This window comes from Streptomyces sp. NPDC006435 (assembly GCF_040612315.1).
Classification (GTDB): Bacteria; Actinomycetota; Actinomycetes; order Streptomycetales; family Streptomycetaceae; genus Streptomyces.
Map to the genome: position 1 here is coordinate 1 of NZ_JBEXPY010000021.1, position 56,811 is coordinate 56,811.

45 protein-coding genes and 9 pseudogenes (1 of these 54 only partly in view) are annotated in these 56,811 nt (G+C 71.6%); 24 read left to right on the forward strand and 30 right to left on the reverse strand.

Annotation, left to right across the window (positions count from 1 at the left end):
- Together ABZZ04_RS20830 and ABZZ04_RS20835 are read right to left on the reverse strand one after the other, a co-directional pair.
- A partial coding sequence (locus ABZZ04_RS20830) for a hypothetical protein (protein ID WP_356933695.1) occupies positions 1–806 on the reverse strand: 806 nt, incomplete at its 3' end.
- Between the two features lie 60 nt (positions 807–866).
- Positions 867–1,325, reverse strand: a pseudogene (locus ABZZ04_RS20835) (transcriptional regulator); the annotation flags it as partial.
- 258 nt (positions 1,326–1,583) lie between these two features.
- Here ABZZ04_RS20835 and ABZZ04_RS20840 point away from each other — a divergent pair.
- A pseudogene (locus tag ABZZ04_RS20840) lies at positions 1,584–1,889 on the forward strand (RidA family protein); the annotation flags it as partial.
- Positions 1,890–1,993: 104 nt separating this feature from the next.
- Here the strand turns inward: ABZZ04_RS20840 and ABZZ04_RS20845 are convergent.
- On the reverse strand, positions 1,994–2,977 hold the full coding sequence (locus ABZZ04_RS20845; RefSeq protein ID WP_356933696.1) for a LuxR family transcriptional regulator: 984 nt from the start codon (positions 2,975–2,977) through the stop codon (positions 1,994–1,996).
- A 213-nt stretch (positions 2,978–3,190) separates the two neighbouring features.
- Here ABZZ04_RS20845 and ABZZ04_RS20850 point away from each other — a divergent pair, with 213 nt between their 5' ends.
- From ABZZ04_RS20850 to ABZZ04_RS20870, 5 genes are all read left to right on the forward strand, one after another.
- Positions 3,191–4,603: an aminopeptidase P family protein gene (locus tag ABZZ04_RS20850; protein WP_356933697.1), complete on the forward strand. Its 1,413-nt coding sequence runs from the start codon at positions 3,191–3,193 to the stop codon at positions 4,601–4,603.
- 352 nt (positions 4,604–4,955) lie between these two features.
- Entirely contained in the window at positions 4,956–5,933 is a 978-nt protein-coding gene (locus ABZZ04_RS20855; RefSeq protein ID WP_356933698.1) for a hypothetical protein, read from the forward strand.
- A gap of 5 nt (positions 5,934–5,938) precedes the next feature.
- Complete coding sequence (locus tag ABZZ04_RS20860; protein ID WP_356933811.1) at positions 5,939–9,319, forward strand: CHAT domain-containing tetratricopeptide repeat protein; 3,381 nt, start codon at positions 5,939–5,941, stop codon at positions 9,317–9,319.
- 1 nt (position 9,320) lies between these two features.
- Positions 9,321–9,821 carry a hypothetical protein gene (locus tag ABZZ04_RS20865; protein WP_356933699.1) on the forward strand — a complete coding sequence of 167 codons (501 nt, stop codon included), beginning with the start codon at positions 9,321–9,323 and terminating at the stop codon, positions 9,819–9,821.
- A 137-nt stretch (positions 9,822–9,958) separates the two neighbouring features.
- Positions 9,959–10,831 (forward strand): alpha/beta hydrolase, encoded by an 873-nt coding sequence (locus tag ABZZ04_RS20870; RefSeq protein ID WP_356933812.1) that lies wholly within the window; start codon positions 9,959–9,961, stop codon positions 10,829–10,831.
- Between the two features lie 60 nt (positions 10,832–10,891).
- Here ABZZ04_RS20870 and ABZZ04_RS20875 read toward each other — a convergent pair whose 3' ends face one another.
- The gene (locus ABZZ04_RS20875; RefSeq protein ID WP_356933700.1) at positions 10,892–11,368 is read right to left on the reverse strand and encodes an SRPBCC family protein; all 477 of its coding nucleotides are present in this window, start codon (positions 11,366–11,368) and stop codon (positions 10,892–10,894) included.
- Positions 11,369–11,518: 150 nt separating this feature from the next.
- Positions 11,519–12,229, reverse strand: coding sequence for an NUDIX domain-containing protein (locus tag ABZZ04_RS20880; RefSeq protein ID WP_356933701.1), 711 nt, complete (start codon positions 12,227–12,229; stop codon positions 11,519–11,521).
- 49 nt (positions 12,230–12,278) lie between these two features.
- Between ABZZ04_RS20880 and ABZZ04_RS20885 the strand changes: the two genes are divergently transcribed.
- Together ABZZ04_RS20885 and ABZZ04_RS20890 are read left to right on the forward strand one after the other, a co-directional pair.
- Positions 12,279–13,037, forward strand: a complete 759-nt coding sequence (locus ABZZ04_RS20885; protein WP_356933702.1) for a DeoR/GlpR family DNA-binding transcription regulator — start codon at positions 12,279–12,281, stop codon at positions 13,035–13,037.
- A gap of 239 nt (positions 13,038–13,276) precedes the next feature.
- Positions 13,277–14,154: pseudogene (locus tag ABZZ04_RS20890) on the forward strand (site-specific integrase).
- On the opposite strand, the pseudogene ABZZ04_RS20895 reads toward ABZZ04_RS20890, so the two are convergent.
- Positions 14,119–15,252: pseudogene (locus ABZZ04_RS20895) on the reverse strand (IS630 family transposase). The pseudogenes ABZZ04_RS20890 and ABZZ04_RS20895 sit on opposite strands and share 36 nt — an antisense overlap.
- Before the next feature lie 40 nt (positions 15,253–15,292).
- A complete protein-coding gene (locus ABZZ04_RS20900) occupies positions 15,293–15,661 on the reverse strand; it encodes a S26 family signal peptidase (RefSeq protein ID WP_356933703.1) in 369 nt (122 codons plus the stop codon).
- A gap of 221 nt (positions 15,662–15,882) precedes the next feature.
- On the opposite strand from ABZZ04_RS20900, the gene ABZZ04_RS20905 reads away from it, so the two are divergent.
- Positions 15,883–17,451 (forward strand): FAD-dependent monooxygenase, encoded by a 1,569-nt coding sequence (locus ABZZ04_RS20905; protein ID WP_356933704.1) that lies wholly within the window; start codon positions 15,883–15,885, stop codon positions 17,449–17,451.
- Positions 17,452–17,630: 179 nt separating this feature from the next.
- Here the strand turns inward: ABZZ04_RS20905 and ABZZ04_RS20910 are convergent.
- Positions 17,631–17,816: pseudogene (locus ABZZ04_RS20910) on the reverse strand (Tn3 family transposase); the annotation flags it as partial.
- A 219-nt stretch (positions 17,817–18,035) separates the two neighbouring features.
- On the opposite strand from ABZZ04_RS20910, the gene ABZZ04_RS20915 reads away from it, so the two are divergent.
- Positions 18,036–19,577: a hypothetical protein gene (locus ABZZ04_RS20915; RefSeq protein ID WP_356933705.1), complete on the forward strand. Its 1,542-nt coding sequence runs from the start codon at positions 18,036–18,038 to the stop codon at positions 19,575–19,577.
- 74 nt (positions 19,578–19,651) lie between these two features.
- Here the strand turns inward: ABZZ04_RS20915 and ABZZ04_RS20920 are convergent, their stop codons facing one another.
- On the reverse strand, positions 19,652–20,593 hold the full coding sequence (locus ABZZ04_RS20920) for an alpha/beta hydrolase (protein WP_356933706.1): 942 nt from the start codon (positions 20,591–20,593) through the stop codon (positions 19,652–19,654).
- A gap of 116 nt (positions 20,594–20,709) precedes the next feature.
- Here ABZZ04_RS20920 and ABZZ04_RS20925 point away from each other — a divergent pair, with 116 nt between their 5' ends.
- Positions 20,710–21,690 (forward strand): WYL domain-containing protein, encoded by a 981-nt coding sequence (locus ABZZ04_RS20925; protein WP_356933813.1) that lies wholly within the window; start codon positions 20,710–20,712, stop codon positions 21,688–21,690.
- Between the two features lie 72 nt (positions 21,691–21,762).
- Here ABZZ04_RS20925 and ABZZ04_RS20930 read toward each other — a convergent pair whose 3' ends face one another.
- Positions 21,763–22,377: a YdeI/OmpD-associated family protein gene (locus ABZZ04_RS20930; protein ID WP_356933707.1), complete on the reverse strand. Its 615-nt coding sequence runs from the start codon at positions 22,375–22,377 to the stop codon at positions 21,763–21,765.
- A gap of 380 nt (positions 22,378–22,757) precedes the next feature.
- Positions 22,758–23,729 carry an NADP-dependent oxidoreductase gene (locus tag ABZZ04_RS20935; protein WP_356933814.1) on the reverse strand — a complete coding sequence of 324 codons (972 nt, stop codon included), beginning with the start codon at positions 23,727–23,729 and terminating at the stop codon, positions 22,758–22,760.
- A 161-nt stretch (positions 23,730–23,890) separates the two neighbouring features.
- Here ABZZ04_RS20935 and ABZZ04_RS20940 point away from each other — a divergent pair, with 161 nt between their 5' ends.
- The gene (locus ABZZ04_RS20940) at positions 23,891–24,895 is read left to right on the forward strand and encodes a helix-turn-helix domain-containing protein (protein ID WP_356933708.1); all 1,005 of its coding nucleotides are present in this window, start codon (positions 23,891–23,893) and stop codon (positions 24,893–24,895) included.
- A 114-nt stretch (positions 24,896–25,009) separates the two neighbouring features.
- Here the strand turns inward: ABZZ04_RS20940 and ABZZ04_RS20945 are convergent.
- Positions 25,010–25,330 (reverse strand): annotated as a pseudogene (locus tag ABZZ04_RS20945) (substrate-binding domain-containing protein); the annotation flags it as partial.
- 41 nt (positions 25,331–25,371) lie between these two features.
- On the opposite strand from ABZZ04_RS20945, the pseudogene ABZZ04_RS20950 reads away from it, so the two are divergent.
- Both ABZZ04_RS20950 and ABZZ04_RS20955 read left to right on the forward strand, forming a co-directional pair.
- Positions 25,372–26,235: pseudogene (locus ABZZ04_RS20950) on the forward strand (sugar ABC transporter permease); the annotation flags it as partial.
- Positions 26,232–27,104 (forward strand): carbohydrate ABC transporter permease, encoded by an 873-nt coding sequence (locus ABZZ04_RS20955; RefSeq protein ID WP_356933709.1) that lies wholly within the window; start codon positions 26,232–26,234, stop codon positions 27,102–27,104. The pseudogene ABZZ04_RS20950 and the gene ABZZ04_RS20955, both read left to right, overlap by 4 nt.
- 233 nt (positions 27,105–27,337) lie before the next feature.
- Here the strand turns inward: ABZZ04_RS20955 and ABZZ04_RS20960 are convergent.
- Positions 27,338–27,684 (reverse strand): annotated as a pseudogene (locus ABZZ04_RS20960) (IS5/IS1182 family transposase); the annotation flags it as partial.
- Between the two features lie 9 nt (positions 27,685–27,693).
- Here ABZZ04_RS20960 and ABZZ04_RS20965 point away from each other — a divergent pair.
- A complete protein-coding gene (locus tag ABZZ04_RS20965; protein WP_356933710.1) occupies positions 27,694–28,254 on the forward strand; it encodes a cellulase family glycosylhydrolase in 561 nt (186 codons plus the stop codon).
- Between the two features lie 273 nt (positions 28,255–28,527).
- Positions 28,528–29,241 (forward strand): carbon-nitrogen hydrolase family protein, encoded by a 714-nt coding sequence (locus tag ABZZ04_RS20970; protein WP_356933711.1) that lies wholly within the window; start codon positions 28,528–28,530, stop codon positions 29,239–29,241.
- Positions 29,242–29,413: 172 nt separating this feature from the next.
- On the opposite strand, the gene ABZZ04_RS20975 is transcribed toward ABZZ04_RS20970, so the two are convergent.
- The 6 genes and pseudogenes from ABZZ04_RS20975 to ABZZ04_RS21000 form a co-directional block, all read right to left on the reverse strand.
- On the reverse strand, positions 29,414–29,923 hold the full coding sequence (locus ABZZ04_RS20975) for a GNAT family N-acetyltransferase (protein ID WP_356933712.1): 510 nt from the start codon (positions 29,921–29,923) through the stop codon (positions 29,414–29,416).
- Between the two features lie 214 nt (positions 29,924–30,137).
- Positions 30,138–31,676 (reverse strand): hypothetical protein, encoded by a 1,539-nt coding sequence (locus ABZZ04_RS20980; protein WP_356933713.1) that lies wholly within the window; start codon positions 31,674–31,676, stop codon positions 30,138–30,140.
- Positions 31,673–32,008 carry a helix-turn-helix transcriptional regulator gene (locus tag ABZZ04_RS20985; protein WP_356933714.1) on the reverse strand — a complete coding sequence of 112 codons (336 nt, stop codon included), beginning with the start codon at positions 32,006–32,008 and terminating at the stop codon, positions 31,673–31,675. The genes ABZZ04_RS20980 and ABZZ04_RS20985 overlap by 4 nt, the downstream gene beginning before the upstream one ends.
- The gene (locus ABZZ04_RS20990) at positions 32,005–32,841 is read right to left on the reverse strand and encodes a site-specific integrase (protein WP_356933715.1); all 837 of its coding nucleotides are present in this window, start codon (positions 32,839–32,841) and stop codon (positions 32,005–32,007) included. The genes ABZZ04_RS20985 and ABZZ04_RS20990 overlap by 4 nt, the downstream gene beginning before the upstream one ends.
- Positions 32,842–33,128: 287 nt before the next feature.
- The gene (locus tag ABZZ04_RS20995; RefSeq protein ID WP_356933815.1) at positions 33,129–33,605 is read right to left on the reverse strand and encodes a MarR family transcriptional regulator; all 477 of its coding nucleotides are present in this window, start codon (positions 33,603–33,605) and stop codon (positions 33,129–33,131) included.
- Between the two features lie 90 nt (positions 33,606–33,695).
- Positions 33,696–33,986 (reverse strand): annotated as a pseudogene (locus ABZZ04_RS21000) (helix-turn-helix domain-containing protein); the annotation flags it as partial.
- 140 nt (positions 33,987–34,126) lie between these two features.
- Here ABZZ04_RS21000 and ABZZ04_RS21005 point away from each other — a divergent pair.
- Complete coding sequence (locus ABZZ04_RS21005; protein ID WP_356933716.1) at positions 34,127–34,792, forward strand: DUF4097 family beta strand repeat-containing protein; 666 nt, start codon at positions 34,127–34,129, stop codon at positions 34,790–34,792.
- A 94-nt stretch (positions 34,793–34,886) separates the two neighbouring features.
- Here ABZZ04_RS21005 and ABZZ04_RS21010 read toward each other — a convergent pair whose 3' ends face one another.
- Positions 34,887–35,261, reverse strand: a complete 375-nt coding sequence (locus ABZZ04_RS21010) for a cupin domain-containing protein (protein ID WP_356933717.1) — start codon at positions 35,259–35,261, stop codon at positions 34,887–34,889.
- A gap of 76 nt (positions 35,262–35,337) precedes the next feature.
- On the opposite strand from ABZZ04_RS21010, the gene ABZZ04_RS21015 reads away from it, so the two are divergent.
- Both ABZZ04_RS21015 and ABZZ04_RS21020 read left to right on the forward strand, forming a co-directional pair.
- Positions 35,338–35,811, forward strand: coding sequence for a MarR family transcriptional regulator (locus ABZZ04_RS21015; protein WP_356933718.1), 474 nt, complete (start codon positions 35,338–35,340; stop codon positions 35,809–35,811).
- Positions 35,812–35,974: 163 nt separating this feature from the next.
- The gene (locus ABZZ04_RS21020) at positions 35,975–36,478 is read left to right on the forward strand and encodes a hypothetical protein (protein ID WP_356933719.1); all 504 of its coding nucleotides are present in this window, start codon (positions 35,975–35,977) and stop codon (positions 36,476–36,478) included.
- A 38-nt stretch (positions 36,479–36,516) separates the two neighbouring features.
- On the opposite strand, the gene ABZZ04_RS21025 is transcribed toward ABZZ04_RS21020, so the two are convergent.
- Positions 36,517–37,485 carry a DMT family transporter gene (locus ABZZ04_RS21025; RefSeq protein ID WP_356933720.1) on the reverse strand — a complete coding sequence of 323 codons (969 nt, stop codon included), beginning with the start codon at positions 37,483–37,485 and terminating at the stop codon, positions 36,517–36,519.
- Positions 37,486–37,524: 39 nt separating this feature from the next.
- Here ABZZ04_RS21025 and ABZZ04_RS21030 point away from each other — a divergent pair, with 39 nt between their 5' ends.
- Positions 37,525–38,040: a MarR family transcriptional regulator gene (locus ABZZ04_RS21030; RefSeq protein WP_356933721.1), complete on the forward strand. Its 516-nt coding sequence runs from the start codon at positions 37,525–37,527 to the stop codon at positions 38,038–38,040.
- 111 nt (positions 38,041–38,151) lie between these two features.
- Here the strand turns inward: ABZZ04_RS21030 and ABZZ04_RS21035 are convergent, their stop codons facing one another.
- The 5 genes from ABZZ04_RS21035 to ABZZ04_RS21055 form a co-directional block, all read right to left on the reverse strand.
- The gene (locus tag ABZZ04_RS21035; protein ID WP_356933722.1) at positions 38,152–40,941 is read right to left on the reverse strand and encodes a hypothetical protein; all 2,790 of its coding nucleotides are present in this window, start codon (positions 40,939–40,941) and stop codon (positions 38,152–38,154) included.
- A gap of 431 nt (positions 40,942–41,372) precedes the next feature.
- Complete coding sequence (locus tag ABZZ04_RS21040; RefSeq protein ID WP_356933723.1) at positions 41,373–42,146, reverse strand: SDR family NAD(P)-dependent oxidoreductase; 774 nt, start codon at positions 42,144–42,146, stop codon at positions 41,373–41,375.
- On the reverse strand, positions 42,119–42,805 hold the full coding sequence (locus ABZZ04_RS21045; protein WP_356933724.1) for a 4'-phosphopantetheinyl transferase superfamily protein: 687 nt from the start codon (positions 42,803–42,805) through the stop codon (positions 42,119–42,121). Before ABZZ04_RS21045 ends, ABZZ04_RS21040 begins: the two co-directional genes overlap by 28 nt.
- Positions 42,802–48,915, reverse strand: coding sequence for an SDR family oxidoreductase (locus tag ABZZ04_RS21050; protein WP_356933725.1), 6,114 nt, complete (start codon positions 48,913–48,915; stop codon positions 42,802–42,804). The genes ABZZ04_RS21045 and ABZZ04_RS21050 overlap by 4 nt, the downstream gene beginning before the upstream one ends.
- Positions 48,912–50,270: an acyltransferase domain-containing protein gene (locus ABZZ04_RS21055; RefSeq protein ID WP_356933726.1), complete on the reverse strand. Its 1,359-nt coding sequence runs from the start codon at positions 50,268–50,270 to the stop codon at positions 48,912–48,914. The genes ABZZ04_RS21050 and ABZZ04_RS21055 overlap by 4 nt, the downstream gene beginning before the upstream one ends.
- A gap of 523 nt (positions 50,271–50,793) precedes the next feature.
- Here ABZZ04_RS21055 and ABZZ04_RS21060 point away from each other — a divergent pair.
- The 3 genes from ABZZ04_RS21060 (at position 50,794) to ABZZ04_RS21070 (ending at position 53,464) form a co-directional block, all read left to right on the forward strand.
- Entirely contained in the window at positions 50,794–51,237 is a 444-nt protein-coding gene (locus ABZZ04_RS21060; RefSeq protein WP_356933727.1) for a nuclear transport factor 2 family protein, read from the forward strand.
- Positions 51,238–51,362: 125 nt separating this feature from the next.
- On the forward strand, positions 51,363–52,019 hold the full coding sequence (locus ABZZ04_RS21065) for a TetR/AcrR family transcriptional regulator (protein WP_356933728.1): 657 nt from the start codon (positions 51,363–51,365) through the stop codon (positions 52,017–52,019).
- A 50-nt stretch (positions 52,020–52,069) separates the two neighbouring features.
- Positions 52,070–53,464, forward strand: coding sequence for an MFS transporter (locus ABZZ04_RS21070; protein WP_356933816.1), 1,395 nt, complete (start codon positions 52,070–52,072; stop codon positions 53,462–53,464).
- Positions 53,465–53,509: 45 nt separating this feature from the next.
- Here ABZZ04_RS21070 and ABZZ04_RS21075 read toward each other — a convergent pair whose 3' ends face one another.
- On the reverse strand, positions 53,510–54,436 hold the full coding sequence (locus tag ABZZ04_RS21075; RefSeq protein ID WP_356933729.1) for an SDR family oxidoreductase: 927 nt from the start codon (positions 54,434–54,436) through the stop codon (positions 53,510–53,512).
- Positions 54,437–54,690: 254 nt separating this feature from the next.
- Positions 54,691–55,131: an ester cyclase gene (locus ABZZ04_RS21080; RefSeq protein WP_356933730.1), complete on the reverse strand. Its 441-nt coding sequence runs from the start codon at positions 55,129–55,131 to the stop codon at positions 54,691–54,693.
- A gap of 93 nt (positions 55,132–55,224) precedes the next feature.
- Here ABZZ04_RS21080 and ABZZ04_RS21085 point away from each other — a divergent pair, with 93 nt between their 5' ends.
- Positions 55,225–56,088 carry a TetR/AcrR family transcriptional regulator C-terminal domain-containing protein gene (locus ABZZ04_RS21085; protein WP_356933731.1) on the forward strand — a complete coding sequence of 288 codons (864 nt, stop codon included), beginning with the start codon at positions 55,225–55,227 and terminating at the stop codon, positions 56,086–56,088.
- A gap of 45 nt (positions 56,089–56,133) precedes the next feature.
- Here the strand turns inward: ABZZ04_RS21085 and ABZZ04_RS21090 are convergent, their stop codons facing one another.
- Both ABZZ04_RS21090 and ABZZ04_RS21095 read right to left on the reverse strand, forming a co-directional pair.
- Positions 56,134–56,424 (reverse strand): hypothetical protein, encoded by a 291-nt coding sequence (locus ABZZ04_RS21090; RefSeq protein WP_356933732.1) that lies wholly within the window; start codon positions 56,422–56,424, stop codon positions 56,134–56,136.
- 71 nt (positions 56,425–56,495) lie between these two features.
- Positions 56,496–56,811 carry the 3' portion of a helix-turn-helix domain-containing protein gene (locus tag ABZZ04_RS21095; protein WP_356933733.1) on the reverse strand. The gene runs 287 nt beyond the window's last position, so only the last 316 of its 603 coding nucleotides appear in the window; its start codon lies off the right edge, out of view; the stop codon is at positions 56,496–56,498.

A 56,811-nucleotide genomic window follows, 5' to 3' on the forward strand; every position in this document is an offset into this window, starting at 1 on the left:
GAGTGTGTCTGGGCCGGGGGGCCCGGCGGTTTGGGGCGCCCCCTCGCCCCCCCTGGGGGCGACCGGCCCGTCGGGGGGGTCCCGGGGCCCCGCCCCCCCGCCTCCTCGGATGTGGGCCCGTCGCCACGGGAGAGCAGCGTGAGCGGCCAGGCCGGGGTGCCAGGCCCCGCTCCGTCGAGGGGGTGCCAATCCCAGGCCGCGTCGAACCGCCAGGCGCGCCCGTTCCGGTCGGTCACCTCGTCGCCCGGTTCGAGGAAGGCGTAGGGGCGGAAGAGCAGTTCGAAGCGGATCGGTTCGTCGCCCGCCGGGTCGAACGCGTAGCCCTGGTCCTCGAATTCGAGGTCGTGGGTCTCGCCCTGCCGCAGGATCTCCAGGTAGGTCGCAGGCCTCGGCAGCCGTCCGGTCACCCGGGGCGGATCGAAGTGATGCACCGTCAGGACGTACACCACGGTCGGGGGGATGCCCACCCGACAGGTGTCGTCCGGCTTCAACCCGGTCTCGGGCGGCCGCGTCCGGAAGAGCTCCCACTCGTGGGCCTCGGGCAGCGGAAGCGCCCGTCGGCCGTTCCACCCGAAGTTCTCCGCCTGCGGGTCCACCTCCGACCAGGGCCACCGCACGGAGACGTGGAAGCGGGAGACATCGGCGACCGTGGTCCAGGTGAACGGGCACTCCAGCCGCACCACGTCGCCCGGCCGGAACCGGACGTCACGACCACCCGTGCCCGGCCCGTCCACCCCGGCTCCGTCCACCCCGGCTCCGTCCGTCCCGACCCCGTCCACCCCGGCTCCGTCCGTCCGACCGCTCATCCCGCCCTCCTCGACGTCCGGAGCGATCATCACAGATGCGGCGGCCGCGGTTCACCGTTCTCAGGACGGGTCCGTGCAGTTGGTGGCCATCGCGGCGGCGCGGTCGCGCAGACGGGTGCGCAGCGACTGCGGGAACAGGGCCTCCGCGTCCGTGCCGAGCTGCCACAGCGCCCATTCGGCGTGCCGCGCGTCCTGGAAGGTCGCCTCCAGCCGCAACTGCCCGTCCGCGTCGGGTTCTTCCGCACGGACGGCCAGCGCGGTGTTCAGCAGCTCCTCCCGCCGCGCCGGGTCCACCCTTGTCAGCACGATGATGTGGTCGCCGTCGGAGAGGAACCGCGCGGAGCGTTCCCGCCAGATCCGGTCCAGGTCGCCCCGGTCCGGACGCTGCGCCGCCTCGGGGAGTTCCTCGGCGGCCGGCGCCTCGATGTCGCGCAGCACGGTGCGGGTGGACACCTCCGGCTCGCGGGCCAGTGTGTTCGCGGTCAACCGGCCCCGCTGGCGCAGCAGCACCAGTGAGACCAACCGGTCGGCGCGCATGCGAAAAAACTCTAACGGAATACATGACCGAGGGCGTCGTGATTCGTTGGCAGGCTCGTTGCCACGACGTCGGGCCGACGACCGCCGAGCCGTTGGACGGGACGCATTCCCGACGGTACGCAATCCCGACAGGGCGGACTCCCGACGGTACGCATTCCCGACGGGACGGACTCCCGACGGTACGGGCTCCCGACGGGGCGCGTTCCCGGGGGGACGAATCGAATGGAGCTGACATGGCCAGTGGAACGAACGGCGGTCAACCCGGTGACGTGGTCGGTGGTGATGGGGTTCGACCAGGGCGAGCTCGTCTCCGGGCACACCCGGACCCTGTACCTCTCGGGGCAGACCGCGGTGAGCGGCGACGGCCGGCCCCGGCACGACGGCGACATGGCGGCCCAGTTGGCGCCGAGCATCGACAACATGGAGGCCGTGCTCCACAAGGCCGACATGTCTTTCGCGAACCTCGTCCGGCTCAACGTCTGCACGACCGACATCGATCTGTTCCGCCGTCACCACGGCGTGCTGGCAGGGCGGTTGGGCGCCGCCCGGCCGACCCCTCGCTCGATCGGCCCGTCGCCCCGCTGGTCCGCCGGTCCGCCTCCGCGGTACCGGCGCCCGGTGGGAAGTCCGGTGCTTCGGTGGCGGGCCGGTCACAACCATCCGGAGCGCTGCGCCTGCAGGGCCATCTGGAAGCGGTTCTCGGCGCCCAGCCGGGCCATCAGGACCTGCAGGCGGCGGAACAGCGTGCGGCGGCTGATGCCCAGCTCGCGGGCGATGACGTCGTCGCTCGCACCGCCCGCGAGGAGCCACAGCAACCGGCGGTCGGCGGGCGGCAGGCCGCCCGGCCGGGTGGTGCGGCCGTGGAACGGCAGGGCGTTTCGCCAGGACTGCTCGAACAGGGCGATGAGCGCGGAGAGCAGGCCGCACGGCTGCACCACCAGCATGGTGTTGTGCACGTCGGCCTCCTTGATCGACAACGACACGAGCGCGTACGCCTCGTCGATGATCACGAGCTTGACCGGCACCGACGGCAGCACCCTGGCCTGTTCACCGGCCTTGATGCACGGCTCGATGGCGTCCTTCAGCCGGCCCGGGTACTCCAGGGACTCCCGCGAGTACACGACGCGCTGCGTCACACCGCGGGCGAGTGTGGCCAGCGAGTCGTCCGTGGCCTCGGACAGGAGGAAGTACGGCGGTGACTCGAACTGCCGGATCTGGTGCCGGGCGCTCGCCCAGGCGTGCCGCATCCTGGGGCCGATGGCCTCGCCGGTGACGACCTCGACGAGATCGTCGTTGTACGCGGCGAGCCGCTGCCGCCGGAACGACTCGAACGCGCCCCCGACGGTGATGCGGGACTCCTCGATCTCGGCCGCCCGGTGCCGGGCGAGGATCTCCAGGCCCGCGGCGGGCGGAACCGGGGCCACCACGTCCGCGCCCTCCTGGGCGGCACTGGCCAGACCGGCGGCGACCAGCGCGCCGTACGCCTCCGCCAGCTCCGCACCGTCCAGACCGGACGCGGCCTCGATCTCGCTCAACGGGGCGGGCGCCAGTTCGAGCAGCGCCAGGTAGACCCGGCTCGCCGTGTGATCGAGGCCCAGCAGCCGGAGGGCCTCGCCGATTTTCACGTTCGCCATGTGTCTCATTGTCGACGACTCCGGCCGTTGTTGTGGCCGATCCGTGCCAGTGGCACTTCGGGGCACCGGGTGCAGGCGGTGCGGGATACCGTCCGGGAGCCGCCGCCGAACGGCGGCAGCGAGGGGGCCGGGCCGTACCGGGGGCAAGCACGTCGGTACGGCCCGCTTCACCCCTCGCCGTTGAGGAAACCCACCCGGAAGAAGGTTCACGCCGTGGCGAAAGGCCGTAAGAACGGTCTCTACTCAGGGATCTCCGAGGAACTGTCCGCCCTGATGCGGACGGGGTGGGCGGACACCGAGCGGCACGACCTGCAGCCCGACGAGCAGGCCCCGTACGCGGCCGACCGCCGTGCCGCGCTCTCCGCGCGCTTCCCCGGCGAGCGCCTCGTCGTCCCCTCGGGAAACCTCAAGGTCCGCTCCAACGACGACACCTACCCGTTCCGGCCGTACTCGGGCTACGTGCACATGACCGGGGACCAGGCCCGGGACGGCGCCCTCGTCCTCGAACCCCGCGCGGACGGCGGTCACGACGCCTACTGCTACCAGCTGCCGCGGGACAGCCGGGACGACAACGAGTTCTGGACCGGTGTCACGGCGGAGCTGTGGATGGGCCGGCGCCGCTCCCTCGCCGAGGCGGAGCTCGTGCTCGGGCTGCCCTGCCGGGACGTCCGCAGGGCGGCCGAGGACCTGGCCGGCGCCTCCGACGTGCCGACCCGCATCGTCCGCGGCGTCGACCCGGCCCTGGAGGCCGCCGTCACCACCGACGAGGAGCGCGACGACGAGCTGGAGGAGGTGCTCAGCGGCCTCCGCCTCGTCAAGGACGACTGGGAGATCGCCGAGCTCCGCAAGGCCGTGGACTCCACGGTGCGCGGATTCGTCGATGCGATCGGTGACCTCTCCGGGGCGATCGCGTCGTCCGAGCGTTGGATCGAGGGCACGTTCTTCCGCCGGGCGCGGCTGGAGGGCAACGCCGTCGGCTACGGCTCGATCTGCGCCGCGGGCGAGCACGCCACGATCATGCACTGGACGAGGAACGACGGCCCGGTGCGCCCGGGGGACCTGCTCCTGTTCGACGCGGGCGTGGAGACGCACACCCTCTACACCGCCGACGTCACGCGCACGCTCCCCATCAGCGGCACCTTCTCCCCCGTGCAGCGCAAGGTCTACGACGCGGTGTACGAGGCCCAGGAGGCCGGCATCGCGGCGGTCAAGCCGGGGGCCTCGTTCCGGGACTTCCACGAGGCGTCGCAGCGCCATCTGGCGGCCCGGCTGGTCGAGTGGGGCTTCATCGAGGGCCCGGCCGACCGTGCGTACGAGCTCGGCCTGCAGCGCCGCTTCACCATGGCGGGCACCGGCCACATGCTCGGCCTGGACGTCCACGACTGCGCGCAGGCCAGGAACGAGGAGTACGTCGACGGCCCGCTGGAGCCGGGCATGGTGCTCACCGTGGAGCCCGGCCTGTACTTCCAGCCGGACGACCTGACCGTGCCCGAGGAGTGGCGCGGCATCGGCGTCCGGATCGAGGACGACCTGGTCGTCACCGAGGACGGCAACGAGAACCTGTCGGCGGGCCTGCCGAGGTCGGCGGACGAGGTCGAGGCCTGGATGGACCAGCACGCGGGCTGAGGGCTTCCGTCCGGATCCGGCATGATCCGGACGAGAGGCACCGGCGCCCGGTGTCGCGGCAGAAACCGCCCGTACCGACCTGCCTCCCCTGGCCGGTACGGGCGTCCGACCGACGAGGTCCGGCCGCGCCGGTGAGCCTCCGCCCGCGCACGGGCGGAGGCTCACCGTGGCAGTGCGCCGGGGCGTGCTCACGCGCGGCGGCGGGGACGGGGACGACGGCGGGACCGATGGGGCCGCCGGGACCGATGGAGCCGGTGGGTTCGGTGTTCCACCGAGCGGCGCCCACGGTGTCTTGCCCGCGCGCACCGGGCGCCGGAACATGGAGAGCGTGTTCCGGACGGGGGTGGCGGGCATGCGCCGAGCGGCCGCGGTACTGGGGTGGGAGACTCCCTTCGACGCGGAGGAGCTGCCGCGGGAGTGGGTGGATCGACTACCGGCGCCCCGGGCTTCGTTGCAGGAACGGCTGCGGGCCCTGGACACGTTCCACGGGATCTCGGGACGCGATCCGGCGCATCCGGTGCACGAGCACCTGCTGGGGGTCGCGCTGCTCCGCGCGGGGCAGGCCTTCGGGGCGACCGCGGCACTGCTCGCGGCGCTCGGCGCGGACCCCCGACGGCGTGGTGCGTGGGTGGACGCGGCCTGTGCCTGTGCCGCCACGGAGCGGATCGAGATGGCCATGTGGCTGCTGTCCCACGTGGTGGCCGGTTTCGAGGACGTCGGCCCCTACACCCGCCCCTACCCGGCGGATTCACCGCGTGCCGCGGAGGCCCACAACCGGCTGGTGGCACTGCGCGACCTGCACCGGCAACGCGTCGACGAACTGCGCTTCCTCGAACTGCGCACGACCGCGGACGAGGAGATCCGCGACCGGTCCGGCGACCGCCCCCTGGACACGGAACGGCTGCTGCTGCACACGGCGGCGCTGATCGCCCTCGGGGAGGCCCGGGACGCGCTCGATCCGTTCGACCGGGCGGCGGCACTGCTGGAGCAGGACGGTGTGCTGGTGGGCACGACGCTGGAGCAGCTGGCGCGGATCCGGATCTCGGTGGGCCCCGCGCGGGAACGGGACGAGGTGCTGGCGCTCCTGCGGCGGAACGCACCGTACTCGGAGGTGCTGGCCCGCATGCACCGGCCGACCCTCCTGGAACGGCGCATGCACGAACTGGAGGCCGGCACCGAGGCGGCGCTGCTGGCCACGGAGGTGGAGCGCGGACAGGTGAGTCTGCGCGAGCCGTTGCAGCAACTGCGGCTGCGCGCCCGCGCCTCCGAGCATCCGGAGCCGTACCGGGAGGCCCTGTCGCGGCTCGGCGGACAGCGGCGGGAGGGGTGAGCGCGATGCCGGACGGGGACCTGGCGGCACGCCCCCTGCAGGTCGCGCTGCGCGCCCTGTCGGCCCCCACGTACGAGGAGGTGCTCGCCCACTTCGAGGAGATACCCCCGGGCCGGCACGGGGAGACGGCGGCGTTCCTGCGGCAGCTCGCGGAGACGCACGACGCCTCCGGCCGCGGGCCGCTCGCGGAGCTGGCGGCATTCCTCGCCGAGCGCTGCGAGGAGACGGCGGCGACCCCGTCCGAACCCGGCACCGGGTGGAGGGACGGCTCCGCCGACGGCGCAGGATTCCCCGGGGCGCTGCGCCGCGCCTGCGCGGCCGAGGGCGTGCTGGGCGCCTACCGGGTGCTGGAGGGGCACCGCGCGCTGTTCCCGGCCGAGCCGGTGCGGTACGCGATACGGCTGCTGGCGGAGTGGGGAGCCGACCGGAACCACAACGCCCACGCGATCGCCGCACTGGGACTCCTCACCGAGGACGGGCCGAGCCGGGTGACGGCCCGCGCCGACTGGGCGAACCACCTGCTGCAACGGGGCCGGCCCCGCAGGGCGCTGTACCACGCGGCCCGCGCGCTCTCGTTGCAGCACGCGGTGGGCGATGTGCATTCGATGGCGAACACCTACCTGCAACTGGCCTCGGTGTACCACGCGTTGGGCGACCTGCCGAGCCGGGCCGAGGTGCTGCGACAGGCGGCCGACGCCCTGGAACGGGCGGCGGGCGCCTCCTCCGTGGAGCGGGCGACAGTGTCCTTCCAGCTCGCGAACACCCTCGCCGCGCTGCACCGCTACCGGGAGGCCGTGCCCGCGCTGGAGCTGGCGGAGGCGCTGGCGGCGAGCCCCGGCAACGACTCGGACGGGGCGTTCATGCCCTCGCGGTGGGATCTGCTCGGCTGCCGGGCCCGGGTGGCGGAGGCCGTCGGCGCGCTGGGAGCGGCAGCCGACGCCTATCGCGCCCTGCTGGACCTGCCCGGGATATCGATGCGTGCCGGGGCACGCACATCGGTGGTGCACGGGCTGGCTTCCTGCCTGGAGCGCACCGACCGCCAGTGGGAGGCGTTCGAGCTGCTCAGCAACGAGCTGGAGCGTGCCGAGCAGCAGGGGACGGGGCAGGTGAACGCGCTGCCGCTGCGCTGCGCGCTGGCCGGGCTGCTGTTCTCCGGCACCGATCCGCGACTGCCCCGCGATCTGCTGCCGCTGGACTCGCAGCTGACGCAGGGCCTCTTCGAGTCGGCGAGTTCGACCTATCCGTGCTTCGGCGAGCTGTTCGTCACCATGGGCGACCTGGATCTGTCCGAGGGGCATGTCGAAGGCGCGGCCGAGTGCTACCGCCATGCCCTGTACGTGTCCGGGGACCCCGAGTACGCACAGCTGCCGGAACGGCTTCCCGAGCGGCTGCGCGAACGCACGCTGATTTCGCGGTTCCTGCCCCCGGAGGCCCTGTACGAGCCGCTCTCCTTCTCCTTCGGCAAGCTGCGCGAGCGCATGCTCCGGGTCTTTCCCGAGGGGCCGCACGAACTGCCGGACACCCGTCTGCTGGCATTGCAGCGGCTGTGCCGCGTCGAGCGCGATCCCGGGCGGCGGGACCGGATGGCGCACCGGCTCGTGGAGGGGTTGCGGCGCGCGCGGGAACGGGGCGCGTTCCGCACGGTGCAGGAGCTGGCGGTGCCGGTGTGCGAGACGGTCGCCGAGGTGCGCGGCCCGCTGGTGGCGATACGGCTGCTGCGGGAGGCCCTCGCCTCCTACGAGGAACACGGCCGGCTCCCGGACCCCGATCTGCCCCTGGGCCTGGCCCGGCTGCTCCAGTGGGTGCCGGGCGGCCACCGGCAGGCCTTCGAGGTGCTGTGGCACCACCGCGGCCTGCGGCTGCGCGCGCGGGAACTGCATCCGGTGCTGCAGGACGCCGACCAGGCCGCCGGTCTGGTGCTCCCGCTGTACGAGGGGCTGCTGTCCCTGCTGTTCGAGCACGGCGAGGACCTGCCGCTGCCCGACGACCGCCCCTCGGCGCTGCTGGCGTTCGACCTGCACGAGGAGGTGAAGGCGCGCGGGGTGGCCGAGGACCTGGCCCGGATGCCGCTGGCCAAGCCCCTGGGAATGCCGTGGGAGACCTGGGACGAGGAGCAGCGACTGCTTTCCGTGCAGCGGCAGTTGGCCGGTGGGGAGCGCCCGGACCGGGCCTGGGCCTGCCGCGAGTACGCGCGGGCGCTCGATCCGTTGTACGGGGCGATGGAGCACCTGGCGCCGGGGTACGTGCGGCTGCGCAGGGCACGGCCGGCCGGGTTCGCGCAGGCGTTGCGGCTGGTGGAGGCGGCGGCCCCGGCGGAGGGCATGGTGCTGGCCTCGTACTTCACCGGTGAGTTCGAGACGTTCTGTTTCGTACTGGCCTCCGGCGAGCCCGGGTTGCAGTGGCACCGCATCGAGACGGGACGCGCCCGGCTGCACGCCGCCGCGGAGAGGATCCGCCTCGTCGTCGACGGCGACCGTTCCGCGTTTCCTCCCGTCCCCCCGATCAAACCGCGCCGTCCGGTCCCGCTGCCCCTGGAGGGTCTGGCCGAACAACTGCTGCCGTTCCACCCGCTGTTGGAGGGGCGCGAGCTCCTGTGCGTGGCACCGCACGGACCGCTGTCCGTGCTGCCGCTCGGTGCGCTGCGGCTGCCGGACGGCCGGTACTGCGTCGAGCGGGCGGCGCTGGTGTACGTCCCGAGCGTCTCGGGCCTGGCCGCGCTGCGCGCCGCGCGACCGGCCGGTTCGGGGGCCGCCCTGTGCGTACGGGTGGCGGCGGAGGAGGACCTCCGGGGCGGCGGGACCGGCTTCGAGGCCGACGCGCCGCCCATCGCCGACGGCTGGCGGCTGTCCTCCCTCACCGGGACGGAGGCCACCCCGGAGGAGGTCCTCCTGCGCATCGGGCAGGCCGATCTCGCCTACATCGCCTGCCACGGCCACCAGGACCACAGCGCCCCGGAGAACTCCGCCCTGTTGCTCTCCGACGGCACCGACCGCCCCAGCCGCCGGGCCGATCCCTCCTCGCAGCGGGCGATGCGGACCTTCCTGCGGGCCCGCGACCTGGCCGACACGCACACCCCGTCCCGGGTGGTGCTGCGTGCCTGTTCGGTCGGCTGGCACGAGCCGGACCACCCCGGCGAGGACTTCACCGGTCTCCCCCGCGCCCTGCTGCGCGGTGGCACCCGCACGGTTCTCGCCCCGATCTGGCAGGTCGACCGGACCAGTTCCGCCGACCTGCTCGACGAGGTGACCGGCGCGGTGATGCGGGGCCGTCCGCTGTGGCGCGCCCTGTGGGACGCGCAGCGGCGCATGCTCGCCGACGAGGACCGCGCCCATCTGTCCCACCCCTACCACTGGGCGGCGTTCGTCCCGCTCGGGGACTGGAGCTGACATGACCGACGCCTCCCACGCCGAGCGGGCCGCAGCCGCCCTGCCGGACCGGACCGCGCTGCTCGCGCTGGAGGAACTGGCACACGGGCTGGGCCGGGCCTTCCCCACCGGCCTGACGAACCCGATGCAGGCGCACGAGGTTCTCGCGGAACTCTTCGCCCGGGCCGGCGTCGGGGCCCCGCCGTCGCGGACGGACGATCCGGCGTCCGTCGCCCGTCGGGTGCTGGCCGCGCTGGCGCGCGAGGAGGGAGCCCGGGAACTGGTCGAGGAGGTGCTCGCCGACCCGCCGGAGGACGACCAGATGGGCGGCGAGGACCTGGTCGCCGACCTGGCCGTCCTGGCCGGTGTCATCGCCTTCCTCCGGCTGCACGTCAGCTTCCGCTTCAAGCGCGACGACAGCCGCAACACCGTCGAGTTCCGGCTGGAGAAGAAGCCCCTCAGCGACGGCGCCCTCTCCTCCCTCGCCCGCACCGTCCTCGGCCTCATGAACCGTGAGCCGTGAGCCGTGAGCACCAGAACCCCGCGCGCACTGGCGTGAGCACGCGATCCGTCGGCGTACGAGGCGTCGAGGCACCGGCCCCCGTACGCCGTCCCTTGGCGGGCCCCGGTGGCGCTGATAGCTTCTCCGCGGTGACCTCGATGGAGACGCAGGGCCCCGTACCGATGAGCGACGGGGCACGGCTGCACCGGACCGTGCTGGGGGACGCGGCGCGGCAGCCGCCCGTGGTGCTGCTGCACGGCGGTCCGGGCCTGCCCGACTACCTGGGCGATGTCGCCCCCATGATCGCGGACCTCGCGCCCGTGTACCGGTACGACCAGCGCGGCACGGGCCGGTCCCCGTGGCGGGGCCGCCATTCCCTCGCCCGGCACGTCGCCGATCTCGCCGAACTGCTCGACGCCCGGGACGTGCCGGGGGAAGCGCCCGGGGCCGTGCTGATCGGGCACTCCTACGGCACCGACCTGGCGAGCCGGTTCTGTCTGGCACACCCCGACCGGGTCTCCGCGGTACTGCTGATGTGCGGGCCGTTCGTCGGTGACTGGCGTGCCGGGTACCGGGCGGAGTGCGAGCGTCGCATGTCCGCGGCGCAGCAGGAGCGGCTCCGTGCGCTGGAGGAACTGCCGTGCCGTACGGAGGAGCAGGAGGTCGAGCTGCTCACGCTGTCCTGGTTCACCGATCACGCGGATCCCGGCGCCGGGTGGCGCCGGGCCGCGCGAAGCGCCCGGCACCGGCGCCCCGTCAACTGGGTCATGAACGGTGAACTCGGCGAGGAGAAGCGCCGGGATCCGCTCGACGGGCGTATCGCCGAACTGCGCGAGTGTCTGCCCGCCCGGGCGGAAATCCTCGGCGGCACCGAGGACCCCCGCCCGATGTCGGCCCTCGAAGCGCTCGCGCTCCGGCTCGGTCTCCCCCTCACCCGGATCGAGGGCGCCGGGCACGAACCCTGGCTCGAACAGCCCGATGCCGTACGCGCCCATCTCCGGCGGTTCGTGCGGGACGCGGTGGGCGGTTAGGGGTTCCTCCGGTCGGGGCGCCGGCACAGCGGGGGCCTGTCGGCCGCGGCGCGGAGGCGTTCATCGGCTCCAGGTGTCGCGCGGGACGCCACCGGGGCTGTCCCGGTGCTCGCGCACCGCGATCCGGGCCAGCTTCGTCAGCATCATGCCGTTGCGGATCGAGACGAGGTAGTCCACGGGAAGCCCGTGCATCCGGGTGCCCGGCCCCCGCAGGGCGTGCCATTCGAGGATGAAGAGGGTGTTCTCGCCCCAGGGAATCAGGTTCATGGCGATACGGGCCGCCCCGAAGGGGTCCGCCTTCGCCTCCAGTTCCAGGCGGTGCCGCGGTTCGCAGATGCGGACGACGCAGGTGTCGTCGAGGGTCAGCGGGCCGGCGCCGACCCGGACCCGCAGCCGGGCACCCGCTTCGGGCCAGTGCGGGTCCACGTCGATGATCTGTTGTGTTCCCGAGACCCATTCCCCGTAGCGACGGCCGTCGGACAGCAGGTCCCAGACCTCGGACGGCGAGCTCAGGATCAACCGGCGATTCCGGGCCACACCGACCACGCTCCTCGTCACGTCGGAACCGGCACCCCATGACCGTTGTCAGCCGTGCGTCGGCTCCCCGGCCGCCGAGCACGCTTCTCGACACTAACCGCGCCCCGCGCGTCCGGCACGCGAACCGCGTCCGGACCGGGCACGGCGGTATCAGCCGACGACGCCCGCCGCGGGGGCGAAGGGGCCGTTCAGGGCGGCCCACTGCAGGAGCAGAACGGTCTTGCCGTCGACGATGCGTCCGTCGCGGATCATGGCCAGGGCTTCCGTGAAGGGCAGTTCGAGCACTTCGATGTCCTCGCCCTCCTCCTCCAGCCCGCCGCCGTCGCCGGTGCGGTCGGCGGGGGTGTAGGGGGCCGTGTAGAAGTGCAGGCGCTCGGTGACCGAGCCGGGGCTCATGTAGGCGTCGAGGACGCGGGTGAGCGGGCCGAGCGCGACACCGAGTTCCTCGGCACTCTCGCGCCGGACGGCGGAGACCGGGTCGTCGCCGTCGAGCAGCCCGGCCGCGGCCTCGACGAGCATGCCGTCCGGGTGGCCGTTGACGTAGGCCGGGTAGCGGAACTGGCGGGTGAGCAGCACGCGTCCGCGTTCGGCGTCGTACGGCAGGACGACCGCGCCGTTGCCGCGGTCGTAGGTCTCGCGCTGCTGGGTGACCCAGCGTCCGTCGCGGCGCCGGTGGTCGAAGGTGGTGCGGCGCAGCACGTGCCAGCCCCGGGAGGTGAGCTCCACGTCGCGGACCACGACGTCGGGGTTGCGGTCCAGATCGCGTCCGGCCCGGTCGAGGCCGGTGCGGCCGCGGTGGTCGGGGACGTCGACGCCGGGGACAGGAACGGGGGCGGGAGCGGAGGTCGGCTTGTCGGTCATGGCGCGCTACGATACACGCAGAAACATGCAAGAACAGGAGAGAATACGGATGCTGGCTGCTGAACGACGTGACCACCTGCTCGGTCTGCTCGCTCGTGAGGGCAAGATCGTCGCCAAGGAGGTCGCCGCCGCACTGGGCATCTCCGAGGACAGCGTGCGGCGCGACCTGCGTGATCTCGCCGCCGAGGGACTGTGCCAGCGGGTGTACGGTGGCGCGCTGCCCGTTTCGCCGGCGGTGGTGGACTACACCGCCCGGCAGGCCGTGGCCCCGGACGGCAAGCGGCGGGTCGCCTCGGTGGCGGCCGGGCTGGTGCGGCCGGACGGCGCAGTGATCCTCGACGGCGGAACCACCGCCCTCGCCGTCGCCCACGCACTCCCGCGGGACCTCGCCTGCACCGTGATCACCCACAGCCCGACGATCGCCGCGGCCCTGCTCGGTCATCCGCGGGCGGAACTCTTCCTGCTGGGGGGCCGAATCTTCAAGCACTCGGCGGTCACCTGCGGTGCCGCCGCGGTCGAGGCGGCACAGAACGTCTCCGCCGACCTCTGCCTGCTCGGCGTCACCGGCGTGCACCCCGAGGCGGGGCTGACCACGGGGGACGCCGAGGAGGCCGCGATGAAGCGCGCCCTGGCCGCACGGGCCGCGGACACCTACGTCCTCGCCTCCTCCGAGAAGATCGGCACGGCTTCACGGTTCCGCGTCCTGCCCTGGGGGGAGATCAGCGGGTTGATCACCGACGCCGACCCCCACGACGCGGTCGTCACGCAGCTGAAGGCGCTCGGCGTGGAGGTCCTGACGGCCGGCTGAGCTCCACCGGCCGGGCGCCGGGCCCCGTACACGTAGGGGGTTGAGGAAATCGGAACGAAACTGGCGCTAAGCCTCCTTCGGCCCTGGTGGGCGGCTGACGGGGCGTCGGCGGGCGGACCGGCCTGAAGTCGTCCCACGGACAACACCCCAATATCTGCGGCAGCTTGATTCGTCACCTGCGGTGACGTTCTCCGGCTGCTGCGTGAAGCGGCCCTGTTGGCTGTGGCAAGGGGGAAGTGGTGCCCACCGTCGTACAGCTGCCGACCGGGAAGGCCGTGACCGTCCGCGCGGCGGCGGACGTGTTCCTCTACTCGCTCGGCAACCCGAACACGGTCCGGAACTACGGGATCGGGGTGGGCAAGACCGCCGAAGGGCTTGGCGAGGCACGGTGTCTGGCGTCGGTGGCGGACGACGAGATCGGCTAGGCCCCCGAACTGCTCTGGGGACCCCGGCGCGTTCCAAGACGGCGATCGACCGGCTGATCGCGCGGCGCGAGAACCACCTGCCTGCGGGAGAAGACGCTGTGGCGAATGCTCTACGGGACCGCCGGCGGCCCGAGGAGATCTTGGGCGTCAATATCGAGGAGCTGGACTTCGCCGGGCGTCGTTGCCCGGTCAAGGCCAAGGGCGCCAGGACCGAGCCCCGCCGCCGCGGCCAGGCGCGCGAGGACTACGTGCTGGAGACCGTGTACTGGGACGCCGGTACCGCCCGGCTCCTGCCCCGGCTGCTCAAGGGCCGTATCCGCGGACCGGTATCCGCCACCCACCGCCGTCCGGGGCCGGGCAAGGTCGTCAGCACCCGCGACACCTGCCCGGGCACCGGGCCGGCCAGGTTGCCGTATGGGCAGGCCCGAGCACCGCTGGACGAGCACACTGCCCTCCGCGGCCCCGGTACGGGATGGGGCCTGCACGAATACCGCCACTCCTCTCTGACCCACCTCGGAGAGCGGGGCTCGTCGCTCTTGATGCTCATGGCGAAGTCCCGGCACAAGAAGCCGGAGAACGTCCACCGCTGCTTCAAGCCGTCTCCCGAGGCGATCGCCGAGCTCACGAGCCTGCTTGCTCCCGGCGCCAGTGCCGTATCAGGCAACGTTTGCCCTGGCAACGACCGCGCGTAGGCGCCGGTCGCTGGCATGACGGTTTCGCCAGATGATGTAGCGGCGGATCATGCTGCTCTGTTCCTTGTGGCTGGTGTGGTCGGTGCCGTCGAGGGCGAAATAGCGCAGGGCGGTGAACTGGGCCTCGATCCGGTTGAGCCAGGAGTTGTTGATCGGGGTGTATGCGATTTCCACGTTGTTCGCCTCGGCCCACGTCCCGACCCGCTGGCAGCGTTTTGTGGTCAGGTGCGGTGAGTAGTTGTCGCAGACGATCGCGATGCGCATGTCCGCCGGGTGCAGCGAGCGAAGGTAGCGGCAGAACTCCAGGAACTTGGAGCGGTTCTTGGTCTTCTTGACGTGCCCGTAGAGCTGGTCCTTGGCCGGGTCGTAGGCGGCGAACAGGTGCCGGACCCCGTGCGGGCGGGTGCAGGTCGCCCGCCGCCGCGGTCTGGGCCTGCGGTCGGGATCCTTGTGCCGGCCGCCGCGTTCGGCCCACTGCCGGCCCGGGTGCGGCTGGAGGTTGAGCGGTCCGAACTCGTCCGGGCAGTAGACGACTTCGGGCTCGCCGTCCTCAGGTATGGCCTCACCGTCGGCGATCGCGTACAGGTGCTCGACCCTCGCCTTCTTCGAGGCGTAGTCCGGGTCGCGGGAGGTCTTCCAGGTCTTCACGTGTTGAAACGGGACGCCCTCCTCGCGGAGCAGGACCCGAAGTCCCTCGTGGCTGATGTCGTCGACCACCCCCTCGGCGACCAGGAAGTCCGCCGGCTCGGCCAGGCTCCAGGTCGAGAACGGCAGGCCGTGCTCGGCCGGCTTCGACTTGGCGATCCTCTTGATCTCCCGGCGCTCGGGCAGCGTGAACGTCCTCGGTCGTCCGCCCCGGTGCTTCGGTCAGAGCGAGTCGAAGCCGTCCGCGTTGAAGTTGTGGAACACATCCCGGACCCGGTCCGCGCCGGTGAACGACACCTCCGCGATCTTCGCGACCGGCATACCCTGGGCGGAGAGCAGCACCATCTGGGCGCGCCGCCAGGCCACCACGGAGCCCGTGCCTCTGCGGACTGTCCGCAGTAACCGCTGGCCCTCGTCGTCATCGATCTCGCGAACACGCACTCGTTCTGCCACCCGCATGGCTTGGCGGCCGATGCCGCCGGAAGCGTCAGGTTCAGGAGGGATCGTCGGAGTCGGCTGCCGCGAGCGTCTTGCCTTCGGCGCCAGACCGAGTGATGCCGTCGACTGTCACACAGATACCAAAGACACGATCGTGGCTGGTCCAGCCGTTGACGCGGCCACGGTTATTGCTGATCTGCACCCGCTTCCTGGCGAGGTCCACGGACGACACCAAGTGCAAGTGGACCGTCCCGGCGACACGGGCGAGGACGATGTCTCCGACCTCCACCTTCGACGGGTCGACCGGGGCAACGATCACCTGCTGCCGACTACGTATCAGCGGGACCATCGAGGAGCCGCTGGGCCGGAACGTCACGGTGGCCCCGCCAGCAACCCTGCCTACCACTGCATCCAATGCACCCATCCGATGATCGTGGCAGATTCCCCTGCATCACCCCACCGATTTACTTCCCCGCGCTCCATCAGCGAGGCGAACGTTGCCTGATGCGGCACTGGCAGCCGATGAACCTCATTGCTTGGTCGTTCTCAGTGCCAACTGTGCCGGCCCCATTCTCCTCGCTGGGCTGGTCCCTTGACAGCTCGGCGCCTTTTTGGCTTCTTGGACCCTCGGTCATAGTCGGCGCCATGGACTATGACGTAGACGTAGTGGTGGCCGGAGGCGGCCCGGTCGGACTGATGCTGGCCTGCGAGCTGCGGCTCGGGGGCGCGCGCGTGGCCGTCCTGGAGCGCCTCACCGAAGTGGACCCGACGATCAAGGGCGGGGCGATCACCACGCCCGGCGCCGAGGCGCTCTACCGCAGGGGCATGCTGCCCGCGCTGGCCGAGGTGCAGCGGCAGGCGACGGACCGCTTCCAGGCATTCATGCGCGAGCGGAACGGCGGGGACGGAGGCGGGGCCGCGGGCCAAGGGCTCGGGATCGTCGGGCACTTCGCCGGAATCATGCTGCGCGCCGACCTGGTCGACCGTACGGAACCGGGCCTCGGCGACGCCGGACCCGCCGCCGAGATCGCTTTCGTGGCGCAGCAGGACATCGAGCGGCTGCTCGGCGGGAGGGCGGGCGAGCTCGGCGTCGATGTGCGCCGGGGGGTGGAGCTGACCGGCTTCGACGCGGATGACGGGGCCGTCACCGTGCGGACCGGCCACGGGGCCATACGCGCCGGCTGGCTCGTGGGCTGCGACGGCGGCCGCAGTGTGGTCCGCAAGCTCGCAGGGTTTGAATTTCCCGGTACGGACCCGGAGATCACCTGTCACCAGGCGGTCGTGGAGATGACCGGCGCCGAGGACCTTGAGGTCGGCTGGACCGCCACGGACACCGGGGTGTACGCCTACGGGCCGATGCCGGGCCGCGTCGTCACCGTGGAGTTCGACGGCCCGCCGGCCGACCGGGACGCGCCGGTCACCGCCGAGGACCTCCAGGCGCGGCTGCGCCGTGTATCCGGCGTGGATGTCACGATCACCGGGGTGCGGACCGCGACCCGCTTCACCGACCACGCCCGCCAGGTCACCGAGTACCGCAAGGGCCGGGTTCTGCTGGCGGGCGACGCGGCGCACGTGCACTCCGCGTTCGGGAGCCAGGGGCTGAGCCTGGGTGTCGGGGACGCGATGAACCTCGGCTGGAAGCTCGCCGCGGTGATCGGCGGCCGGGCTCCGGAAGGGCTGCTGGACACGTATGCCTCCGAGCGGCACCCGGTCGGTGCGTGGGTCCTGGACTGGACCCGGTCCCAGGTCGCGGCCATGCGCCCGGATCCGCAGTCCCGGGCCCTGCGCGAGATCGTCGGCGACCTGGCGGGGACGGTCGTGGGCACCACGTACCTCACCGCGCGGCTCAACGGCGGCGGGGTGCGGTACGAGCTGCCGGGCGAGCACCCGCTGACCGGCCGCAGCACCCCGGACCTCGAACTCACCGACGGCAGCCGCCTCGCGGACCACCTCCACGGCGGCCGGGCGCTCCTGCTCGACCTCACCGACGACCCGGAGCTCCGGGCCCTCGCCGCGGGGTACGCCGGCCGCGTCGACACCCTGACGGCCGGCTGCCCGTCCCGCCCGGAACTGGCGGCGGTCCTCGTCCGTCCGGACGGCTTCACGGCCTGGGCGGCCGACGCGGGGGCACAGGCTCCGATGTCGACGGTCGGACTGGTGGAAGCGCTGGAGGAGTGGTTCGGAGTGCCGGAGGGTGCGGTGACGCCGGGTTGATCCGCTGCTCCGGCCGCCGTCCACGCCGCCCGCGCCACGAACCGCCTGCCGCACCCACCACCACGCATAGCCGCCACGCCCTCCGCCGGTGTTACGGCTCCCGGCACCCTACGAGCCGGTAACCAGTGCGAACGTCACCGCCGGGACAGCCCCCGGCGGTGACGGCCACCGCACTTGGGTCATGCCTCTTCGGCCGCGTCCTGATCGCGCAGTGGGCGCGGGCCGCCCGGCAGTTCGGGAAGCCGGAAGGAGTACCGGCCGAGCGTGTTGATGTGATGCCGCACGAACGGCGAGAGGCGGGCCACGTCCTCATCGCGAACGTCGAAACCGTCCGCGCGCGGCTGGTTCACCGCGGCGTCCAGGAAGAAGAACCGCTCCAACTCCGTACGGGACGGCGCCCCGTCGTACGCCGCATGCTTCGCGGCTTGCTCATCCGTCAGAAACTCGACCGGCACCCCGGCCGACCTGGTGGCCACCACCGCCGAGAACGCCAGCGTCCGCAAGACCGCCACCGGCGACCTTCCCACCCCGCCTTCGAACGTCGCGAAGCTCCGCCCCCGCGCGGCCCGCATCCTGCCCGGCGCATGACCCGCCCCTACGCCACCGACGAACAGTACGAGCGCTGGTCCATGGCCGATTGCTGCCGATGCGGTCTCCGCAGGCACAAGGCCGGCACCTGGCCGGACGGATACGTCTGCCGGACCTGTTCGGACCGAGCCGTCCGGACACGGGGGATCTGCCTGGGATGCGGCGAGGACCGGGCCCTTCCCGGGCTCCGTCCCGGTGACGGGGCCGCGATCTGCACCACCTGCGCCGGCTTCTCCCAGACCTTCGACTGCTCACGCTGCGGCTTCGAGGGCAAGCTCCTGCGCGGTCGGCTCTGCGAACGCTGCACGCTCACCGACCGGCTCACCGCACTCCTCGACGACGGCACGGGCCGCGTCCGTCCCCCGCTGGTCCCGCTGTTGGACCTGCTGGTGACGATGGACAAGCCCGGAAGCGGACTGGCCTGGCTGGACATGCGTCGCGGGCAGCCGGGAAACGCCTCGCAGCTGCTTCGTCGACTCGGCCTGGGCGAGATTCCGCTGACCCACGATGCGTTCCACGAACTCCAGCCCTGGCGGGCAGCCTCCCGCCTGGAAGAACTCCTCATGGCCTGCGGAGTCCTGCCCGCGGTCGACAAGCACATCTGTTCCTTCCAGCGCTGGCTCCCCGGCCATCTCTCCGACATCGCCGAACCCGAGCACACCAAGACGATCAAGCTCTTCGCGACCTGGCACGTCCTCCCCGGACTACGGGCCCGAGCCGAGCGGAGCCACATCACACCCAGCATCCGCCGCTTCGCCGGCGAACAGATCAAGTACGCGACCGCCTTCCTGCAATGGCTCGGCGAGCGGAACACCACCCTCGCGTCGTGCGGCCAGGTCGACATCGACGCCTGGTTCGCCGAGAACGCCGAGCACGCCCGCACCCGGCTGAGAGGCTTCCTCGACTGGGCCGTGCAGAGCCGTCACTGCCGACGTTCCTTGACCATCCCCACAATGAAGATCTCCCGCCGGCCCGCACTGAGCGAAGACGAACGCCTCGCCGCCCTGGGCAGACTTCTGATCGACACGGAGATACCGCTGCGACTCCGCGTCGCCGGAGTCATCGTTCTTCTCCACGCACAACCGCTGAGCCGCGTCGTCCGGCTCACCCTTGACGACGTCATCCGCGAGGGCGACGCCGTGCTGCTACGACTCGGTGAGCCACCCTCGCCCGTCCCGGCGCCGGTCTCCGCCCTGCTGCTGGAGCACATCACGAACCGCGGCAACATGAACACCGCGGCCAACCCGACGTCCCGCCGGCTCCTCCCCGGCCGCCGGACCGGCCGGCCGCTCGGCCCCAACCACCTGTCCGCGCTCCTGAACGAGGTCGGAATCCCGATCGCCGCCGCCCGCGGCGCCGCCATCCGACAGCAACTCCTCGAACTGCCCGCACCTGTCGTCGCGGACGCTCTCGGCTACCACGACAAGACCACCCGTCGCCTCCGCAACGAGACCGGCGGCACCTGGAGCCGATACGCCGCCGGAGACCACGGGAGGTCACCGGTCGGCTGGGCATCCAAAACAACCGGCGAGAGTTGATTTCGCGAGCCCATTTGTCATCGGTGTGATGCGAGAACTCGGCCTTCAGGTGATACGAACCGGATCACAGGACACTAGCCCTGCCGTTCCAGCCATTCCGAAATCACCTGGTTGGTTTCTTCTGGCATTTCCTCCTGGATCCAGTGACCGCAGTCCAGGCCGACCACTTCCACGTTGGGCACGAACTCCGCCAGTCTTTCGAACCTCGGGATCGCGAAGTCCTGGTCGCCGTAGATCATGAGGGCGGGCTGCTTGATGATCGGGTCCGCGTCCGCCAGCTGGTGCCAGTTGCGGTCGAGGTTCCTGTACCAGTTGATGCCGCCCGTGAATCCAGACGTCTCGAACGCGGAGACGTAGACGGCCAGGTCGCTGTCGCTCATGATGGGCTCGCCGAGTGGTGTTTCCGCCTCGGCGAGGTTGATGAATGCCATGCCCGGCTCAGGGGGTGCGGGGGGCACGTTCTTCCGGTAGAGGTTGCGGAGGAACTGGGAGGTGTTGGCATCGAACGCGGCGTCCGCGACGCCCGGCTGCCGGTTGAAGTGGACGAAGTAGAAGTCGCCGCCGAGGAAGGTTTCCATGACCTCGATCCACGGCGTTTCTCCGCGCTCCTGGTAAGGCAGGCTCAGGTTGATCAGCTTGTTCACCCGGTCGGGGTGCAACAGGGTCAGTCCCCAGACGACGAACGCACCCCAGTCATGGCCGACGAAGGTGGCGTCCTCGTAGCCATAGTGGTCCAGGAGCGCGACGAGGTCACCCGTCAGGTGTTCGATGTCGTAGTCCGTCACCTCGGTCGGGCGGGATGAGTTGCCATAACCCCGCTGGTTCGGTGCGATGACGTGGTAGCCGGCCGCTGCGAGGACGGGCATCTGGTGACGCCAGGAGAAGGCGTGCTCCGGCCAGCCGTGGCAGAGCACGATGGGCTTGCCCTTGTTCTCCCGGCCTGCCTCGAAGACTTCGAGCTCCACACCGTTGACCTGGATGAGGGTGGGCTCGGGAAATTCTGCTCGATTGAACACTGCTTTTCCTCTCTGGGGGCGTTCGGCGGCGGTCGACCTCCTCGATGAGGTCATGTCGCCAGCTTGCTCCCCAAACCGGTCACCTCATGACCGGTTTTTATGAGAGTTTTGTCAGTATGCGATCCGATCGGCTGGTGGCCATACTCCTCTTGCTCCAACGGCGCGAGCAGGTGACAGCCGCAGAGGTCTCCCGAGAGCTGGACGTCTCCGAGCGCACCGCCCGCCGTGACCTCGACGCCCTGGCCATGGCCGGGGTGCCCGTGTACTCCGTGCAGGGCCGAGGCGGCGGCTGGCGCCTCGTGGGCGGCGCTCGTACCGACCTGTCCGGGTTGACCGCCAGTGAGGCACGCGCCCTGTTCCTGGCTGTCGGTCCGGCCTCGGATGCGACGCCGGCGATGAAAGCAGCTCTGCGCAAGCTCGTCCATGCCCTACCGAAACCCTTCCGGGTGCAGGCCGAGGCAGCAGCGTCGTCGCTGGTCGTAGACCCGCAGCGATGGGGGGCGAGCCGGATCGAGCACCGGCCGCCTCGCTTCCTCGACGAACTCCAGGACGCGGTGATCCGCGGCGTCCAGGTGTCGCTCGGCTACGTCGACAGCAAAGGCGTCGAAACCCGGAGAACCGTCCACCCGCTGGGCATCGTCGCCAAAGGTCCTGTGTGGTATCTCGTCTCCAACACCGAGACCGGCCGACGGATCTTCCGGATCGACCGCGTGTCGTCCGCCGACCCGACCGGCGACCCCGTGCACCGACCCGGGGACTTCGACCTTGCCGAGAGCTGGAACGAGATCGCCGAAGAGGTCGATCGCAAACGAACGCCGCTGGAGGTCCAGGCGGTATGCACACCCGACGGGACAGGCATACTCCGGATGGCGCTCGGCGACCGGCTCGACGTGGGAGGTTCCACGACCGATGGCCGCATCGAGGTCGTGATCCGCGGCCCCAATGAGTACATCCTCGCCGGCGAGCTCTCCGGGCTGGTCGAATGGGTCGAGGTGACCGGCCCTCCGGAGGTCCGAGACCGCCTGGCCTCGATCGGCAACGCCCTCGTCGAACGATACGGCCGGCCGCGCACCAGCGGAGACCTTCACCCGTCTTGAAGCGGACGAGGCAGGGCTTCGAGAACAGTTCCGCTCAATGGGCTGGGTTTGTCCGTTCCGGCAGGAGCCCGGTCACGACGCCGGCGGGTCCGCCGGCCTGGCTCTCTGCGGGTGGATCGTCTCGTGCCGGACCAGCATCGCCACGCACTCGGCGATCTTCCGGGTTCGCGTCTCGGCCCGCTTGACGGCATTGACCCGGCTGATGAGGGCGAAGCGGTTGGTCTTGGTGAGCACCTCGAACATCGCCTGCGCCGCTGGGTCGGCGGCGATTGCGACGCGCAGGTCGGCCGGCACCTCCGCTTCCGATGACGGCGCATAGGCGGCCGTCCACCGCCCGTCGGCCTTCGCGGCGTCGACCGCGGCGCGGCCGGCGGGCTGCATCAGGCCGGCCGCCTCCAACCGGGCCACGTTGGCGACGTTGCGCTGGGACCAGACGCTGCGGGGCCGGCGCGGGGTGAACCGCCGCCAGGAGCTCTCCTCGTCGCGCTTGCGGGCCTGCCCGTCGATCCAGCCGAAGCACAGTGCCTCGTCGACCGCCTGCTGCCAGGTCAGCGTGGTAACGGTGCCGCCCTTCCTGGTCAGGGCGAGCCACACGCCGGGAGAGGCGGTGTGGTTGTCCAGCAGCCACGCGCGCAGCGCCGCGCCGTCGGCAACGATCAACTCATCCAGCTCGGTTCCGGTCACCACCGCAGGTTAGTGCCGCAACCAGGTGTCGCGACCTGTCGGGGCGACTCGTTGAGCCCGCGGCGTCGATGTCGGCCTGGCTCGCCCTCGCCGACGCCACCGTGAAGAACGGCTGCCCTCTCCGGTCAGCTCGACGACCTCGGCGTCCCCACAGCCGCCGCCCGGACCGGAGCGATCCGCCACAGTGGGTCCTGGAGATGCCGTCCCGTCGTCGACGCCCTCGGCTACCACGACGTCATCGCGACCCGCCTCGCATCCGAGGTCGGAGAGGACTGGAGTCGCTACGCCGACGACCACGTACGGTCACCAGCAGGCTGGGCCCCAGGCGGAACTGGCGACAGTTGAATGGGCGAGTCCACCAGTATCAACCCCCACGTACGCCGTCATCGCGGTTCCTCCCCAAAGGTCCGGCGGTGGGCGTCGGTGGTCAGGACGATCTTGCCGCTGGTGCGGCCGGACCCGGAGAGCTCGTGCGCCCTGCCGACCCGTGCGAGCGGCAGCACCTCGGCGATGTGCGGGCGCAGCGCACCGCTTTCGGCGAGTTCGGCGAGGGCCCGCATGCCCGCGCGGTCGGCCTCCACCGCGAGGAACACGGCCCGGACGCCGTTCCGGTCGGCCTCGTCGGCGAGCGCGGCCTCGGCCGGGGAGGCGAGCGAGACCACCAGGCCACCGGGGCGCAGGGTCCGCAACGAGCGCGGTCCGTACTCGCCGCCGATCGTGTCGAGGACGACGTCCACACCGGTCACGGTCCCGGCGAAGTCGGTGGTGCGGTAGTCGACGACCTCGTCCGCGCCGAGCGAGCGCACGAAGTCGTGCTTGGGGGCGCTGGCGGTGCCGATCACGTACGCGCCGCGGGACTTGGCGATCTGGACGGCGAGGTGGCCGACCCCGCCGGCCGCCGCGTGGACCAGGACGCGTTGCCCCGGCCGCACGTCCGCGGTGTCGACCAGCGCCTGCCACGCCGTCAGGCCGGCCAGCGGCAGTGCGGCGGCCGCCACGTGGTCGAGGCCGGCCGGCTTGTGGGCCAGGTGGCGGGCGGGCGAGGTGGCGTACTCGGCGTACGTGCCCGCCGGGACGGGGTGCCGCGGCATGCCGAAGACCTCGTCGCCGGGGCGGAACAGGGTGACGCCGATGCCGACGGCCTCGACGGTGCCCGAGAGGTCCCAGCCGAGCGGGACGGGCGGCGCGTCGGCACCGGCCAGGCCCCCGGTCTCGCGGTGCCAGACGTCGGTGGGGTTGACCGCCGTCGCATGGATCCGTACGAGGACCTCGGCCGGACCGGGTTCGGGCCGGTCGACGGTGGCGAGGCGGAGGACCTCGGGGCCTCCGAGGCCGTCCTGGGTGACGGCCCGCATGGTGGGCCGCGGCCCCGGCTCCGGTGCGGCGGGGGATGTCTGCGGGGTGTGCGAGGTACGAGTGGCTTCCGTGGCCCGTGTCGTCGTCATGCGATCAAGCGTGCCCGGCCCGATTCGACCGGACGAGTGGCCGGACTGCCACGATCTGAAAAGATCTGGCCATGACTGCCGCACGCGCACACCGGGTCGTCGTCCTCGCCCTCGACGGGGTCTACCCCTTCGAGATGACCATCCCCGTACGGATCTTCGGCACGGCCGAGGGACCTGGCGGCGATCCGCTCTACGAGGTCCTGACCTGCAGTCTCGACGGCGGCCCGGTCCGTACCAGCGCCGACTTCAGCATCACGGTCGAGCACGGTGCCGAGGTCCTCGCCACCGCGGACACCCTCGTCGTCCCGCCCTTCTTCTGCGAACCGTCCCCGGACGGCGACGGGCCCACCGCCGCGGACTGGCTGCCCGCCGAACTCGCCGCGGCCCTCGACCGCCTGCCGGCCGACGCCCGCATCGTCTCGATGTGCACCGCCTCCTACGTCCTGGCCACCGCCGGCCTCCTCGACGGCCACCGCGCCACCACCCACTGGAACGAGGCGGAGCGCTTCCAGCGCGCCTTCCCCCGGGTCCGGGTCGACGCCGACGTGCTGTTCGTCGACGGCGGTCGCGTCCTCACCGCCGCCGGGGTCGCCGCCGGGGTGGACCTGTGCCTGCACCTGCTGCGCCGCGACCACGGCAGCGTCGTCGCCAACCGGGTGGCCCGGTTGTGCGTCGTACCGCCCTGGCGGGAGGGCGGGCAGGCTCAGTTCATCGAGCGGCCGGTCCCGGAGGAGGCACGGAGCAGCACCTCGGCCACCCGGGAGTGGGCCCTCGCCCGCCTCGGCCGCCCCCTCGCGCTCGCCGAACTGGCCCGGCACGCGGGGATGAGCGTACGGACCTTCTCGCGCCGCTTCCGGGACGAGGTCGGGATGACGCCCGGCCAGTGGCTGACCCGGCAACGCGTCGAACACGCACGCCGCCTGCTGGAGGTCACCGACCTCCCGGTGGACCGCATCGCCGAGGAGGCCGGCCTCGGCACCGGCGCCTCCCTGCGCCGGCACATGGCACTCACGATCGGGGTGGCACCCCTGACCTATCGACAGACCTTCCGCGCGAAAACCGCCGCGCCCCGCTGACCGGGGCCGCCGCCCGGATGAACGCCGCCCCGACGGGCGGGAGCAGCCGGGCGACGGTGAAGGCGAGAGGGATCGGGACGCCGGGGTCCGTCCGGCCGGCCGTGCCGTGTCGGCTCACTGCTGGGGTGCCGGTGCGGTGGCTCCTCTCGGGGTGAGGGAGGGAGTGGGGACCTGGAGCGACCCGGTGTGCGTGCCCTCGATCAGGGAGAAGAGGGTCCGGGTCACCTCCGCGCCGAAGTGGTGCACGTCGTGGCTCATGGCCGACAGGGTCGGGTGGGTGATCCTGCACAGCTGGGAGTCGTCCCATGCGAGCAGGGAGACGTCGTCCGGAACGACGAAGCCCATCTCCGCCGCGACGCCGGCGCCCGCGACCGCCATGATGTCGTTGTCGTAGATGATGGCAGTGGGACGGTCAGCGGCCAGGAGGAGGGACCGCCGACGGCGGCCGGACCGCACCGCCGCACCCGCCGCGGGGACGACTGCTGCGTCGCGCAACACCCTGGCTCTTCCTGGTGGCGCCGCTGGCGCTGCTGATCACGTTCACCTACGTCCCCGTGGCGAACATGATCTATTACAGCTTCACGGACTGGGACGGGATCAGCCCCGACCGCGACTTCACCGGGGCGGACAACTACGTCCAGATCTTCACCCGCCCCGAGCTCTTCCGCGTGTTCTTCGTCAGCCTCTACTACCTGGCGGCATCCGGGGTGCAGATCGTCGTCGCGCTGTACTTCGCCACGGTGCTCAGCTTCAATCTGCGGTTCCGCAACCTGTTCAAGGGCCTGCTCTTCTTCCCCTACCTCATCAACGGCGTGGCCATCGGCTTCGTCTTCCTGTACTTCTTTCAGGACGGCGGCACCCTGGACTCGGTCCTGTCCTGGTTCGGAGTGGGGACCGACCACGCGTGGCTGGGCGACCCCGCTTCGGCCAACACCTCGCTCGCCGGCGTCTCGGTCTGGCGCTTCACCGGCCTGAACTTCGTCCTGTTCCTCGGTGCCATCCAGTCGATCCCCGGCGAACTCTACGAGGCCGCTCAACTGGACGGCGCGAGCCGGCTGCAGCAGTTCCGCCACGTCATCGCCCCCAGCATCAAGCCCGTCCTCAGCCTGAGCATCATCCTGGCGATCTCCGGCTCACTCGCCGTCTTCGAGATCCCCTACATCATGACCGGCGGTGCGACCGGCACATCGACGTTCGTCATCCAGACCGTGAAGCTCGCGTTCCAGTTCAACAAAACCGGACTGGCCTCCGCGGCCGCCGTCGTGCTGCTGCTGATCATCCTGCTGATCACCTGGATCCAGCGCCGGCTCGTGCCCGACGAAAAGGTGGACCTCGTATGACCACGGCCCAGCAGACCACCGCCCCCTCGCGCCGCTCCGCCGAACTGCGCGGCAGGATCGGGCAGGCACTCGTCCACCTGTCACTCGTCGTCGCCTCGCTGGTGGTGCTTCTCCCGCTCTCCGTCGTCTTCCTCACGTCCCTGAAGACTTCAGAGGAAGCGGCCGAGGGCAACGCGCTGTCGCTCCCCGGCAACTGGCTGAACTTCGACAACTACATGACCGCGTTCTCCGACGGCCGGATACTGACGGCCTTCGGCAACACCGCGTTCATCCTGCTGTTCTCGATCACCGGCACCGTGCTCATCGGGTCGATGACGGCCTACGCCATCGACCGCTTCCGCTTCCGCGCCAAGAAGCTCGTCATGGGCCTCTTCCTGATCGCCGCCCTCGTTCCCGGGGTGACCACACAGGTAGCGACCTTCCAAGTCATCAACGGCTTCGGGCTGTTCGACACGCGCTGGGCCCCGATCCTGCTCTACATGGGCACGGACATCGTCTCGATCTACATCTTCCTGCAGTTCATCCGCGGCATCCCGGCCTCCCTGGACGAAGCCGCGCGACTGGACGGAGCGAACTCGTTCACCGTCTACCGCAAGATCATCCTCCCGCTGCTCAAGCCGGCGATCGCAACCGTGGTGATCATCAAGGGGATCACCGTCTACAACGACTTCCACATCCCCTTCCTCTACATGCTCTCCCAGGAACTCGGCACGATCTCCACCGCCCTGTTCCGCTTCAAGGGCCCCTTCGGAGCCCACTGGGAGAACATCTCGGCAGGGGCAGTTCTCGTCATCGTCCCCACTCTGATCGCGTTCCTGTTCCTCCAGCGCTACATCTACAACGGCTTCGCCCAGGGCGCGACCAAGTAAAGCGGTCACCGCGCTTCCGCAGCCCTTCCTGCAGCCCCTTCCTGCAGCCCCTTCCTGCGGTCCCGGCCGGAATGCAGGTCCGGCACCGACGTCGGCTCCGGGTTCGGGTTCGGGTCCGGTTCCAGGAAGGGGCTGCAGGATCTTTGGGGGTGCAGCGCGTCCACGGTGATCACGGCTCCGGTCGGGCCGGTGTCGTCGATATCTGTGGTTCCTCGGGCACTGAGACCGCCGCCCAAGTGGTCCGGCCGTGTCCGAGGGCGACCGCCCTGCGGAGGGGAACGCGGATACGTTCGAGGACCCTGACCATCTGCGGCGCGTCGCCCCACTGGCCAGGCGTGACCAGGAAGGCCATCGGCCGACAGTCGCCTTCACCCGCGAGGTAAATCTTGCAGGTCGGGCCGCCCCGAGACCGTCCGGGCCCTCCGTCGCGGGGTGGTGGCGCCGGGGCGTCGTCCTTTCTCGGGGCACGTGGCTTCTTCCTACGGGCGCCGACCACGTGCTGACGGGCACGGCAGGACGTCGATTCGACGCTGAACACGCTCCGGTCGATCCGGCCCGCGAGGTCGGCGCCGGCCTCCACCACGCGCTGATGGTCGACGCGCCCAACTGGGGCCAGGACTGGTCCAACACCATGAGGGCCAACGCCGCCTCCGTCTTCGGTTCCGACCCCGACCGCAACACGATCTTCTCGATCCACATGTACGGCGTGTACGACACCGCAGCCGAGGTGCAGGACTACCTCAACCATTTCGTGAACAACCGACTGCCCATCGTCGTGGGCGAGTTCGGCAACGCGCACAGTGACGGCGACCCGGACGAGGACGCCATCATGGCGACCGCCCAGTCCCTGAAGGTGGGATACATCGGCTGGTCCTGGAGCGGGAACGGCAGCGGGGTCGAATACCTCGACATGGTCGACGGCTTCGACCCGGAAGCGCCCACCAGTTGGGGCAGCCGATTCCTCACCGGGGCCAACGGCGTCTCGACCACGTCCGAGCCCGCGACGGTGTACGGAGGCGGGGAGGGCGGTGGCACCGCCCCGAACGGTTACCCCTACTGCGCCTCCGGCTCCTCGGACCCCGACGGCGACGGCTGGGGCTGGGAGAACAACCGCTCCTGCGTGGTCCGTGGCGGCTCGGCGGACAGCTGATCACTCGTGCTCCCGACGCGGCGCCTCCCCCCGACCGGCTGCGGGAAGGTGCCGCGTCCAACCGCTTTCGACGGAGGCGGCCGCAGGGGATCCCGCCCCTGGTCCGCTCCGTCTCCCCCTCCTCCGGCCTCGGTACTGGTGGGCTCGCGTATTCAACTGTCGCGAGTTGCGGCTGCTGCTGAGCGTGGTGGTGACTTTCCGTGATCTCCAGCAGGTTCCCGTACTGTGGGCCGGGGGTTTCCTGCGGCCCGGGCGGCGACGACGATGTAGGTCATGATTGTCGCAGCCACCCAGTTCGCCCCGATCGCCGGGGACATCGACGCCAATGTCCGTACCATCGCCGGCCTGATCCGGGCCGCCGGGGCCAACGGCGCCCGCATGGTCGTCTTCGCCGAGCTCGCCGTGACCGGCTACGAGCCGACGCTGATCCGGGACATCCCCAACCTCGTCCTCACTGAGGGCGACGCCCGCCTCGAACCCGTACGGGAGGCGTGCCGCGCCGTCTCGGCGGCGGCGGTCGTCAACGGTCCCGTGCACACGGCGGAGGGCCGGCCCACGGTCACCTCGCTCGTCATCGGTCCGGATGGCGGACTCCTCGCCCGGTACGACAAGCAGCACCTGTACGGCATTGAGCACGAGGTCTTCGCAGCGGGCGGCCGGGACGGCCGCTTCGAGCTGGAGGGCATCCGGTTCGCGCTGGCCACGTGCTACGACAACCGCTTCCCGGAACTCGCCGAGCGGGCCGCCGCCGACGGCTGCACGGTCTATCTGACAAGCTCGGTGCTCTCCGCCGATAACGACTCGTTCGAGAAGGTCTATCCGGTGCGGGCCCGGGAGTTCGGTCTCCACGTGGTGCTCGGCAACGTCCTCGGCAACAACGAGGATGGCGTGGGCTGCGGCGCCGCCGGCGCCTGGGGCCCGGACGGTGAACGAACCGCCGACGCTGGTACCGAGGTACCGGGCCACGTGCTCGCCGAGATCGGCTGAACCGGCGGTGGTTTACTGGTGGGCTCGCGTATTCAACTGTCGCCACTTCTTGGGTGCAGCGAGGGCGATGCTGACGGTGTGTAGCGAAAGCAGCTCGGTGACCCCCATTGTCTTGCCTAGCCAGCGTGGGCGGTGCCGCCGAGTGTGCTCGGCGGCTTCCCAGCTTTGATGCTCAGTCGTGCCTCTCCGCAGGGGTGTTGAACGAGATCCAGACGTCAGGAGGCAGGTCGGGCCGACCTGGTATCGGTCTGCGTTCCTCTGTCCATGCGTCGTCGGCGATCTCCGTGGCGACGCGACGCCAGAAGTGCACCGCGGCGATGTTGGCATCCTGAAACGCGACTTCCCACGAGCCTGGGTGTCTGGCCGCAATCTCCTGAACAGCATGCAGCCCGACCCTTGTACGCCGTGCGCCGCGCACCACGAAAAAGCTGTTCAGCACCCGTGTCGGGGCGGTCAGACTGCGGACGAACGCGAACCCAGCGGGGCTGTCACCGCTTGTGAGGAGGTATGGCGCCCAGTCGGGCTCAGAGAAGGCCATGTGGAGCCGGTCACTGCGGAAGGTTCCGTCAGTGTTGGGCAGCAGACTGTCGAACTCCGACATGTCATGGCAGAACATCAGCCATAGCCGCTCCACTACGGGGCGGTCGGCGATGCCTGCGAGGCGAATGGATACGTCTGGCACGTGACTCCTTTGCAGAGGTGGCCAACCGGCGCGCGCCCCGCATGCCCGGATCAGGTGATACCGAGGCTTAGGGCTGACGCCTGTTTGATGAGCGCTGGTCCCCGGACAAGCGGCGCCAGGGCATGAAAAAAGCCTCCCTGGGCGGATGTTGTATCCGGGCCAGGAAGGCTCACTACTGACGGAGACCTTAGCAGGTGAGTGCACCAGCCTGCCTTCACGTTCCGCAGGCACAGGTCCGGGCGTGTGCATGGTCGTCCGTGTGATCGCCGACCGCGTATCGGCTCCAGGTCCCGCCGGCCTCTCTGATCAGGCGGCTGGTGGTTTTGTCGTGGTAGCCGAGGGCGTCCGCGACGACAGGGGCGGGCAGTTCGAGGAGCTGCTGACGGATGGCGGCGCCGCGGGCAGCGGCGGCCGGGACCCCGACCTCGTTCAGGAGCGCGGACAGATGATCCGGGCGGGACGGCTGGCCGGCTCGGCGGCCCGGGAAGAGCCAGCGGGACGCCGGGGTGGTGGCGGTGTTCATGTTGTCGCGGTTCGCGATGTGCTCCAGCAGCAAGTCAGCGACCGGTGCGGGAACGGGCGAGGCTGGATCCCCGAGCCTCAGCAGCACGGTCTCGCCGACGCGGATCACGTCGTCGACGCTGAGCCGGACGATGCGGCTCACGGGCTGCGCGTAGAGGAGCACGATGACTCCTGCGACACGCAGACGCATCGGAATCTCCGCGTCGGTCAGCAGTCGGCCGAGGGCATCGAGGCGCTCGTCCTCACTCAGTGCGGCCCGCCGGGAGACCTTCATAGCGGGGATGGAAAGAGAGCGTCGGCAGTGGCGGCCCTGCACGGCCCAGTTGAGGAAGGCTCGCAGACAGGTGCGGCCGTGTTCGGTGTTCTCGGCGTACCAGGCGTCGATGTCGATCTGGCCGCAGGACGCGAGGGTGCTGTTGCGCTCACCGAGCCATTGCAGGAAGGCGGTAGCGTACTTGATCTGCTCGGCGGCGAACCGCCGGACGCTGGGTGTGATGTGGCTCCGCTCGGCGCGGGCCCGCAGCCGAGGAAGGACGCGCCAGGTCGCGAAGAGCCTGATCGTCTTGACGTGCTCGGGATCGGCGATGCCGGCCAGGTGCCCGGGAAGCCAGCGCTGGAAGGAACAGATGTGCTTGTCGACCGCGGGCAGGACTCCGCACGTCATCAGGAGTTCTTCCAGATGAGCGGCGGCCCGCCAGGGCTGGAGCTCGTGGAAGGCGTCGTGGGTCAGCGGGACCTGGCCGAGGCCGAGCCGCCGCAGCAACTGTGAGGCGTTACCCGGCTGGCCGCGGCGCATCTCCAGCCAGGCCAGCCCGCTCCTGGGTTTGTCCATCGCCACCAGCAGGTCGAACAGCGGGACCAGCGCGGGACGGATATGACCGGTGCCGTCGTCCAGGAGTGCGGTGAGCCGGTCGGTGAGCGTGCAGCGTTCGCAGAGCCGACCGCGCAGGAGCTTGCCCTCGAATCCGCACCGTGAGCAGTCGAAGGTCTGGGAGAAGCCGGCGCAGGTGGTGCAGATCGGAGCCCCGTCACTGGGGCGGAGCCCGTGAAGGGCACGGTCCCGGCCGCATCCCGGGCAGATGCCCCTTGTCCGGACGGCGCGGTCCGAGCAGGTCCGGCAGACGTATCCGTCCGGCCAGGTGCCGGCCTTGTGTCTGCGGCGGCCGCATCGGCAGCAATCGGCCATGGACCAGCGTTCGTACTGTTCGTCGGTGGCGTAGGGGCGGGTCATGCGCCGGGCAGGATGCGGGCTGCGCGGGGGCGGAGCTTCGCGACGTTCGAAGGCGGGGTGGGAAGGTCGCCGGTGGCGGTCTTGCGGACGCCGGCGTTCTCGGCGGTGGTGGCCACCAGGTCGGCCGGGGTGCAGGACAGGATGTCGCAGAGCGCGGCCATGACCTGCAACGACAGCCGCTCCGGGGTTCCGGAAACCATGCGGTGGACCTGGGAAGCGGACAGGTCGATGCCGCGTTCTCGCAGCAGGGGCACCAGCTCGGTCGCGGTGAAGACGCGGTGCTGGGCCATCACCTCACGCAACCGCCAGGTGTAGCCGACCTTGCGCTTCATGCCCGCCCTCCGTTCTGGGCCTGGAGGGCGGCGGCGACGGTGGCGTCCAGATGCCGGCGCAGGGTGCGGGTGCGGAAGTCCGAGGAGACGCATCGCATGGTCGTGGCGATCCAGGAGTGTCCGAGGACTTCCTGGATCGCGATCAGGTCGAGTCCGCCGAGGTAGAGCTCGAACGCGCAGAAGTGCCGCAGAACGTGCGGGGTGAGCTTGTCGCCCCACGTCGGCAGATGCGCCATGGCCGCGGCCTTGAGTCCGCCGCGCAGGGCATCGTCGCCGACCCGGCCCGAGGAGCCGTCGGCGCATCTGCGTTCGGAGGGGAACAGCGGGGCACCGGGGCGGGTGTGGTCGTCGTCGAACTGGCCCCGGACGTCCTCGATGAACCAGCGGAGCGTGCGGTCGGCGCCGTTGGCCAGAGGGACCATCCGCTCACGCGGGCCCGAGCCCCGGGCTCCCTTTCCGTGGCGGACGTGGAGCTTGCCGAAGCGGCCCAGATCCCACTTGATGTCCGCCAGATCGAGCTTGCACGCTTCGCTGACCCGCAGCCCGACCTGGGACATCAGCTTGGAGGCGGTGTGGTTCCGGGCGGTCGGGGCGAACTTCCGGCAGGTCGCCGGCTCGCCGCCCCACCCGGCGAACAGCGTCTTGACCTCCGGCCCGGACGGTGGAATCCGCAGCGCCGCGTCCTTCGCCCCGCGGATCGTGCCGTCCGCCAGCCCCGCCGAGGCCCGCGCCAGCACGAACCCCGCCAGCACATCGGTCTCGAACTGCTCCAGCTCCTCCGCCGTGGCTGGCGGCCGGACATCACGCAGGTCCCGTACGGCAGACAGCGCCAACCCGAGCCTCCTCACCTTCAGCAGATCGCGAACCGATCGGACATGGTGAGAACACTTCAGGAATCCCGAAGTTACGTCAGCCCGCGAACAACTGCCGGGGAGAAGACGAACCTCCTGGCCACGGGGTCGTGGACTCAGCGGCCCTCAGAGCAACCCACGGGATGTCGCACACTCCTGCCCGCCACGGGCAGGGGGCTGCGCCGCGGCCTGCGGACGTCACCCGAACCTCAGTGCGTGGTCCCCATTCGGCACTCGCAGCCGGTTGTCCGATGCCCGGCGTTCCGGGCTCAGCGTTCCGGAGCCGGACCGGCGAGGTCCGGGGCCGGACCGGCGGGGTCTGCCGGGGCCGTATCGGCTTTCGTACCGAGGATCTCGCGGGCCTGTTCCGCGGCACGGGCGAGGCTCTCGCCGACGAAGTCGAGGAAGCGGGCGACGTTCTCCAGGCGGACGGCGGCCGGGGTGCCGGGGCCCAGGACACCGGCGCCCTGCCGCGCGACCTCGACCTGCTGGGCGAGGGAACGGGCACTGGCTATCACCGTCCGGTACCAGAGGTCCTCATCGACGATGTAGCGCTCGCGGCGGCGCTCGTCGCGCTCCCTGCGGACGAGGACCTGGCTCTCCAGGAAGGCGATCGACTTGGAGATGGTCGCCGGGCTGACCTGGAGGCGCCGGGCGAGCTCGGACGCCGTCATGCTGCCGGAGTCGCTGGTGAGCAGACAGACCATCACCCGCGACATCATCTTGGGCAGGCCCGATTCCATCATCGTGGTGGTGAACAGCTCCTCGTACTCACGGACGGCTTCGGCGTCCCGCCCGTGCGGCTGGGGGGTCGGCTCCGACTCCCGGGACGGGGCCGGCCTGCGCCGGTGGGCACGCCGTTCCGTGGCGCGGTGGGCCAGGTCCGCGCGGTATCCGGTGGGGCCGCCGTTACGCATCACTTCACGCGTGATCGTCGAGGTCGGGCGGCCGAGATTTCTGGCGATCTCCGCGTAGGGGAGGCTGTCGGCCAGCCCCAGTGCGATCTGCTGACGGTCCTGCTGGGTGAGCCTGCCTCCCGGCATCACGGCCTCCTTCATGTTCTCCGAGGCCGTCAGCATAGCGTTCACACTCAATCCATTGCAACGTAAGTCGAATTGACATTGCATTACTTTCACGGCTGTTGCAACAATTTTATAGCTCTCACCTGCATTGATTCAGATCAACCGCAACAAGCTCGTTGCCCAACACGCGAACGCAACGTAGCTTTTCTCGTATCGGAAACAACGAGTGAGCACGGGAGAGCATCATGCAGACGTTCGACATCACCGCCCCGGTCCTTGCCGTCCTGGACGTTCCCTCGGGGCGCATCCAGGTGATCGCCGCGGACCGGGCCGATGCCACGGTGGAGGTGCGGCCCGCGAATGCCTCGAAGGGCCGGGACGTGAAGGCGGCCGAGCGGACCCTCGCGGAGTACGCCGACGGGGTCCTGCGGATCGGGACCCGGGCGGACGGCGGCCGGTACACCGGGCCCCGGGGATCCGTCGAGGTCACGCTCCGGCTGCCCGCCGGCTCCCGCGTCGAGGCCAAGGCCGCCGCCACGGAGTTCCGGGCCGTCGGACGGCTCGGGGACATCGCCTTCGAGGGCGCCCACCGGCAGATCAAGATCGACGAGGCCACGGGCGTCCGCCTCGCCGCGGTCGACGGCGACATCGAGATCGGACGGCTGGACGGCCCCGCCGACATCAGCACCGAACGGGGCGACATCCGCATCACCGAGGCCACCCACGGCACGGTCGCACTCCGCACCGGCTCCGGCAGCATCACGATCGGCGCCGCCACCGGCACCTCGGCCACCCTCGACGCCGGCACCACCCACGGCCGCATCAGCAACGCCCTCAAGAACGACGGCACCACCACACTCCACATCCACGCCACCACCCCCATGGGCGACATCACCGCCCACAGCCTCTGAAACCCACGGGCGCCCCGTGAACGGCCCGATCGCCATGTGAACGGCCCGGTCGCCCCGGCCGGGCCGTTCACATGGAAGGGACGAGGGAAAGGGCTCACTCGGCCCACGGAAGCGGGATCTTGTCCTCGCCGCCCGGAAGCACCGCCCTGCCGCCCACGGCCATGGCGACCAGAGCCACCGCCGGACCACCCGCGGCCTTCAGCTGCCGCACCGCACCGGCGGGCACGACGACGGCCTGACCGGCCCCGGCGCGCCCGGACTCGCCTTCCACCTCGATCTCGAACTCGCCCGACAGGGGCATCCACACCTGTTCGCGGTCGATGACGTGCACCGGCGTGGCGGAGTCCGCACCGAGCTCCACCCGCCAGGTACTGACCTCGGCACTGCCCTGGCTGGGGGCAGCCAGGCCGAACATGGAACCGGCCGGAGTCCTGGTCGTCCGCCGATCGCTCTCGCTGATCACGTACATGTGCGCACCTCTCTTGTAAAGCTTCTTTACTTGCAGCGAGTAAAGGAGCTTTATTCATGTGTGTCAAGATGAATCGGTGGAGACCCATGACCCCCTCGAGCGCGCCGAGCTGACCTTCCTGCTCGGGATGGCCTTCCAGCTCGTCCTCTCCGAGTTCGTGAGCCGTCTCGACGCCGCCGGCCACGCCGACCTGCGCCCCATGCACGGACTCGTCTTCCAGGCGCTGCGCGGTTCCGGTGCGACGAGCAGCGAACTGGCCGAGCATCTCGGGGTCACCAAGCAGGCCGCCGGCCAGATCATCGACGACCTGGAGAAGCGGGGCTACGTCGAGCGCCGGCCCCACCCCGCCGGCGGCCGTCGCAAGCTCGTCGTCCTGACCGGGAAGGCGTTGGAGCACCTGACCGTGGCCGGACGGATCCTGCACGAACTGGAGGCGCAGCTGACCGAGCAGCTCCACGAGGCCGGCCGGGAGGTTCCGCGAGCCGAACTCGCCGCGCTCATCCGCACCTTGGCCGGGGATTCGATCCCGCCGTGGCGCCCCGTCTGGTGATACGGGACCGCGTCGTGGCGAAGGGCCACGGCCGCAACGGACCGACCACGGGCCGGACCGTGAACCCGATCTCGGGCCGAACCACGGGCCCGATCGAGCGCCGGACCGTGGACCCGATCGAGGGCCGGACCGCAGGCCGAACCGATGTTGGGATAATCCGGCCATGGGATCTTGGGGAACCTTGGGGCCGGCGCTGTTGTCGCTGGCAGGTGTTGCGCTCGGCGCGGGCGGGTCTCTGCTCGGCCAGTTCCTCGTCTCGCGGATGAGCGCCCGGCAGCTGGAGTTCCAGGAATCGACCGCGCACCGGGCCGAGTTGAAGGATGCGGTCCTGAAGTTCCTGAGCATCGCGTCGCAGGTGGAGAAGGCAGTGCTCAGGCGCCCTTCCGGTGACGATGTCGCAGTCGACGGTTTCGCGGTCGACCCGGAACTCGACCTGCTCGTCGACGACTTGTGGCTCGCCCAGGCGGAGATCGACCTGGCCGCCGGGAGCGAGCCCCTGCGGGGCGCCACCTACCGTTACGCGGCGGGCCTCGCCGAGGCGGCCCGGAGCGGGACGAACGACACGTCCGCGCTGCGCGGGCCGCAGGCGCGGTTCATGGACGCGGCGTACGACGACATGTGGCCCGGCCGACGACGCACGACCGGAGACTCCCCCGCGCCCCGGTGAACATAGAGCCCGGTCAGTGGCCCTGCGGTGCGGACCGGTCAGCGGTCCTGCGGCGCGGACCGGTCGGTCTCCTGTCGGCCGGGGCGGCCGGTTCGGCCGGCGGATGTGCCGTGCCGGGAGTCCGCTCCGGTTGCCCGGGACCGGATGCGGGCGGCGACCGTGGCGGCGGCGGGTTGCCCGAGCACGATCCCGAGCAGGACGAGGACCAGGCCGCACACCTGTCGCAGGGTGAGGGTCTCTTCGGCGACGACGGTGCCGAGCAGCACGCCGGTGACCGGATTGAGCAGTCCGATCAGGCCGACGGCCGCCGCCGGCAGACGGCGCAGACCGGTGAACCAGGCGACGAAGGCGACCGCGGTCGCGACGACGGTGACGTAGGCGAATCCGAGGACCGCGCCCGCGTCGAGGGAGGGAGGCGCTCCTTCGCGGACGACGGCCAACGGCAGCACGACCAGGCCCCCGGCGATGAGCTGCCACGACGTCGAGGCGAGGACGTCGACCTCGGCGCTCCACCGCTTCGCGAGCACGTAACCGAGGGAGGAGGTCACCATCGCCGAGACCGATGCGAGGACGCCGAGCGCGTCCAGGTTCACGGTGCCGGTGAGCAGCATCAGGCATACGCCGACGACACCGATGCCGCCGCCCAGCAGCGGGAGGCCGCGGGGCCGTTCCGCGATCACGACCCGGGCGAGCAGCATCAGGACCAGCGGTGAGGCCGCCATGATGGTGGAGGCGACGCTCGTCGGCAGCAACTGGGCCGCGAGGTAGACCAGGGCGAAGAAGGACCCCATGTTGAGGGTGCCGAGGACCGACGCCTTCCACCACCACGCCCCGCGGGGCAGTTGCCGGCACAGGGCCAGCAGCAGGACCCCCGCGGGCAGGGCCCTGATCGCCGCACCATGGAGCGGGTGGCCGGTGGGCAGGTATTCGTGGGTGACGAAGTAGTTCGCCCCCCAGGCGACCGGAGCAATCGCCGTCACGAGCGTCCATCGCACAGTAGCTTCCATGGAAGGAAATATAGCTTCCACGGAAGCTATGATGGAACCGTGAACGACTACGAGGATCACGTCGCCCGCATCCAGGCCGAGTGGGCCCGGGAGCGCCCGGACGTGGATGTGAGCCCCCAGGGCGTGATCGGCCGGCTCCATCGCCTCGCCGGCCTCCTGACCGAGCAGTTGTGCCTGGTCTACCGGCGACACGGGCTGAACGAGGGGGAGTTCGACGTGCTGGCGGCGCTGCGGAGGGCCGGGGAGCCCTTCGAGCGCGCCCCGGGCGAGCTGGCCGCGTTCACCATGGTCACCACGGGCGCGATGACCAAGCGCATCGACCGGCTCGAACGCGACGGCCTGGTCACGCGTCGCCGGTCCGCCGAGGACGGCCGGGGACGCGTGGTCGCGCTCACCACGGCGGGACGGGAGCTGGTCGACCGGGCCTTCACCGACCACATGAACAACGAACGCCGCATCCTCGACGAGCTCGGCCCCGACGATGCCGCACGTCTCGAAGCGCTGCTCACCACCTGGCTGGCGCGCGTCGAACCGCCCCCCGGCGCGCCGCGGTGACCCCTCCGAACGCCACGGCCGAAGCCCTCGCCGCCCCCGCCGGGCCCGCACCCGGGCAACGGTCCCGGTCCCGCCCGGCCCCGAGGTCCGGCGGTGCGGCCGTCAGCGCCGTCACTCCTGGTGGATGACGCATTCCTGCATGGTGGCACCCCCGTAGGAGCTGCCGCCGTCCTTCGCCTTCACGAGGACGTAGCGGAGCTTGCCGCGGTTCAGCGCCTCCTCCAGGTCGTGCGCCAGCTCGCCGTCCCGCGGGGACTTCGCCGCACGCTCCTTCATCGCCTCGATGATCGTTTCCAGGTATTCCCTGGTCCCCTGCTGGACCAGCCTGTTCTTCTGGCGGCCCTTCCCCTGTCGCCAGCCGAGGCTGCCCGATGGCGCCTTGGCCTCGACGATGAGCAGCGTGCCGTCCTTGAGCAGGTACAGCTGGTCGAACATGTCGGCACCATTGGGGGTTTTGGGCAGGGGAATCCACCGGGCTCCCCGGAACTCCTCCGGAATGACGTGGTAGCGAGCCGCGCTCTCACCGAGCCGCTCGGATATGGAGCTGTTGTTGGGCTTGACGCCCAGTTCTTTCCGGTAGTTCTGGAGCGCCTTGTCCCGTGCCTGCCCATTGGCCGCGGTCTCGTTCTCCCGGAACTTCCGCTCCGCGTTGGTGAGATCCACGGACGCCTTGCGGTGGTCGGCGACCTTGTCGAGCAGACCCATCCGCTTCGCGTCACCGACCGAACCCAGGCCGACGAACTTCGCGGGGGACAGCTTCGCGCCGGGTGCCGAGGGCAGCTTGTTCTTGGAGATCCAGTGGTTCTCGTTGTCCTTGGCGAGCAGCGGCAGCGTGACGCCGTTCTCCGTGGTCTTCTCGCTCCTTCGGCGGCCGTCGACGATGTAGTTGCGGAAGTACCAGACCGGGTCGTTGTTGGCCTTCCAGACCATCTCGTCCTGGATGTGCTTGCGGTGGTCGGCGGCACTGGTCAGCAGCTCGTTGCAGGTGAACACGCTGTTCGTACGCTTCGGGATGCCGTCGGGGCCGGGCGGATGGGTGGTGAACACGGCCGTGTCGAAGGCCGGACCGTTCGCGCCCCGGCAGTGCTTGTCGAGCTTGAGCCTCCTGAGCTCCTTCACCAGTGCCTGCCGGTCGCTGCCGGCCAGGGGCGTGGACGCGTCGGGGGCGATGTCGATCCAGGCGACCTTTTCGAAGCCGGGCGGGACCACTCCGTCGCCGGACAGCTCGTCGACCGCCTTCGCGAAGTCGTCCACGACCTCGTCCGTGCCCCCGGACACGGCCTTGAGCTGGATGGTCTGCTTGCCGGTCAGGTTCTGGAGGTCGGCCTCGTAGCCGTCCGCGGAGTCCTTGGGTTTGTAGGTGGCGCCCCAGACGATCTTGTTCCCCGCGCGCGCCAGATCGCCCGCGTGCTCCAGTGCCCGTCGGTCGGAGGTGGTGAGCTGAGCTGTCTTCGCCTCCAGTTCGGCGAAGCCGGATGCGGTGGTGAGCTGCAGGCCGTCGGTGTTCACGGCCAAGTCGTGGAACGGCTCGAACGCGCCCTGCCGCACCAGATTGGCCACCGTCTGGCCGACCTTGGCGATCCGGTCCTCGCGGACTTGGGGACTGGTCCGCGGACCGATGTCGGGCGTCATCGCCTCGAGCAGCTGCAGGACGGGCCTGCCCTTGCTGTCGTTGGCCCGCTGATCGCCCAGTGGCTCGTTGAGCTTGAAGCCGCGGCCCATCAGCCGTTTGACGAGCGCCGGGTCGTCGCCCATGACGCTCGCCTCGTAGAAGACCGCGGACCAGCTCACCCGGATCGTCTGGCCGGGCGGTGCCACATTCCTCGCCGCCGTCGTCAGCGTGCGGTTTCCGCCGGGAGGCACGGAAACAGGACTGTTCAGCGGTGTCTGTCCGGCTACGGTCACCATCACCGTGCCGCTGGCCGGAGCGGTGCCCTGGTTGGTCACCTTCACCGTGGCCGGGCAGCTCGGAGTGGTGCAGAACGACGTCGAGAGCTGTACGGCCACGTCCGTCTGTGCCGCCACACGTCGGCTCAGCGGTTCGGCCTGCTCCTGCGAGGTGTCGACCCGGCGTACGTTCTCCGTCGTGCTCCGCACCTGGGCCTTGTCGGGCTCGCTGACCGCGGACGACAGGGCCGGGGCGGGCGCGGGCTCACCGGCCGCTGACCGCACCCGGCCCGCGCCCCGTGCGGCAGCGTCCGACGGGCCCTGGCGGAAGGCGACGGTGTGCGCGTCCGAGGAATCCGGCGCAGGTGCGAACGTGGTGTCCTCCTCTGGTTCGGCTTCGCCCGGCAGGCCGACCGAGAGCGGCCGGTACGGAGGGGACGCACTCACCACGACGCGCAGGGTGCCGTCGGTCAGTGCCTTCGCCGGACGGCCGTTCACCGATGTGGCCCCGCTCTGGCGCCACGTGGACGGCCGCCCGGACGGACCGTCGGTGTCCTTGCCCGAGAGGGCGTCGGCGAGCGCCGCCGGGGTCATCCGGGACAGCTCGGCCAGGCCGGTCACGCTCTGCGGCGGGTCGGCGATCCAGGTGTTGGCCAACGCCTCGGCGCTGCCCGGCTCGTGCTCGAACCACCACTGGCCGTTGCCGCGCAGAAGGGTTCGCCCGGGGCGCACAGCGAGTTCCGCGTATGCCCCGGAGTCACGGCTCAGGGTCCCGTACGCGGTGCCGTCGCGGGCGACCGTCAGCCGGAAGCCGATGATCGCGCCGTTGCCGTTCACCGTGGTCCCCGCATAGGTGATCCCGCGCCAGGCGCGCAGGCTCTTCGTGGCCTCCGAGGCCAGCTGCGGGGGCGTCTTCTCCTCCGGCCGGAACACAAAGGTCATCAGGCCGGCGACGAGCACCATGACCAACGCCAGGGCGCCCCAACGCCAGTACCAGCGGCTGGACTTGATCAACCGGACAAGTGCTCCGGCCACCCGGGACGCCCGACTGCCCGCCGACGGTGGTGGCGGTTGTGGTGGGGAAGGTGGTGGGAACGAAGGGTACGGGGGAAGCGGTGGTTGCGGAGGCGGTTGCCCGAACGGTACTGATGCGCTGTCCCGTGCGTCCACGTCCGCCCCCAGTCCCGGAGACCGGGTGGCCCCACCGGATCGTCGCGCACCGGCCCCGATTCCCCATTTCCTGATTCCCATACCAACTCCCCATTCAACCAAGGCTCTTCGCGCCGCGTCGGCAGGTTCCCGCCGTTCCCTGAGCACCGGATCCGCGGAAGACCCGTCCGGCCGGGCCGATGGACGGCCCGGCCGGCGTGGTCCGCGACGAGATCGGGGTGCTCTCCGGCGGGGGAGGCACGTGAGGAGTCTCCCGGTGCCGTACCGGGGAGTTCTCAGACGGTGGCGCCTCCGTCGACGGGGATGCACGCGCCCGTGATGCCGGAGCCGGCGCGGGAGGCGAGGAGCAGAACGGCGGCGGCGACCTCCTCGGGCCGGGTCAGGCGGCCGGTGGCGGTACGGTCGGTGAAGTGGCGTACCAGGCCGGGGTAGTCGGTGCCGAGGACGCGCGCCGCCCGGGGGCCCTGTTCGGTGAACCAGTCGGTCTCCACGGCACCGGGACACACGCAGTTGGCGGTGACGCCGTACGGACCCACCTCCTTGGCCAGAACCCGGGTGAGCCCGATCAGGGCGTGCTTGGCGGCGGCGTAGGCGCACAGACCGGGATCCGGGTCCCGGCCCTCCATGGAGGCGATGTTGATGACGCGGCCGGAGTGCTGCGGTATCAGGTGGGACAGGGCGTGGCGGGTGGTGTAGAGGGCGGAGTCGAGGTTGAGGGCGAAGGTGTGGCGCCAGGTGTCGTCGGTGATGTCGGCGACGGTGGCGAAGTCGGTGGCGCCGCCCACGTTGTTGACGACGATGTCGAGGTGCCCGTAGCGGTCCACCGTCTCGTCGACCGCGCGTTCGGCGTCGGCCCGGTCGGTGGCGTCGGCCACGCACAGGGAGATGTCGTCCCTGGCGTCCAGCCGGGCGAGGGCCGCCCGGCCGACCTCCTCGGAGCGGCCGGTGATGACGAGCCGGGCGCCGTGGGCGTGCAGGGTGTGGGCGATGGCCAGGCCGATGCCGCGGGTGGCTCCGGTGATCAGCGCGGTCCTGCCGGTGAGGTCCATGTGTTCTCCCGTCGTGGGCCGGAGGGCGGATGGTGGGTGACGAGGGTGATCGTGTGCGGTGTCCCGGGCAGGTTCAGGGGCAGCAACTGCCAGCCGCGGGGGGCCGGTTCGTACCCCAGTCGGGCCAGGGCGAGCCGGGGGCGCAGGGTGATCTCGACGTCGACGAGGGCCCGCAGCAGGGACCAGCCCAGCGCCTTGGCCATGGCCTCCTTGGCCGTCCACAGAGTGAGGAACTCCTCCCTCCGTATGTTCTCGGGCCGGTCGGCCGACACGGTGGCCTCGCCCGGACGGAGCGCGTACCGCAGCAGTTCCGGCGGTGGAGGGGAGACCAGGTGCTCGATGTCGATGCCGATCCGGATGCCGTCCCGGGGCGCCGCGACCAGTGCGGCCACGGTCACGGGCCCGCAGTGGGCGGCGGTGAGGCGTAGGGGCGGCAGGTTCTGTTCCGGTGCGAGCGCGGGGCGGCCGAGCGGGTCGCGGACCAGGGTGACGGTCTCGGCCGGGCGGGCCTGCCGCGCCGCGACGGCGTGGCGCAGCAGGCCCCGGCCGGGTACGGGGCGTCCCCGCGGCGCGATGTACCACCAGAGGTCGACCGGGCCCGCCGCGGAGGCCACCCGGCGGTGGCGGGCTCCGGTGAGTGCGGGGACCGCCGGCGTCATGGGGCGTCGTCCTCGGTCCGGCGACCGTCCGCGGTCGGTTCGGTCGCGGCCCGCACGGTGGTGCCGACGGTCCCGGCGGTCGCGGTGCGGGGGCGGGCCGGGACGCGGGCGAGGACGGTGGCGCGCATGCCGGAGATCTGGGCGAGGACCCGGCCGTCCGGGGTGGTGGCGGTACTGGTGCCGGTGGCGGGCGAGTGGTGGAGCCGCAGCCCGGTGGGATGGGTCCGGGCGAGGTCGTGGTCGTCGCCGTGCTCGTACAGGGTGATGCGTTCGATGTGACGGGGGACGGCGACGGGGTGGTGGCCGTCCGGCGCGGGGGCGAGGGCGGGGGTGCGGGCGAGGCCGTCCAGGAGGACGACCGGGATGGAGAGCCGGGGCAGCGCGGACAGCCGTTCCGGGTCGGGGCGCCAGCGGGCCCCGGTGCCCGAGTCGGTGGCGAGACACCGGTCGGTGGCACGGAAGACACCGGTGAGCAGAACCGGGGAGGCGGCGTCGTAGTACGGGTCGTCGACCGTGCGGTGGGCTCCGGCGAGCGGGCCGTACGGTTCGGGCAGCGGGGCCGTACCGCCCAGCCGGACCGTGGCGCGGACGTGTTCCCGGTCGTGTGCCAGCACGCGTCCGTCGGGGGCGATGACGTCGGAGCGGATGGTCACACCGACCGCGCAGCCCGTCCTGGTGGCGCGGCGGCGGGCCTCGACGCGGTACCGGACGGGTCTGCCGTCGGTGCGGGCGCGGACCCAGGCGCTGAAGGCGAGGTCGTCGATGCCGCGCGGCAGCAGTCCGGGGGCCAGCGCGCGGGCCGCCTGGACCGCGATGTCGGCCAGCACCACCCCCGGCACGGTGGGTCGGCCGTCCACCAGGTGGTCGCGCAGGAAGCCGTGGGTGTCCAGGTCGAGGGCCAGGTGCCAGGTGGCGTGGTCGACATGGCGGGTGACGGGTTCGCCGAGCAGACCGGGCGGGACGGACGGACCCGGCAGGACGGACGGGCCCGGCAGGACGGGCGGACCGGTCGGGACGGGCGGATCTGGCGGGACGGCCCGGGGGGTGTCGGCCGGGTGGTGCCTGCCGGTGTTCCCGATGGTGCGCAGGCCCGGGAAGCGGGCGTCGAAGGAGCGGTGCTCGGCTTCGCCGATGAAGGTGACGAGCCGGTCGGAGGTGACGAGCCGGTCGTCCCCGCCCTCGCCGTGGGTGCGGCGGCGCAGTTCGGTCAGGAAGTGGGCGACTCCTTCGGCGGTGGTCATGCGGGACAGACGCGCGGTGCGCGCGGTGTGGGCCCGGACGATGCTCCCGGAGCCGAGTCCGGTCTCGTCCCAGATGGTCCAGGCGATGGTGAACTCGCCGTCGTCGCCGGCGTGCGCGGCGGCGGACAGGAAGTCGTTGGCCGGGGAGTAGTCGCTCTCGCCGGGCAGGCCGGCCACTCCGGTGACCGAGCCGAAGTTGCACCACAGGCGCGGGGCGAGAGCGCCGGTGAACGCGGCGCGCAGATGGTGGTGGCCGAACAGTTTGACGTCGCGGACACGGCGCATGCCGGGCAGGGTCTTGCGGGTGATGTCGCCGGGGTGATGCAGCCCCGCGCCGTTGACGAGCAGGTCGACGTGCCCCTCCCGGGCGCGTACGGCGTCGGCCAGGGCTCGTACGGCGTTCGCGTCCGTGACGTCGCAGGTGTGGAAGTGGACCCGGTCGGCGCCGCACGACTCGCGCAGGGCCCGCAGGGTCAGGGCGGACTCGCGGGCGTGCAGGAGGCGGTCGAAGGCGGCGTTGATCCCGCCCACCGGCCGCCGTGGCGCGCGGGAGCGCTGGTCGGTGATGTAGCGGGCGCGTGCCGCGGACAGTTCCCGGTCGGGGGTGTGCAGCAGGTCGTCGGGTACGTCGCCGGGGCGGCCGGCCCCCACCAGGTGGATCCGCAGGGGCACCTGGCGTGCGAGGCCGAGCAGGCAGGCCGCGGTGATGCCGCGGGCGCCGCCCGTGGCCACGACCACCGCCCCGGGAGCGAGCGGCGGGGCCCCGTCCGGCGCGGGAGGGTCGTTCTCGGTGAGGCGCTGGACGAAGCGGGTGGCGCCGCGGTGGCGGACCACGGGCAACCCGTCGGCCGGCCGGGCGAGTTCGTCCTCCAGGGCGGCCAGTACGGCCAGGGGTTCGGTGCTGTCGCCGACGACCGCGCGCACCGTGCAGTCGGCCAGCTCCCAGGCCAGGGACTTGACGAAGCCGGTGAAGAGATGGGTGTGCGGGGCGGTCTCCTCCCCGAGGAACGGTGCCGCCACCCCCACCGCGACCGTGCCTCCCCCGGCGAGCCGGTCGCGCAGTCCGCGCACCGCCCAGAACGCCGCCTCCTGCACGGCCAGTACGTCGGCGGCGGGCGGTGCGGGCCAGGCGGGTGCCGCGTGCAAGTCGGCGACGACCCGCAGGTGCCGGAACCCCTCCGGGTCCTCGCCCAGGACGCGGTCGACGGCCCGCTGCGGGTCCTGGTCCCCGTCGACGGCGACCAGGCGGCAGCGGACACCGGCCTCGACCATGGCGCGCAGGGCACTCGTGTGCCGGGAGCCGGTGATCACCAGGGTGCGGGCCGGCAACGGCCGCGCACCGGTGCCGCACGGTCCGGCCGCCTCCCAGCCCAGGGTGTGCCGCCGGGTGACCGGGGGCGGGGTTCCTTCGGCCGCTTGGACCGGAGCCGTTGGCGCGGAGTCCGGCGGTGCGGAGTCCAACAGTGCGGAGTGCGGTGGCGCGGAGTCCGGAGGCGCGGAATGCGTTGGCTCGGAATGCGTTGGCGCGGAATGCGTTGGCGCGGAGTCCGGCGGTGCGGAATGCGGTGTGTGGGTGACGATGTGTCGCAGGGCGGTCACCAGGTCGTCGGCCCCCGGGTAGCTCCACCCGGGTCCGTCCGGTTCACGGCACTCGGCGGACAGCAGGTCCGACAGGGTGTCGAGGGTGATGAGGAGGGGCCAGCCGCGGGCGCGGGCCACGGAGGACCGGGTGAGCACCAGGGCGAAGGCCCCCTCCGCCGTCCCCCGGGAGCCGGCCGGGTCGTGCAGGCGGGTGAACAGGGGCCCGGTGGCACCGTTGACGCCCAGCACCAGCGCCATCTCCAGTTCCCCGCGCCGCAGATGCGCGGCGGCGGCCCCGAGCGCGCTGCGGCCCGAGGTGGGCCCGGTGTCGAGGGTCATCGTGGGACCGTGCAGGTCGTGCAGGGCGGCGATCCGGGCGGGGATCACGTTCGGCATCAGCCCGGCCAGGGTGTCCTCCCCCGGGTGGGTGCGCTCGCGCACCGCGTCGAGGAACGCCGAGGTGGCCCTGCGCAGTGCGGTGCGGTCGAGCCCGTCGGGCAGCGGCCGCCCGACCGCCCCGGCCAGCGAAGCGGCGTGGCACCGGACGGTCGTGTCGGGCGATGCGGCGGGGACGCCGGTGTGGGCGGCGAAGACCCCGCAGGTCTCCCGCAGCCCCTCCCACCAGGGCGGGGCGTCCCGGGGAACGAGTGCGGCGACCACCTGCAACGCCATGAGCTGGGCCCGGTCGATGCCCGCGGCGGTGGGTGCGGGGATGCGTACATCGGCGAAGGACGGGAGCGGGTACCGCGCCCCGAACGAGCGCCGTGCCGCCGGGTCGCGCCCGTCGGCCAGACGGCGTGCGACGTCCGCCGCGTCCGGGGCTCCGGGCAGATGGGCCGACCAGGCCACGACGACCACCGGATCGTCCTCGACGGGGGCGGGCAGGGAGGCCGGTGCGTCCTCGCCGGGCCGGGGGGCGTCCTGGAGCAGCAGATGACCGTTGGTCCCGCCGAACCCGAACGCCGACACCCCCACCGTTCGTGGCCGGTCGGCCGGGCGCGGCCAGGGCACCGGATCGGTCGGTACCCGCAGCGGCGGCGCGTCGTCGGGGCCGCGGTACGGGATCTGCGGCGGGATCGTGGAGTGGGCCATGCCCTGCAGTGCGTGGACGACCGACACCGCACCGGCCGCCCAGCCGGTGTGGCCGAACACCGACTTGTTCGATGTGCACCGTGCGTGGGGCAGTTGCTCCGCCAGCACCCCGCGCTCGACCCGGTCGCCGACCGGAGTGCCGGTGGCATGGGCGACCACCCAGTCGATCTGCTCCGGTGCGATGCCGGAAACGGCCCGGGCCCTGCTCAACGCCCGTTCCTGGCCATTGGGGTTGGGGGCGTGGACGGCCCGGCCGCGCCCGTCGGACGCCGCACCGAACCCGGCCGTCACCCCCAGGACGCGATCGCCGTCGGCCCGTGCGGCGTCCAGCCGCTTGAGGGCCACGAACGCCGCCCCGTCGGCGAACAGCACCCCGTCCGCGTCCGCGTCGAGGGCCCGGACCGTGCCCGACCGGCTCAGCCCGCGCAGTTGGGAGAACAGCACGCCGTAACGGGGTCCGAGGGAGAACGCCCCGCCGCACAGGGCGAGATCGCACTCGCCGTCCAGCAGGGCACGGGTGCCCAGATCGATGGCGTACAGCGCGGAGGAGCAGGCGGTGTCGACGACCTGTACCGGTACCGACCCGGGAAGCAGCGACGCGACGGCGGTACGCAGGGCCGCCGTCGGCAGGTGCCGGGCCGGTGCGCCCGCGTGCCGGTACGCGGACCGCAGCCATCGGACGAGCAGTGCGCGCAGCGCCTCGGGGTCCTCGGCCGGATCTCCGTCCCAGTGTTCCGCGATGCCGTCGGCGGCGGCCTCGACGAGCAGGCTCTCCTCCATGTGCTGTGACCCCTCGGCCCAGGCGCCTGCGAAGCACGCGGTGCGGACACCGGCGCCGGACGCCAGACGCGGGGCGTCGCACTGGAGGAGCGCGGTGCGCGTCCACGCGGTGAGGAAGTCCTCCTCCTCCGCGTTCTCTCCGATGTTCTTCCCGGCGCTGCCTCCGGTGTCCGGTGCGGGACGGACGTAGCCGGCGACCCGGCTGTAGGTACGGTCCGAGGCAGCCTCCGGCGACCAGAAATCCTCCAGGGGAAACCGTTCTCCTGGCTCGCCGAACTGGGGAACGCCCTCCATCAGCCGCCGCCGGAACGCCTCCGGCCCCTCGGCGCCCGGGACCACCAGGCCCATGCCCACCACGGCCACCGTGCGCGCCGTGTCCCGCTCCGTGGTGGGAGGCCGCGCGGTCGACGCGGAGCCGGTCCGGGCCGAGGCCGACATCGACACCGGGGCCGGGGCCGGGGCCGGGGCCGGGGCCGGGGCCGGGGCCGGGGCCGGGGCCGGGGCCGGGGCCGCAGGCACAGGTACAGGCACAGGCACAGGCACAGGCACAGGCACAGGCACAGACGGAGTCGAAGCCGGAGTCGGTGTCGGTGTCGGTGTCGGAACAGACCGGTGCGGCGTGAGCATGGCGCGGCCCACGGACAGTCCGCCGTCGGCCAGCAGGCACTGCCCGGAGATCCAACGGGCCTGCGGGGAGGCGAGGAAGGCCACCAGCCGGGCGAGGTCGTCCTCGTGCCCCACCCCACCGAGCGGGGCCGCCGCCGCGCAGGTCGCCCGCAGGGCGTCCGCGCCGGGGAACAGCGTGGCCGTGGCGTTGTCCAGCAGCCCGGCCGACGCGGTGTTCACCCGGATTCCCGACGGGCCGAGATCGGCGGCCAGATACCGGGTCATCGCCTCCAGTGCCGCCTTGCACACCCCCACCAGCAGGTAGTTGTCCATGGCCAGTCCGGCGCCGACGGACGAGACGTTCACGATGGCACCGCCGCCGCGCGCGGCCATCAGCGGCGCCGCTTCGAGGGCGCACCAGCGGGCTCCGTGGAGATTGGTGTCCAGCGCCCGCTGCCACTCGGAGTCGGTGAGGTCGTCGAAACGGGCGAACACGCCCCGCGCCGCGTTGTTGACCAGGATGTCCACGCCGCCGTACCGATCGGCCAGGGTCGCGAACATCCCGGTCACCTGGTCGTGTTTGGCGACGCTGGCCCGCAGCGGCTCCGCCCGGCCCCCGGCGGTACGGATCGACTCGACGGTCTCCTCGGCGGCCCGCGGCGAGTGGAAGGAGTTGACCACCACGAGGGCGCCGTGCCGGGCCAGTTCACGGCTGATCGCCGCACCGACCCCCTTGCCGCCCCCGGTGACCAGGGCGACCTTCCCGGCGAGGTCCCGTGCCGCGGGCACTTCGGGCCGGCCGCCGCTCATGCCGGTACCCCCGCACGCGTGCCGTCCGCGGGCAGTGTGCTCAACAGCCCGGCCAACGCGTCCAGGGTGGTGTAGCTGGTCAGGCGGGAGCCGTCCACCGGCAGGGTACGTCCGAGGCGTGTGGCGGCCCGGGCGAACAGTTCGGTCTGTTTGATCGAGTCCACTCCGAGGTCCGCCTCCAGGTCGGCGTCGTCGGTCAGGACCTCGGGCGGATATCCCAACGCCGCCGCGTACATGGTCCGCAGCATGGCCACGACGGCCCGTCGGTCCGCATCCGCATCCGCATCCGCGCCCGACGGGGTCTCCTCGGTCAGGGGTGACGGGGACGCCGGGGGTGCCGGGAATGCCGCGGGTATCGGGGACGCGTGGGGGGCCGTGGTCGTGCGGGGAGTCGAGGTCGTGCGGAGGGACGGTGTCAGGCCGCTCAGCGATTCGGCCAGCTCGGGGCCGCCCACCCGGCGGCGCAGCGGTGCGATCACCCGTACGCCCGGTACCGTCGCCGTCACGAGATCGCTCAGTGTGCCACGGGGTCCGCACTCCACGAACACCTCCACGCCCTGCGCGTGGAGCAGCCGGACCGCGTCGGTGAACCGTGTGGGCCGTACCAGGTGGGCGGCGACCAGGTCGGCCACCGCGTCGGTGTCGTCCACCCGCCGCCCCAGGATCGCCGAGTGCAGCAGACGCCGCGCGGGCCCGGCCCGCAGCGCGGTCGCCCGGCGGGTGAAGTCACCCGCCACGGCGGCCAGCATGCGGTGGTGGAAGGCGTACGGGACCCGCAGCTCGGTCACCCCGACGCCGATCGCCCCGGCGGCCCGCCGCACCCGGCCCAACGGTTCCGCGGGGCCGGACACCACGCACTGGCGGGGGCTGTTGTCCGCGGCCAAGGTCACCTCCCACTCCCCGAGGCCCACCAGCAGTCCCTCGGCCCGGGAGGCGGACATCGCCAGTGCCAGCATTCCGCCGCGCTCCGGAGGGCGGGCGGCGAACGCCTCGTCGCGGGCGGCGACCAACGCCATGCCTTCCGCCGGCTCGTACACCCCGGCCGCGGTCAGGGCCACCAGCTCGCCGAAGCTGTGCCCCAACAACACGTCGGGACAAAGTTTATGACGTTCCGTCAATAGCCGGAACAGCACCATCTCGGCGGCGAACAGCGCCGTGTGCAGGTCCGCCGGGGCCTCGTCCACCAGCTCGGACAGGGTCGGCGCCCGCTCGTCGAGCAGAAAACGGGAGGGGGCGCTCCGTCCGAGGCGGACGGCGGTGGCGTCCAGCGGGCGCAGCACCTCCTCGACCAGCGGTTCGTCGACGGCGAGCCGGGCGAGAACGGCGGGCAGATAGGCCCCTTGCCCCGGAAACACGAAAGCACAGCGGTCGACCAAAGCAACTCCTCTGCACAGAAAGGGACTTGGAAGATTCCCGAGAAGACCGCACCGCCCGCACCGCCCGCACCCCATCGCGCAACGCGACGCGACGTGACGGAACGGGGCGGGGTGGGGCGGGGCGGACATACGCAAGGGGACGCGAGGGGATGCGGGACGTTGCGCGATGTGCGATGTGCGGTGCGTGATGCGCGATGTGCGGTGTGACAGCCGGAACGAGAACCAGGACAAGCACAGAGACAAGCACCAGAACAGAAAACGGAACCAGGGCGAACGCCCACCCCCCATGCACACGCATACTCAACGTACCGTCAGCCGCACCCACGGTCATCACCCACATGAGTGACGAGGGCGCGGGCGAAGAGCGCGAGCGAAGGACGTGGTGAGCCCCGCCCTGCCATTACTTCCGGGGTAATCGACCGCACTCCCCCGCCGCGGCAGTGTGGTGCACGTCAACGAGATCCCCGACGAGGGTTCCGGCACCCGGGACCGAGGAGCGACCATGACCGTCAAGTCAGCAGAGAACAGCGCGAGTTCCGTCGCCGACACCACTCGCCGCGTCGTTCAGGAGTTCCTCGACGCCCGGATCGCCGGGGACACCGGGCGGCTCGTCGCACTCTTCGCCGACGACGTCGACTGGATGCTCGCCGAGAACCCCGCCGTCCCGTGGATCCGGCCGCGCTCCACCGGGGCCGAATGCGCCGTCCAGGCCGAGGAGATGGCCGAGTACACGGTGACCGAGGACGCACGGGCCTCCGTCGACACGTTCCTCGTCGACGGCACCGACGCCGTCCTGATGGGGTACCTCTCGGGGACGGTGCGCGCGACGGGGAAGTCCTTCGAGGGCCCCTTCGCACTGCGCCTCACCGTCGAGGCGGGCCGGATCACCCGGCACCACCTCTACGAGAACAGCGTGTCGATCGCCGAGGCCTGCACCCCTTCCTGACCTCGGAGCCCTGACCTCGGAGCCCTGACCTCGGAGCCCTGACGCGGGAGCCCCGCCCCGCGGGCGAGGAGCGCCGCCGCCCAGGCGAGTAGACAGTGTCTACTCATTGTTGGTAGACACTGTCCATGAATGATGAGAACTCCCTTCGCGAGCGGTTGATCGATGCCGGGGTGGACCTCGTGCTCAGCGAGGGGTCCGCGTCCGTGGGGCTGAGGGAGACGGCCCGTCGGGCCGGGGTGTCGCACGGGGCGCCGCGCCGGTACTTCCCCACGCACCACGCGCTGCTCTCGGCCGTCGCCCGTCGCGGCTTCCAGGACATCGGAGCCCGGTTCGAGGCCGCGGTCACCGAAACGGCCACACCCCGCGGCCAGTTGGAGGCCATCGCGCGCGTGTATGTCGGGTACGCGCTGGAGCGACGCGGCATGTTCGAGCTGATGTTCCGGCACGACCTGCTCGACAGCACTTCGCAGGCATCGGACCGACCCCGGCTGCGCGAGTCGACCCTTCCGTTGTTCGGGCACATCACCGAACTCGTCGCCCGGTGCCGGTCGGAGCAGGGTGCCGCGCGACGTGCCGACGGGCCGGACGGGGCCGTACCGCCGCCCGCCGTGGTCGCCGCCGCCCTGTGGTCGAACCTGCACGGCATCGCCCAGTTGTGGGCCTGGGGAAGTCTGCAACTCGCCCTCGGGGAACGAACGTTGGACGATGAATCCGACGACGAAGGACGCGACCGGCTCATCGCGGCGGTGCTGGACGCCCATCTGGGGCCGGTGGCCCCGTGACCGCACCCGTACAGCGGCGGCTCGCGCTCCTGGTCGGCGTGGCCGGCGCGATGATCGTCGCGTTGGACGGCACCGTCCTGCTCGTGGCGCAGCCCGGCCTGCGGCGTGGCCTCGACGCGAGCACGGCGCAGGTCCAGTGGACGAGCACCGGTTACCTGGTCGCGGTGGCCGCGTTGCTCGTCATCGCCGGGCGCCTCGGGGACCGGTACGGGCATCCGCGTCTGCTGCTCGTCGGCGTCCTCGGCTTCGGGGCCGCCTCGGCCGGGATCGCGCTCGCACCGACCGTCGGCTGGGTGACGGTCCTGCGCGTGGCGCAGGGCGGGTTCGGCGCGCTCCTGCAGCCCGCGACCCTCGCGCTGCTGCGGCTGACGTACCCCGCGGACCGGCTCGGCACGCCCATCGCCATCCGCACCGGTGCGATCGCGGTGGCGGCGGGAGCCGGTCCGATCCTCGGCGGTGTGCTCGTGGCGCATCTCGGCTGGCGCGCGGTCTTCTGGATCAACGTACCCGTCGCACTGGCCATCGCCGCTCTCGCCCTCGCCGTGCGGACGCCGACACCGACACCGACGCCCGGGCGTACGAAATCCTCGCGGCTCGACCTCACCGGTGCGGGCCTGCTCGCGGTCGCACTCGCGCTCCTGGTGCACGCCCTGGCCGAGGTGCCCGCGCGGGGATGGACCGCCGCGCCGACGCTGCTCGAACTCCTCGCCGTCACGGGCGTCGCGGCGGTGCTCGCCCGGCACGAACGTCGCACCGCGCACCCGCTCGTTCCGTCGGCCGTGGCACGGTCCACACCGGTGACGGCGTCGACGGCGGTCCTGCTGGCCGTCACCGCCGGCCTGTTCGGCGCGCTGTTCAGGGCCACGTTCTACCTCCAGGACACGCTTCGCCTCGACCCGCTCGCCACCGGCCTGCGCGTTCTCCCGCTGACCGCGCTCATGGTCCTCGGCGCACCGGCCGCGGGCATCGCGCTGCGCCGGTACGGTGCACGCAGCACGGCGATCGTCGGCACGGGCCTCGTCGCGGTCGGCATCGCGTGGCTGTCCCGGCTCGGCCCGGCCAGTCCATGGGCGGCCATGGCCGTGGTCTTCGCCGTCGTCGGTGCCGGGTTCGCCACGGTGATGGTCACTGCCACCGGGACCGTCGTCGGCGACGCGCCGCCCGGGTACGCCGGGGTCGTCGGTGGACTCAAGCAGACGGCCATGAACATCGGGCCGACCCTCGGCATCGCCGTCGCGGCCGGCGCGACCGGGTCCGCCGTCTCGACTATGGGCCCCGACCTGCTGGTCCTGGCCGCGCTCGCCGCGCTCGGCCTGCTGCCCGCGTCGCGGCTGCCCCGGCGCCCGGACGACCGTCACGAGGAGCACGACACGGCCTCCGCACGCCCGGCGCAGGCACCGGCACCGGCACCAGCACCGGCACCCGCTCGACGCACAGGCGGTTGAGCAGCCGCCGCCCCAACCGGGCCGGGCCGGGCCGATCCGGGCCGGTCACCGGTAGCCGGTGGCGTCGGCCGGTCTTCCTGCGGCCTCGACCTCGACCAGGTAGCGCCAGCAGTCCGGACGGGAGCCGTCGAGATCGGTGAAGCCGTACTCCTGGGCGAGCCCGCCGCTGGACAGTGACCGGCCGTTCCAGCGCGTGGCGTCGGGGTCACCGGCCAGCGCGGCGACGGCCCGTCCGACGTACGCGGGACTCTCCGAGACACAGAAGTGCGGCACCGTGGCCAGGGCGTCGCGCCAGTTGTCCTCGGTGACGCCGAACGCGTCGAGCATCATCTCCGAGCGCAGCCAGCCCGGGGTGAGGGCCACCGCCGTACCGCCGTGCGGTTCCAGTTCGTGCGCGAGGACGAACGCCATGCGCAGCACGCTGTTCTTGACCAGGTCGTAGAAGTAGGAGTTGCGGTAGTTCGCCGTGTTGTAGGCGGCGGTCCCGTCGGTCATCTCGACCACGAGACCGCCCGGTCGGCGTACCAGCAGGGGCAGCAGGAAGTGGCTGGTGATCGCGTGTGTCTCCACGCCCAGCCGGAGCAGCCGCAGTCCGTTGTCGAGATCGTGCTCCCACACCGGCCGGTCGAACTCGAACAGCCGCTCACCACCCCAGACGTCGTTGACCAGCACGTCGAGCCGCCCCTGTTCGGCATCGACGCGTTCGGCCAGCGCACGGACCCGGTCGGGCTCCAGGTGGTCGGTCGGGACCGCGATGCCGGTTCCGCCCGCGGCGGTGACGAGTTCCGCGGTCTCCTCGATCGTCTCGGGCCGGTCGTACTCCGAGCGTCGTTCCCGGGTGGTGCGACCGGTGACGTAGACGGTGGCGCCCGCCGCACCGAGCTGGACGGCGATGCCGCGTCCCGCGCCCCGCGTGGCTCCCGCGACCAGTGCGATCTTTCCTTCGAGGTCCGGTGTCGTCCTGTCGGGCATGGGTTCCCTCGGTGTCCTTTTCTTTCGGTTCCGCTCTTTTCCGTCCGCGGGCATAGGCCCGCGTCGGCACTTGCCGACGCCTTTCGGCGTCCGCCGACATCCGTCGACGGCCACTGCCGGCTACCGGCTACCGGCGGAACCATGCTCGGCCCGAAACCGGACACCTTGTGTCGCCTTTCCTCCTCCGTCCCGCGAACATCCCCCGACCGGGCGGCAGGAGCGACGCGTCCCGCCGCCCCGCCCCGGGGCACGCGTCAGTCGGCCGCGGGCCAGTCCCAGCCGAGCTGGAGGAACATGCCGAGGCGGTCGCCGACGGCGCGGATTTCGACGATCCGGCCGTCCCGGACCGTGAAGATCCAGATCTGCTCGACCTCGAAGGAACGCCCGGTTGGCTCGGGCATCCGCGGGTGGTGACCGGTGTGCGTTCCGGAGACCAGCAACCGGGCCACGACGGTGTCGCCCTCGACGATCAGCTGCCGGACTTCGGTGTTCAGCACGCCGAAGGCGTCGAGTTGTTGCCGGAAACCGTCGAACGCGGCGCCGGGCTCGTCCGCCTCGCCATGAATGATCTTGTTGTGGTCGACCACGTCGGCGGCCAGGTACCGCGGGAAGTCCTCGATCCGGCGGGCGTCGATCGCCTCGACGAAGCCGGTGACGACCTGCCCGGCGGTGACTTCCACTGTTGCTGCGGACACGACCAACCTCTTTCTTACGTTGTAAGTATGACGACGTGGAGCAGTTTCATCCTTACGATGTAAGGAAGTCAATGGCGAGGCGTGGAGCAGAACATGACGACGGATCGGACACGGCACCGGGGGCCGGGGCGACGGGCCGGGCTGAGCAGGGAGCGGGTCATCGACGCCGCACTGGTCCTCCTGGACGATCGGGGCGTCGGCGCCCTGACCATGCGACGCCTCGCGGCGGAGCTGGAGGTGGAGGCGATGACCCTCTACAACTACGTCCCCACCAAGGCCGCCCTGCTCGACGCGCTGGTGGAGCGGGTCTTCACCGAGGCCGTTCCCGGACCGGCCGGGGCCGCTTCCGGGCCGACCGGGGCCGTTCCCGGGCCGACCGGGGCCGTTCCCGGTTCGGTCGAGGGCGCTCCCGGTTCGGCCGAAGCACGCAGGGAAGGCCACCCCGAAGGCCCGGACGACTGGGCGGCGTTCCTGCGCGACTACGCCACCCGCCTCCGCACCGGCCTGCTGCGCCATCCCGGCGTACTGCCCCTGGCAGCCGCCCGCCCCTCGGCCACCCCGGCGGCACTGGCCGCGGCCGAGCACGGCCTGTCGGTGCTCACCGCGGCCGGGTTCCCGCTCGGCCGGGCCCTGGACGCGATCAACTCGGTGACGCTGTTCACCCTCGGGCACACCGCGGCGGAGGTCGGCACCGCCGACGCGACGGCCTCGGCGGACTGGGTCGCCGGGCAGGATCCCGAGCGCTACCCGCTGCTCACCGAGGCGGCCCGCACGCGCGCCGGCACCGACGACGTGGACCGCTTCGCCCACGCGGTGGACGCGCTGGTCACCGGATTCGAACAGAATCTGCGCCACGCACGCCACGCACGCCAGGAGCAGCAGGAGCAGCAGGAGCAGCAGGAGCAGCAGGAGCAGCAGGAGCAGCGGACACCGGAGGCCGTGCGACCGGAGCACTGAGGGCCGAGCCCCCGACCGTCCCGGCAGGATCAACGGCCCGGATGCTCACGACCCCGGATGCTCACGGTCCGGATCGCGCGCGGAATCCGGCACGAACAGGCTCAGCCGGTAGGTGGTCGGGTGCACCAGGCGCCCGCAGAAGGTGTCGATCCGGGTCATCGACCAGTCGATCCGTTCCCTCCCGGCGCGCAGGCGGTGCAAGTGGGCATGCCACTGCGCCACGTCCTGGGTCTCGAAGACCACCCGCCACTCCCCCGCACCGGCACCGGCACCGGCGCGAAGGGCCGCCCGCGCCCCCGCCTCCCGTCGGCGTTTCCTCTTCCGCTGTCCTGGCACCGGCCCAGCATCGCCGCCCCGGCGCCACCGCGGCAAGGCCGTAGCGGCGGGTCGGGGAAGGCCGTTCCGGGTCAGGAAGCCGCCGGGCGGTGCTCCTCCGAGGGGCGGGCGGCCTCCCAGGCCGCCTCGATCATCCGGAAGACCTCGTCGAGCGCGGCCTCCGGGTCGGCCGCCTCACGGGCCAGCGAATAGGCGTCGATCACGAACCTCGCGACCGCCCGGCAGGCCGTCGCGGTCTGCGGCAGGTCGGGGTCGGCTGCGATGGCCGCCGCCAGCGACTCCGCGTGACGCAGCCTCATGGACTCCTCGTACTCCCGCAGGACGGACGAGGAGTCGATCATGTGCCAGATCGGGGCGGCGCCGTCCGCCGTGCAGTGTCGTACCAGG

Bases quoted from the DNA above. Each gene is read 5' to 3' on its own strand.
- ABZZ04_RS20845 (WP_356933696.1), bottom strand. From the start codon at position 2,977: ATGGCGAACGTGAAAATCGGCGAGGCCCTCCGGCTGCTGGGCCTCGAT.
- ABZZ04_RS20855 (WP_356933698.1), top strand. From the start codon at position 4,956: ATGCGCCGAGCGGCCGCGGTACTGGGGTGGGAGACTCCCTTCGACGCG.
- ABZZ04_RS20860 (WP_356933811.1), top strand. From the start codon at position 5,939: ATGCCGGACGGGGACCTGGCGGCACGCCCCCTGCAGGTCGCGCTGCGC.
- ABZZ04_RS20865 (WP_356933699.1), top strand. From the start codon at position 9,321: ATGACCGACGCCTCCCACGCCGAGCGGGCCGCAGCCGCCCTGCCGGAC.
- ABZZ04_RS20870 (WP_356933812.1), top strand. From the start codon at position 9,959: ATGGAGACGCAGGGCCCCGTACCGATGAGCGACGGGGCACGGCTGCAC.
- ABZZ04_RS20880 (WP_356933701.1), bottom strand. From the start codon at position 12,229: ATGACCGACAAGCCGACCTCCGCTCCCGCCCCCGTTCCTGTCCCCGGC.
- ABZZ04_RS20885 (WP_356933702.1), top strand. From the start codon at position 12,279: ATGCTGGCTGCTGAACGACGTGACCACCTGCTCGGTCTGCTCGCTCGT.
- ABZZ04_RS20900 (WP_356933703.1), bottom strand. From the start codon at position 15,661: ATGGGTGCATTGGATGCAGTGGTAGGCAGGGTTGCTGGCGGGGCCACC.
- ABZZ04_RS20905 (WP_356933704.1), top strand. From the start codon at position 15,883: ATGGACTATGACGTAGACGTAGTGGTGGCCGGAGGCGGCCCGGTCGGA.
- ABZZ04_RS20915 (WP_356933705.1), top strand. From the start codon at position 18,036: ATGACCCGCCCCTACGCCACCGACGAACAGTACGAGCGCTGGTCCATG.
- ABZZ04_RS20925 (WP_356933813.1), top strand. From the start codon at position 20,710: ATGCGATCCGATCGGCTGGTGGCCATACTCCTCTTGCTCCAACGGCGC.
- ABZZ04_RS20935 (WP_356933814.1), bottom strand. From the start codon at position 23,729: ATGCGGGCCGTCACCCAGGACGGCCTCGGAGGCCCCGAGGTCCTCCGC.
- ABZZ04_RS20940 (WP_356933708.1), top strand. From the start codon at position 23,891: ATGACTGCCGCACGCGCACACCGGGTCGTCGTCCTCGCCCTCGACGGG.
- ABZZ04_RS20955 (WP_356933709.1), top strand. From the start codon at position 26,232: ATGACCACGGCCCAGCAGACCACCGCCCCCTCGCGCCGCTCCGCCGAA.
- ABZZ04_RS20965 (WP_356933710.1), top strand. From the start codon at position 27,694: ATGGTCGACGCGCCCAACTGGGGCCAGGACTGGTCCAACACCATGAGG.
- ABZZ04_RS20970 (WP_356933711.1), top strand. From the start codon at position 28,528: ATGATTGTCGCAGCCACCCAGTTCGCCCCGATCGCCGGGGACATCGAC.
- ABZZ04_RS20980 (WP_356933713.1), bottom strand. From the start codon at position 31,676: ATGACCCGCCCCTACGCCACCGACGAACAGTACGAACGCTGGTCCATG.
- ABZZ04_RS20985 (WP_356933714.1), bottom strand. From the start codon at position 32,008: ATGAAGCGCAAGGTCGGCTACACCTGGCGGTTGCGTGAGGTGATGGCC.
- ABZZ04_RS20995 (WP_356933815.1), bottom strand. From the start codon at position 33,605: ATGATGGAATCGGGCCTGCCCAAGATGATGTCGCGGGTGATGGTCTGT.
- ABZZ04_RS21005 (WP_356933716.1), top strand. From the start codon at position 34,127: ATGCAGACGTTCGACATCACCGCCCCGGTCCTTGCCGTCCTGGACGTT.
- ABZZ04_RS21010 (WP_356933717.1), bottom strand. From the start codon at position 35,261: ATGTACGTGATCAGCGAGAGCGATCGGCGGACGACCAGGACTCCGGCC.
- ABZZ04_RS21020 (WP_356933719.1), top strand. From the start codon at position 35,975: ATGGGATCTTGGGGAACCTTGGGGCCGGCGCTGTTGTCGCTGGCAGGT.
- ABZZ04_RS21025 (WP_356933720.1), bottom strand. From the start codon at position 37,485: ATGGAAGCTACTGTGCGATGGACGCTCGTGACGGCGATTGCTCCGGTC.
- ABZZ04_RS21040 (WP_356933723.1), bottom strand. From the start codon at position 42,146: ATGGACCTCACCGGCAGGACCGCGCTGATCACCGGAGCCACCCGCGGC.
- ABZZ04_RS21045 (WP_356933724.1), bottom strand. From the start codon at position 42,805: ATGACGCCGGCGGTCCCCGCACTCACCGGAGCCCGCCACCGCCGGGTG.
- ABZZ04_RS21050 (WP_356933725.1), bottom strand. From the start codon at position 48,915: ATGAGCGGCGGCCGGCCCGAAGTGCCCGCGGCACGGGACCTCGCCGGG.
- ABZZ04_RS21060 (WP_356933727.1), top strand. From the start codon at position 50,794: ATGACCGTCAAGTCAGCAGAGAACAGCGCGAGTTCCGTCGCCGACACC.
- ABZZ04_RS21065 (WP_356933728.1), top strand. From the start codon at position 51,363: ATGAATGATGAGAACTCCCTTCGCGAGCGGTTGATCGATGCCGGGGTG.
- ABZZ04_RS21070 (WP_356933816.1), top strand. From the start codon at position 52,070: ATGATCGTCGCGTTGGACGGCACCGTCCTGCTCGTGGCGCAGCCCGGC.
- ABZZ04_RS21075 (WP_356933729.1), bottom strand. From the start codon at position 54,436: ATGCCCGACAGGACGACACCGGACCTCGAAGGAAAGATCGCACTGGTC.
- ABZZ04_RS21085 (WP_356933731.1), top strand. From the start codon at position 55,225: ATGACGACGGATCGGACACGGCACCGGGGGCCGGGGCGACGGGCCGGG.